Source organism: Paraburkholderia tropica (assembly GCF_900109265.1).
GTDB classification, from domain to species: domain Bacteria; phylum Pseudomonadota; class Gammaproteobacteria; order Burkholderiales; family Burkholderiaceae; genus Paraburkholderia; species Paraburkholderia tropica.
Genome location: NZ_FNZM01000026.1, coordinates 1 through 54712 on the forward strand (window position 1 = coordinate 1; position 54712 = coordinate 54712).

A 54712-nucleotide genomic window follows, 5' to 3' on the forward strand; every position below is an offset into this window, starting at 1 on the left:
AAATAACCGCGCCGAGAACAGCCACCAGCCAACCCGTAGGCGCGAACGCCAGATGTGTGGCTTTCGCGATGCGCGTCGCACGCAGGCTTTTCTTTCATGCTTCGGCCCGATCCGTCAGCACTTCGCGCTTCCAAGGCATCAGATGAACGCTGCACGTCATCGTGCCATACTTCAAGAACGCCTCGGCACATGGCGCGCTTGGACTCTTTCCGCCGCAAGCGAGACCGTTATCTGTTAAGGATAACTACGCGCGTGACGCACAGTTGCCCACAGCCGCCAACTTGACAATGCCCACGGCAGCAGTCGACTGAGGCGAAGATGAAAACACCAAACCCTAAGAAAGCCAGGCCGCGCGTGAACGCGCAGACGCGCTTTTCCACTTGCGCGAAGCCGCTCGTGGACGAGGCGCTACAACGTGCCGCGCGGCTCGACGAGGACGCCGACGAACTGCACAAACTGTGCGTGGCGTTGCGGCGGCTGCGCACGCGGCTGTGGGCCTGGCGTCCGCTGCTCGACCGGGAGGCGGTGGACATTGAGCGCGCCTATCTGAAGCGCGCGGGCATGGCGGCGGGCAGCGCGCGCGACTGGGACATCGCGCTGCCGCTGCTGCGCGAGCATGCGGACGAGGCTGCGCTTGTGGACGAGCGAATGCAGGCCGCACGTGTCGAGGCGCGCGAACGGGCGCGCGCGACGTTGGCCGCCTCAGACCTCAAACCCGCCTTGCGCGACATGCTGCATACGATGAATCGCGCGTTGAATACGGCGCATGAGCGCGTCCCGGTCAAACGCTTTGCGCTCGATCGTGTTCGGACCGCGCAACGCGCCCTGAAAAAGCGCGAGCGGCGGGCGAAGCGCGCGATGCGTGACGATTACGCTGCGTGGCACGACGTCCGCAAAGCGGCGAAGAAATTGCGTTACCTGCTGGAGTTTTTTGCCGCCGATTTGCCGCGTCGGGAGGTGAAGCGGCTGAAGTCGCTCAAGAAGCTGCAGAACCGCTTTGGCGCGCTCAACGACGCGGTATCGGTGACGCATCTGGTCGATGCACATCGCGAAGTCTTTGCCAATGCAGCGAGCCGCGACGTCACGCTCGCTGCGCTCGCTCGTACGGGCAAACACAGGATGCGTCGGGCGGGGAAGTTGATCGGCGCGTGAGGGACGCTTCGAGAGGTCGCTTCGTAAAAAGGTTGTCCTCGACGAGGCAGCCGGTCGTGCGCCCGCACGCCGCCCTGGCTAGTCGCCTGTGGGCGGAGGTGACGGGGGCGCGGCGCTTGGCGGAGCGATGGCAAGCGGAAGGAACCATAGGCGAATGGCGGGAGGGCCGCTGCCCTTTGGCCGCAGGGCGCAGCAGCTTTGGGGGGCGAGGGGCCGGTGCCCCTCGCAGATGTGGGAATTGGGCCCGCTTCGGCGGGCCGTTTTTTCGCCAGCCCCTCCAGTGGGCAGCGGCGTGGTAGGGCCGCTTCGAGCGGGTCTTTTTAATGGCCTGGCTTCTCGTAGCATTCGGGGTGCCTTTCCCCTACGTGGCTAATCCCGCGGATACGCAATTCATCGGCAATTCGAATGGGAGCGTGCATCGTGCAGTCCGACTCTTGTCAGGCGCGACATCGAACGTCAAAAAGTCAGTTCAGGACCTGTCTAAGTAGGCCAGAGACTCATCGAACGTTACTTGTTGTTCGTCGGCAGGTTCCCTCAAAGGCAACTTTGAGGTGGCTATCTCCCAGCGTTGGGCCATTTTCGAACCAACCCAGCTGGCCAACGACCATCAGAGCGTTCAACGCGGGGCTAGTCGATTGAGCGTTGGAAGAGTGGCGACTCGAAAATCATAACCAGCGACTTCTACGTTGGCGCGGCGTCGAAACACCACAGCCCAATCGCTGTGCCGGGGCATCGCGAAAGGTTTCCACCGCGAACGGCTAGCGGGCAATCAAGGTCTAGGCAGTCGAATGCTACGGCTTCGACGGTCTCGCGGACGCCTTCGAGCGTCGTGAGCGGGACGATCCGCAGGGCAAGATCATGATGACGCGCGAATGGCGTCAGGCGCTATAGGCGCAATAGGCGCACGCTTACTGGGCGCCCGTGTCGTCGGAAGGATGGGCGCGCGGGGCGGAGGCACCGTTGAACGCCCCTGCTTGACGGTGCGATTTCTTACCGGGAGGATGGGCCTGCTGCTTCGCACTTAGCTCGCGGTCGCCTTTGGAACCCGGCGCCGTAGTGTGTTGCCCGAGTTCGGAACCATAAGGCGATGGGCCGGTTCCCTGTGCCATCGCTGGGTCACAGGTGACTGCCGCGGCCAGCGCGGAGATAAGCAACAGGTGATCGCGCTTGTTCATGACGTTCCTCGCAAGTGCGCCGTTTAGAAGCGCAAGGATGATGCCTCAATTTGAGGCGCGGACGCCTACGTGGACTACAAGGTATCCACTGGCAGTGAATTGGTGGCTTCTCCCTGGAACATATGGCGGAGGGCGTCGGTGCGGTCAGCGCCGATCATGGAGACGCAGGTCCCGACCCGTGGAAATCCCGACAGAAAATACTGCAGCGTCCATACGCGAGCCTATGCGGCATGGATCGTGCCGCGACGGCTTCAATTTCCGCGCGATGAGCATTAAAGGCGATGAGACACCCGGTCCGGGATGGCCTGGCCCCGAATTGTTCGATGAGTGCCTCCGACGAGATCTCGCAGACGATGAACTCGTCATCCGCCCAGGCATTGAACAGAATCCCCCCGGACGAGAATCGGACCGGTTGGTGTGCGAACCGAATTTTCATTTGCATCCTCCGTTGTTCAGATCATTTACCCACCACGACCATGCGTGCGCGGCGGCTAGGGGGGCTCGCCACCGGAGCCCGGCGGCCGGATCAAACTCCGTCCGCGCCCGCCCAATACGCGGTTGGAGCAGCCAACTCGCTCCTGCCAGACTCGGCCCGGTCCGGTAGCCGTGAGGCAGCGGGCGCGAAGGAACCTTGTATTTCCTCGCTCGCCTCCGACGGTTGCGCGGCGAAGGCCTTCGGAAACGTGCCGACGCTGGGGAGACGCAGGAAATTTCAAGATAGCAACAGCGATTTCATTCGCCAAAACGGGCAGCTTGAAAAACGCCGCCGCACCTGCCCGATGCGGCGGCTAAAGGGAGATGCCCCGGCAGTCAGTGCCGGCGACTGCGAGAGTGTCCGGATCGCAATCGGTTTATAAAATAGCATTACCTGTTCCTCTGGCGAGTGTGCGGAAATCCTAGCTTTCGGACACAGACGCTTGCTTCGTCGAGGCCGAGCCGCCTCACCGTGCGAGGATAGCAAGGGTGTCCGACTTTTCTTTGGCGGAAGGGGGCGGACCAGCGTTCACGCTCCGGCCACCGTAGCTGAACTAGCGTAACGCTGTCCGGGCCGCATGATCTGCCCCATTTCGGGCATTCCATTTGCGTCGCAACCCGACATCGTGTTTCCGGTCTCGTAAAGCAAGGGGAGGCCACGCGGCTGGTCCATCATCTTGTACGCGTACGAGCCCGGACGCAATCGGCACGCGAAGCGCAGCCGTATGAGGACACGCTCACAATGTTTCTCCGCAGGAACGCGAAACCGCGTGTGCGACGGGAATCATGAGTTCTGGACCCGGCCGCGCGCGTCGCCACGATAAATGAGGATTCGCCATGTCACTACGACGCACTACCGGCGTCGCCAAAGGCACAAAGAAGAAGCCGAACGCTCCGCCACGTCTGTTCGTCGTCTCTCCACATCTCGACGATGCGGTGCTCAGTTGCGGCAATCTCCTCGCGCGTTGCGCGGGCTCGGTGGTCTGCACGGTATTCGCCGGCAGGCCGCGTGAGCCGATGCGAACCGAGTGGGACGCGGCAAGCGGCTTCGCTGATGCGCACGAAGCGATCGCGGCCCGCTGGAGGGAGGATGAAACCGCCTTGGCGCTGTGCGGGGCGACGGCGGTCTGGCTGGATTTTCTCGATTCGCAGTACGGCGAAACACCGCGCGTCGACGATGTAGCCGAGGCGCTTGACGCTCAGTTTCGCCGCTTCGACGAATGCGTACCGGTGTGCCCACTCGGACTCGGGCACTGCGATCACGAACTCGTCGGTGCGGCGTGTCGGCAGCTGTTGGACAGCGGAAGGCTCGAGCGATACATCGCCTACGAGGACGCGATTTACCGTGCCACGCCCGGTGTGCTGAGCGATGGGTTGGCGCGCGTTGCGCAGGCGGGGCTGCGAGCGCGCCCAGTTCGCGCGAGCGCATTTGGCGCGCCGACTCTGCGCCGTGTGTGGGCTACTAAACGGAGCGCGTTGCGGGCGTACAGCAGTCAGGCGCGAGCGTTCAGTGGTTTCCCGCCCGATGTCGCGCGTATCGAGCGTTTCTGGTGCGTTCGGCCCATCTCCAGAACCCAGCGTGGGGTGGGGGAAAAAGCAAAGGCACTCTCGAATGACCGCTCACAGTCGCTTGGTGTTTCCCACAGTTCTGATTCGGAATAACGGCGAGCCGGCGCTGATGCCGAGAGTCGGCACAGCGAAGGTGAGAGAGTCCGCCTAGCACCGGTAGGGTCGTTCAGGTTACCCGGCATAATTATTTCGCCCCGGTTGCAAATGAAGACCGTACCACCCAGCCCTTTGTAAAGTCCGCCCAGTTCGAAATAGCTCAGGTCTGCACTATATTCGCCGGTGAGAGATGGCGGACTTTCGCGCCCAATAGTGAATGCACGAAAAGGCGGCCGGGGTGTGGATGTCGGCACCTCCCGCAGTTCGAGGGCGACGTGTCGCTATTCGCCCTTCGTATCGCTGCTTGCATCGGCGCCTGGCGTATTCGTCGTATCGTTCATGGGCTTTTTCGCGTGCGACTTCGAATGCGTGTGATGTGTCGACTTCTGGGTAGTCGATGACGTGATCGAAGCGCCTTGTTCCGGATACCCCCCTCCGCCTTCGCCGCTTGCACCGGTCGTTCCGTTGCCGGTGCCACCGTTACCGCCGGTGCCGCCAGCGGCTTGAGCCACCGTGACGCCCGAGGCCGCGACCGCGAGACCTAAAAGCGTGGCAAGTAAAGTGTGACGTGCTTTCATGGCCTTCTCCATCATTGCGTTGAGAAATAGCGAATGCCCTGATTTGACAGACGCAGCTCGCTCGCAGTCATGCGCAGATTGCATGCCGCATCGGCCCGTCGGTTGAACGCCCGCGAGCGCCGGAAAATCGTAGGGCGCTGCAATCACGAGGCAATCACGAGGCAATCGCGCGGCGGCCGATCACGCGCCCGTGAGCGTTCGACCGTGCGCGCTCAGTGATCCTGTTGCGAATCCTTCGCTGCGTCTTCGATATCGCCGATGATTTCGTGCCCCTCTCCGGCGCGCTGCTGCTCAACGCCCTTGAGTTCCTGCTCGGGATTGTCGGTCGCGCGGCCGACGGCTTCGTTGAACTTGCCCTTCGCTTTTTCGACTGCGCCCTTCATGTGTTCCTTATTCATGGTCGATCTCCTGACAACCGTTCGTTGGGCCGTTTCAGACGGCGTGTGACGAGGTGAATCCATCTGCGGTGCATCCATCCGGCACGCGCAACGCACGCGCCCGATTCCTGCCTCGCCGTTTCGTCGCCAGCCAAGCTCGCTCGGGGCACCGCACTTGCTCTGGAAAGGAGGTGAGGAAGTCGGTGAAGAGCCCGTGTTTGATCAGCCAGGGGGAGGGTATCGGCGATGAATGACGAATCAGTGGTCGTGATCGTGCGGCGCGAAGATCCGTGCACGCTCGACGGGCGCATGCTTGTCGATGAGGCCGCGGCGTGCGCCGCGCTGTATGCCGAGGACGGCGGTCAAGCGCGCTTCTGCGTCGACGACGTTCGCTCGTCGCGTAGCGCCTTCGTGATTGCGCGCGCCGTGGACGGTCACGCAATTGGCTGTGGCGCGCTGCGGCGTCTGTCATTCGAAGTAGCGGAACTCAAGCGCATCTACCGCCGGCCGGAATGGCGAGGTGTGGGGGCGCTGATCCTGACCTTCCTGGAAACTGCCGCGCACGATTTGGGTTATCGGCGGGTCGTGCTGCAAACACGCGAGGCGAACCGGCGTGCGATCGCGTTTTATCAGCGTCACGGCTATACAACGACCGAGCCATTCGGCGATTACGCCGGCGTGGGCGACGCCCGTTGCTTCATGAAGGCGTTGCCGCCCCCGCGCGAAATGTGAGGGCGGAGCACGGCCGGTTGGCCAGCGCGCGCGCTCCGATCAGCACCCTTGTCGAGAGGAGTTCAGCATGGAAAAGCAGTCCGCCCAACGCCCGGTTCCCGAGGTGCGCAAGGGGCAAATGCAGCAAGGGCTGGCGCGCGAGGCGTTCCGTGCGCGCTTTCTGGCGCGCTATGCGGACCCGGCATTCCGTGCGGAGGACGGCGCGCTCGATCGTCTGGAAGAGATTGCATGGGAAGCCTATCGCCAGGGGCGCAAGTCGCCCGTCACGCAGAAGGCAGGGCCCGGCTATGCCGATCCGGACTATGCGCTTTCCGTCGAATGGCGCGAGGCAGCGGAGCGCGTGGAAGCAGCCGCGCGTCGCCAGCGCGAGCTCGGCACGCCGTCACGCGTGCTCGTGATTAACGCGTCGTCGCGCAACGACTACACCTGTCCTGGCGAAATGTCGAAGAGCTTCCGGCTCGCGGGTATCTGCGAGCGCGAACTGACGGGTGCGGGCATCGAGGCTGACATGCTCGATCTATCGAGGCTCAACGCCGAACCGGATTTGCATATTCATCCCTGCAAGGGCTGCGTTTCCACCGCGATGCCGCTGTGTCACTGGCCATGCAGTTGCTATCCGAATCATTCGCTCGGCCAGGTCAACGACTGGATGAACGACATTTACGAGCGGTTTGCGGCGTGCCACGGCGCGATTTTCATCACGCCGGTTTACTGGTATCAGGTGAGCAGCCCGCTCAAGCTCATGATGGACCGTCTCGTGTGCACGGACGGCGGCAACCCCGATCCGACGTCGACGCACGGCAAGGATCCGGCCAAAGCCAAAGCGCTGGAACTCGGAGGCTGGCAATATCCGAAACATCTCGCGGGGCGCGCGTATGGGGCGATCGTGCACGGCGACGTTGCCGGCATCGAAGACACGCGCCGCGCGCTCGCCGACTGGCTCGACTGGATGGGCTGGATCGACGCGGGCGCGTCAGCCCGCATCGACCGGATGGTGGGCTATTACGAGCCCTACGCCACCTCGCACGAGACGCTCGACGGCGACGTGCGCTTTCAGGAAGAAGTTGCGAATGTCGCGCGTGCGGTAATCAGCGCGGTCAAGGCGCTGCGCGCGGGCCACCTTCATCGCGCCGACGAGGGCATCGAGCCGCCGCGGCCGAAGTGAGCGTGCGGCGTGGTGAAACGCCTGCCCGGCCAGTATCCGAAGGCGCTGGCGGGTGCGCGTTTAACGCCAGGTCCCGGGCGACATGCGCGGATGGCGCGATTCCGCTTTTCGCACCGCTGAACGCAGTCTCAGCACGAAAGGGGCGACAGGGCGGCGGTGCTGCTTCGCCCAGGCGATGCCGCGCCAGAGCTGTTCCAGATTGTCGAGGGTCCGCGCATCGCTGCACGCGTATTTGAGCGCGTGCCACGTCGCGGCAAGCGCCTGCGAGCGCGGTAATCGCATCCACGCCACGAGTGCGGCATTGCGCGCCAGCAGCATTCGGCGCAGCGCATTGTCACGTGCCAGCGACGGACGATGATGGACCCGCAGCGCATCGGCGTAGCCAATGTCATAGCCGGTCTGCAAAACGTCGAGCGACAGCAGCGCCTCCTCGCCGCCGATAAAGAGGCGAGGTTCGTAGCCGCCCGTTGCGTCGAACAGCGTCTTGCGAAAGACACACGCGCCCGCCATGAATCCGACCAGCCGCGGCAACGGATGCTCGGCGCTCGCGAGGGGGCTCGCCGCCATCAGCGTGCAAGTGGGATCGAGCGTGCGCTGCCTGCCCACGACCACGCACGCGCTCAGCACGCCCAGAAGCGGGTGTCGCTCGAACAAGCGCACGGCTTGCGCGAGCGAACCGGCTTGCCAGTCGGTGTCATCGTCGCTAAAGGCGACATACGGTGTGTCGACATGGGCGGCGCCGACGTTGCGCGCGGCCGCGCCGAGGTTGTCATCGCAGCGCAGTACGCGCAGTCCGGGGTACGCGTGCGCAAGAAGTTGAGGCGAACCATCCGTCGAATGATTGTCGACCACCACGATTTGCGGCCGCTCCGGCAGATCCAGCAATGAAGCGACGGTACGCATGACTTCGTCGCGACGATTGTGCGTGATTACGACCACGCTGATTTCCGGATTCAGGCCGTTCGGATTCATGCCAATCTCCGCATTGTTCGTCTGACGAGACGCTCAGTCCTGATGGTGTGCCGTCCGCGCCGTCGCGTCGGACATCGCGAACATGTGACTCCCTGCGGCTGCACGCAAGCGCCGAAACCAGCCGATCGTCGCCATCAATCCCGCGTCGAGCGGCGTGGAGGGTGACCATCCGAGTAGCGCCTGCGCGCGCGCGATGGACGGACAGCGGCGGCACGGATCGTCGACAGGCAGCGGTTCGAAGCGGAGCGCCGACTCCGAGCGCGCGAGTCCGATCACTCTGCGCGCCGTGTCGGCCATCGAAATTTCATGAGGGTTGCCCAGATTGACGGGCATGTCGACGGGCGTCGGCAGGTTCATCATCCGTATCAGGCCGTCGATCAAATCGTCGACGTAGCAGAAACAGCGCGTCTGCGAGCCGTCGCCATATACGGTCAGCGCTTCGTTCGCCAGCGCCTGCATCACGAAGTTCGAGATCACTCGCCCGTCGCGTGGGTGCATGCGTGGGCCATAGGTATTGAAAATGCGCGCCACGCGCACGTCGAGACCGTGCTGACGGCGATAGTCCATGCACAAGGTCTCGGCGCAGCGCTTGCCTTCGTCATAGCAGGAGCGTGGGCCAATCGGGTTCACATGGCCCCAGTAGTCCTCGGTCTGCGGATGCCTGAGTGCGTCGCCGTAGACTTCGCTCGTCGAGGCCTGGAGCAGCTTCGCGCCAAGCCGTTTCGCGAGGCCGAGCATATTGATCGCGCCGTGCACGCTGGTCTTGGTGGTCTGCACCGGGTCGTGCTGGTAGTGAATGGGCGAAGCGGGGCACGCGAGGTTGTAAATTTCATCGACTTCGACGTAAAGCGGAAAGGTCACGTCGTGACGCAATAGCTCGAAATTCGGGTTATCGAGCAGGTGTGCAACATTGCGTCGGGATCCCGTGTAAAAGTTATCGGCGCATAGCACGTCGTGCCCTTGCGCCACGAGACGCTCGCAAAGATGCGAGCCGAGAAAGCCCGCCCCGCCCGTGACGAGAATGCGTTTGATGACCAGGTCTTTCATGGCGTCGCTCCGGCAATCGGTTTCGTGGGTGGACGATCAAGTCGCGACGTCTCGCAACGCGAGATCCCAGTCGTGCGCGAATCGACCGATGGAGAACCGCTGGCGCGCGGTTGCCCGCGCACCGTCGCCCAGTCGGCGCGCGAGGACAGGGTCGGCTATCAGCGCACCCATGCGTGCGATGAGGCGGTCGATGCGCGTATCGATATAGCCGTTCTCGCCGTCACGGATCACGCTCGACAGTTCCGTCGTCGCGAGTCCGACGACCGGCAGGCCGACCGTCATCGCTTCGACGACCGCGAGCCCCAGGCTGGTCCAGCGAATCGGGTTGAAGAAAAAGCGGTAGTGGGACATAAACTCGGGCAGTGCGAGATTGGAAATTTCGCCGATGCCGCTGACGCTTTCCGCGTCCATGCCCACCAGATCGAGCGGCACGATTCGGCGGGCGTTCTCGAAGACATCCGCGCCCAGCCGCCGTCCGCGTGTGCGCAAATGGTTGACGACCACGATCCCGCGTGCGATTTCGCCGCTGTATCGCGCGCGCTCGGGCACCAGCACCCCATGCTCGATCACGCGCACGGGCGTGTCGCCGCTGTCCCACATCAGCGCGTTGAAGGGCGTCACGTGCACGAGCAGCGCATCGCGGTCGTCCACCCAGTGTCGTTGCGCGAAGGGCGCTTCCTGCGGCGGATCGTGCTCGATGTAGATGCGTGGCAGACGGCGTTGCGCGTCGCTGAGCAGCGCGAAGCGATCCTGTTCCCAGTGGTCGCGATGCTGATAGACGATTACGTCGAAGTCGCGCGCGGCCACGTCGTTGGCATCGACCTCATGAACATTCGCGCCCCACGGCAGGACGCCCGCGCGTCCCGCGTAGCCGGCAGGACGGCCCGGCCTCGTGACGACGTGGAATTCGTGCGGAACCTGAGTGAGGTAATAGAGGTAATTGCCATGGACGTGCCAGGTCAGCACGCGCAGCGGGCGCGATTGTGTCATCGGCATGAGCGAGGACTCCTGATGGCGGGCGGCTCGACGGATATGCGGCCGGGGGCGGGAAGGTCGGCGAACGGGGACTGCAGATGCGCATGCGCGAGCGTCGCGACCTGTTCGACCGTGACGTTGAGGGCGCAGGGATGACCGTACGGACAGGTATGAAACGCACACGGGCGGCACGCCGGCCAATCGGCGACGACACGATGCCGCGCGCGATCGAGCGGCGCCCAGCGCCGCGTGTCGCTGCCCGATGCGATCACGAGACTCGGAGTGCGCATCGCGGCTGCGACGTGCGAGAGCCCCGTGTCGTTGCACACAACGAGACGCGCCGACGCGACGAGCGCGGCCAGCGCGCCAAGCGTCGTCTCGCCCGCGAGGTGTTGTGCGCTTTGCGTCATCGCACCGACGACGGCGGCCGTCAGGTCGCGTTCGGCGGATGTGCCGGTGACAGCGATTTGCCAGCCTTCGAAGGCGAGCGAATCGGCGACGGCGGCAAAGCGCTCGGCGGGCCAGCGCCGCGACGGCAACTGCGCGCCCGGATGAACGAGCACGAGACGCGCGGGGTCGAGTCCGTGGCGCTGAACGAGTTCCGCATGCGCGGCGTGGTCGGCGTCGTGCAGCGGAAACCAGAGCGTGTCGTCGCGCAGCGTGGCCGAGCGCACGCCCAGCGCGTGAAGCAGCGCCAGATAGCGCTGGGGCTCGGGCAGCGCGTCCGGCCAGGGCAGGTGGCAGCCTGGCGGCGGCGTTTCGCCGGGCTGCGTGAAGCCCGCGAGGGCGCGCGCGCCGAAGCTGTCCACGAGCGTGTTCGCCACGCCGCCGCTGCCGTGCAACTGGATGGCGAGGTCGAAACGCCGCGAGCGCATGGCGTCGAGAAATTCGGGCAATGCACGTTCGTCTTCGGCTTGCTCGGGAAAGCCGCGCGCGCCCGGAAATACGATGCATTCGTCGATCAACATCGGGAAGCGCGCCACGAAGTCACGGGACCAAGGCAGGCCGACGAGTGCGATATGCGCTTGCGGGCACGCCGCGCGCAGGGCGCGCAGCGCGGGCACGGCGCACAGCATGTCGCCCAGTTGCAGCGCGCGAAAAATGACGATGCGGCGAGGCGCGAGCGCAGCGAGAAAGTTAGGCATCGACGCAATCCCCTAGAAAAACCAGACGCGGTAGCGGATGGCGCCGTCGAGCCGCCAGAAGATCGACAGGAACGGAATCCACAGCGATGTCCAGAGCATTTCGAGTACATGCCGCGCGTCCCGTCTCGTGTGTTTCAGCCGACGCGCGCAGAACCCGAGCGTGAGCGCGAGCCAGGCGGCGCTGGCGACGATCATGAGCCGCGTCTGCCCGCTCGCCAGCGCGGCGAACAGGGCCAGGACGCTTACAAGCACGCCGTAGTAAATCAGCGGTGGCCGCGTGGCAATGCGCTCGCGATACAGCGCGCGATGCTTGCGGTACAGCAGCGCCTCGAAGCGGCTCTTGCGCTGTTGCGCGAGACTCACGCCCCAGCGCGCGGGCCGCACAGGATGAAGCACGATGGCCTCGTCCGCGCGGACGATGTGGGCGCCAGCCTGCAATAGCGCGAACTGGAGATCCGAATCTTCGCGCCAGGCGGCCGTGAAGCGCTCGTCGAAGCCGCCGGTCTGCGCGAGCGCGCTGCGCCTCACGAATGCGTTGGCGGTCGCGAATTCCGCGCGGGCGAGGCCGCTCGCGTCGCGCTCGTAGTCGCTGGGCGCGGCGGCGAGCGGCACCACGATGCGGCCCGCGGCGGCATCCGCGTGTTCGAGCGCCGGGAGTCCCGCGCGCAGCCAGCCGGCGTCGGGCACGGTGTCGTCGTCGGTGAAGGCGATCAGCGGCGCGTGTGCTGCGCGCCAGCCTGCGTTGCGCGCGGCGGCGGGGCCTTGCGTCTCGCGCACGGGCAGATAGCGGATCGCGGGTCCGCGCGCGGCGTGGGTGGCGGCAAAGCGCTCGACGGTCGTGCGCGTGGCGTCGTCGGGGCCGTCGTCGCAAACGACGATTTCATAGTCGTCGGGCGAGAGGGTCTGGACGCACAACGCCTCCAGGCAGCGCGTGAGCAGGTCGGGGCGCCGCCACGTCGGCACCACGACGGCGATGCGCAGCGGTTCGGGCAGTGCGCCGGCATAGCCGTTGAAACACGGCGCGCGCTCGCCGATCGGAGGCGATTCACGCAGTTCGACGTCGGCGGGCCTCATGCGCGCGTCCCTTGTTTCTGGACGAGAAATGGGCCGATCACCAGCGCATCGAGCGGCGAGGTCCAGAACGATTCGAGTGCGTCGCGCGGGGAATTGACCATCGGCTCGCCGCGCGTATTGAACGACGTGTTCACGAGCACGGGCACGCCGGTGCGCCGCTCGAACGCCGCGATCAGATCGTAGTAGAGCGGATGTTGCGCGCGGTTCACGGTCTGCACGCGCGCGGTTCCGTCGACGTGGCGCACGGCGGGAATGCGCCCCGCCTTGTCCGGTTGCACGTCGAATATGAACAGCATGAACGGCGCGCGACGCGCGCCCACGAACCAGTCGGCCGCGCGCTCCTCCAGCACGACGGGCGCGACCGGCCGGAAATCTTCGCGGTCCTTGATCTCGTTGAGCTTCGCCTGCATTGCCGCGTCGGTGGGCGAAGCAAGGATCGAGCGTGCGCCCAACGCCCGCGGGCCGAATTCCGTGCGCCCCTGATACCAGCCGATGACCTCGTTATCCGCGAGCAGTTGCGCGGTTTCCTCGGCGATATCGTCGAGACGGCGGTAAGGCGTCTTCGACCAGCGTAAAAACTGCTCGATCGCGGCATCGTCGAACGCCGGGCCCAGATAGGCGTGATCCATCTGCCAGCGCCTTGCCGCGTGGGGCTCGCCCGCCGCCCTGGCGGCTGCGTCGCGCAAACGGTAGTCGGTCCACAAGGCCGCGCCGAGCGCGGTGCCGGCGTCGCCGGAAGCGGGCTGAACCCAGACGTCGTCGAACGGGCCGTGATCGCGGATAAACGCGTTCATCACGCAGTTCAGCGCCACGCCGCCCGCCATGCAGAGCTTCGTCAAGCCCGTTCGCGCGTGCAGCCAGCGCGCCATTTCAAGCACGGTTTCTTCGAGCACGCGTTGGAGCGAGGCGGCGATATCGAAATGCCGTTGCTCCAGCGGGCCGCCCCGTTCGCGCGGCGGGCCGAAACGCTCGACGAGATGCGGATCGGCGACCGTGTAATGCCCGTCGCCGCGATAGCGCACGATCTCGCGAAACGCGTCGAGATAACGGGGCGCTCCAAACGAGGCCAGCGCCATCACCTTGTATTCGTCCGATGAGTGCAGGAAGCCGAGCCAACCGGTAACGGCTTCGTAGAGCAGGCCGAGCGAGTGCGGCAGTTCGACCTGCGTGATGCGGCGATAGGCGCCGTCGCGAAACGCGCCGAGGCTCGTCGTCACGCCTTCGCCGCGCCCGTCCATCGTGAGCACTGCGCAATCGTCGAACGGACTCGCCAGAAACGCGCTCGCTTCATGCGCGAGATGATGTTCGACGTAGTGCCATTCGAAACCGTGTTCACGGTCCACGCAGGCGAAGCGCTTGCGCAGGTGATGCGGCGCGCCATCCAGCAATTGCGCCTGTGCGTTCATGATGTAGGCGAGAAAAAGCGGATCCCACGGCGAGGCGTTCACTTCCACGCGCGAGCGCGCCGGGTCCAGTGGCAACGCGATTGTCGCGCCCGGCTTCGTCGGCATATCGGGGAAGAGTTCGGGGTCGTACGAATAGGCGACGTGATCGACGTCGGCGAGCGTGATGCCGCCTTCGGCGAGGCACGCGTCGATGGCGTCGAACGGCAACTGCCACGTCGAAAACGGCACGGGCCGCTTCGCATGCTTGACGTGCGTGAAGCGTTCGTCTTCGGCTGCGGCGATCACAACACCATCGCGCATCAGCGCGGCGGCGCTGTCGTGATAGACGGCGTTGATTCCGAGTGTGTACATGAGGGGCTCCTGAGTGCGGAATTCAGTCAGCGTTCGATGGTGTCGGCGAATGCGCCTCGAGCAGCGCCTGGGCGGCGCGCGCGACCTCGTCGGGCGACACGCCGCGCAGACACGCGTGATGGCCTTCGGGGCAGTCGCCGCGATAACACCAGCGGCAGGCGACGTCGCGATAGAGCAAACGGTGCGGCGTCATCCACGGCGTATGTTGCGGGTTCGTGAGCGCGTAGAGATCGACGACCGGCGTGCCGAGCGCGGCGGCCAGATGCACCGGTCCGCTATTGCCCGCGATCAGCAGCGATGCCGTGTCGAGCAGCGCAACGAGTTCGCCCAACGCGAGCGCGCCCGCGAGATCGACCAGTCGGGTGCACGAAGTTGGCGCGCGCGAAAAACGCATGACGTCGCGCGTCAAGGCGCTCTCCGCCACGCTGCCGGTCAGCAGAATGGGGCGGCCCGCCGTGGTCGAAAGCGTGTCGAGCGCTTCGGCAAACAGCGCGGCCGGATAGCGCCGCGACGCAGCACTCGCGCCCGCATGAGCAACGATCCACTGTCCGTCGGGATCGACGCCGCGCATGCGCAACTTGTCGGCCAGCGACACGCGCGCGGCGGGATCGACGTTCACGCGCATGCGCCTGTCGGTGACAGTGGCGCCCACGCTGCCCACGAGCGCCAGTTGACGCTCGACTTCGTGACGCAGTTCGGCGTGCGGCTCGCGCTCGGGCAGCCAGTGCGTGAGCAGGGCATACGGATTCTCGCGACAGTGGGCGAGACGTCGCTCGATTCCGGCCTGCAGGCAAAGCATGGCGGCAGGCAGCGGATTCTGGCTGTAGACCGTGAAGATTGCCGCGGCGTCGAAATGGCCGGCGCGCAGTCGTGCGAGCAAGTCGGCTTCGCGTTGCGCATCGGGTGTGCGAGACGCATCGACCCAAGGCGCGTCATAAGTAATCACCTCGTCGACGTCGGGTAGATGTTGTGCGATGGCGGCGCCCGCCGACGACGCGAGCAGCGTGATATGCCGACGCGGCGCGCTCCCACGCAAGGCGTGCAGGGCGGGCGTGGTCATCAGCACATCGCCGAGATTGTCGGGACGGACGCAGAGGATGCGCCTGACCTCCGCGCCCCACGGCACGCCCGGCGGCCGGGGTCTGGGCGAGCGCGCGTGAGCTTCACTCGGCGCAATGGCGAAAGGAGTGCCGTTCATGGCTGCACCTGCGTCTTCGCGTCGGGCCGGTGACCATGCTCCCAGACGTGGTGTTCGACGATCATCCGCGCCGCTTCGTGCAGGTCCGAAACGATCGCATAGGGCAGTCGCGCCGGCGCGCTCTGCCACTCGGTTTCGTGGCCGCAGTCGATGAGCAGGGCGCGGCAGCCCGCGCGGTTGCCCGCTTCCACGTCGTCCAGAATATCGCCGACCATCCAGCTACGTTCGAGATCGAAGCCGTGTTCGCGGCTCGCGCGGAGCAGCATGCCGGGCTGCGGCTTTCTGCAAAGGCACGCGCGGGCATAGGGCGCGACGTGGCCGCGTTCGTCGTGCGGGCACCAATAGACGGCGTCGAGGGTCGCGCCGCAGGCGGCGAACATGCGCGTAAGGCGCGTTTCCACGCCCCTGAGCGCACTGTGCGCAAAGCGCCCGAGCGCGACGCCGCTCTGGTTGCTCACCACGACAAGCCGCAGCGGGGTGCGGGCGAGCAACGCGAGCGCGCTGGCTGCGCCCGGCGCGAAGCGCATTTGCGCGGGATCGGTGTTATAGGGCACGTTTTCGAGCACGGTCCCGTCCTTGTCCAGGAAGACCGCGTCGGTGCCGGATGAAGCCGTCGGCATGGCGGCGCTCCTCATCCGAACGCACGCAACGCGCGGCCCTGCTCTTGCGCATCGCGGTTGTCCGGCCGCGTACCCCGTGCGGCGCGCGCGCCCGTGCCCGCGAGCTGCTCGTAGAGCGCCTCGAGTTCGAGTCCGATCTGGCGCCACGTGAAATACGTCTGCGCGCGCGTACGTCCCGCTTCGCCCATGGCGCGCGCACGCGCAGGGTCGGCGTGAACGGCGAGCAGGCGTTCGGCGAGCGCGTCTGGATCGCGTGGCGGCACGAGCCATCCCGTTTCTCCGTGCCGGACCGAATGACGAATGCCGCCGACATCCGCGCCGATGACAGGCGTGGCGCACGCCATCGCCTCGATGGGCGTGATGCCGAAGGGCTCGTACCACGGGGTGGTCACGAAGACGTCCGAGGCGCTATAGAAGTCGCGCAATTGTGCGCGGTCGCGCCGCCCCACGAAGCTCACCCGGTCCTCGATCCCGCATCGGTGCGCGACGCCACGCAGGCGCGCGATCTCGGGTGTGGCGAATTCGTTGGGCGTCTCCGAGTCGCCGCCGACAACATGAAGCCGCGCCTTGACGCCGTGCCTTGCGCCGAGCACGGCAACGGCGCGCACGACGTTGTCGATGCCCTTGCGTTGCACGAGACGACCCAGTTGCAGCACGCAAAATTCATCGGCGTTCCAACCGAGCGAACGGCGCGCCGCCGCGCGCGGGACCGGAGAAAATTCCGCCGGATCGAAGCCGCACGCGACCATGGCAATGCGCGCGGGGTCGGCGCGATAGTGCTCGATCAGGTCGGCTTCGTCGGCGGGGCATTCCGCCACGATGCAATCGGCGCGGCGCACGATTTCGTCTTCGATCGCGAAGCGCTCGTCGGGAAAGCCGTCGCTGTCGCCTTGATGCAGACGGCGCACGCGCCCGAGCGCATGAAACGTCATTACGAGCGGCACGCGCAACGCGTCCTTGACTGCGAGCGCAGCGAGCCCCGACATGAAGAAGTTCGCGTGAATGATGTCGTAGGGCCGGGTTTCACGGCTGCAGAAGCGCTCGAGAAAGCGCGCGAACTCCGCCATATGCGGCAGGAGTTGTTCCTTGGGCAGTTGCATCGGCGGACCGGCTGGCACGTGGATCACGCGCACGCCGTCCATGTCGGAGATGGGCGGCAACAGTGCGCGGTCGCGCCGCGTGAAGACATCGACTTCGTGACCGGCGCGCTGCAATTGTCGGGCGACGTGCGCGACGTAGATGTTCTGTCCGCCTGTGTCGACGCCCCCGGCTAACGCGAGTGGTGACGCATGTTCACTGACGAGTGCGATTTTCATTTGAAGTCCTCGCGAGAATAAATGGCCCGAGGCGGGCGGTTCGACACGTGATTGAAAACCCGGTGACCGTTGCACCGGGTGCAACGATCCAGCGCATTTGGCGTGCCGTTGGAGCGCGCAATGGCGCGCTTGCGAAGGGTGGGCGTGGGCGCGCCAATTGCGCGCCGCGGCGACGATGGGATTTCGGAGCCACTGCGTGAGGAACCGTCACGATGCACAAACCGTCACCGACCCGGCGCGCTGTTCGCATGCTCATCCTGCGCACGCTGGGAGAGGTGCTCTGGCGTCATCGCACGGCGACGGCGGCCGCAGCCTCGCTAATGATTCTGGCTCGGCTGAGCGCGGTGTCGGTGCCGATTGCGCTCAAGCATTTGATCGATGGACTCGGCCACGCGCACACGCTCGCGATGGTGCCGGTGTTGCTGGCGCTTGCCTACGCGCTGTTGCGTTTTATGTCCGATGCGCTCGGCGAGGCGCGCGACGTGGCGTTCAGCGTCGTCGTGCAGCGGGCAGTGGCGACACTTCGCGAACGCACGTTCGCGCAATTACATCGGCTGGGGGCGCGCTTTCACGCGCAGCGGGAAACCGGCGCGATCGTGCGCGATGTGCAAAAGGGCGCGGACGGCCTGGGCTTTCTGCTCGGCACGGCGCTGTTCTCCGTGCTTCCGACGCTGTTCGAAATGGGACTTGTCGTGGCGATCGTCGCGTCGCATTACGACGACGCATTCGTGCTCGCCATCGTCGCGACGTTTGCGTGCTATGCGGTCTATACCGCGATCTTCACGCGCAGGCGTCTCGTCTTCCAGCGCGCGGTGAATGCGCTGGAAGCGCAGGCGGACGGGCGGCTCGTGGACAGCCTGCTCAATCACGATACAGTCAAATATTTCTCGACCGACCGGCACGAGGTCGCGCGGCTACGCGCCGTACTGGATGAATGGGTGCTCGCGCGCACGGCGAACCAGCGCGCGCTCACCACGCTCCATGTCGGGCAGAGTGCCGTGGTGGCCGGCGGCATCGCGGCAGTAATGCTGATCGCGGTGCAGAGCGTCCTGAGTGGCGCGATGACGATCGGCGACCTCATTCTGGTCAACGCTTACATCATTCAGGTGTGCGCGCCGCTCAATACGCTCGGCTTCGTGTTTCGCGAGACCAACGATGCGCTGACTGATGTCGAGCGCCTGTTCGGCATCTTGGCGGCGCGCGGCACACCTGGCGAGGACGAGGATGTGCCCGGCGCGCGTGCGCTTGTTCTACACGAAGGCGAAGTGGCGTTCCGTCATGTCGAATTCGGTTACGATGCCGCGCGAGCCGTGCTGCACGATATCGACTTCGTCGCGGCACCGGGGCAGACCGTGGCCGTGGTCGGCGGCAGCGGGTCCGGAAAATCGACGCTGATCCGGTTGTTGTTTCGCTTCTATCAACCGAAGCAAGGCACGATCGCGATCGACGGCCAGGACATTGCGCATCTGCGTCAGGCTACGCTGCGCGAGGCAATCGGCATCGTGCCGCAAGATACGGTGCTTTTCAACGACACGATCGCGTACAACATCGCCTACGGACAGCCCGCGGCGACGCGCGCCGAAGTGGTGCGAGCGGCCCGCGCCGCCCAGCTCGACGATCTGATCGAGCGTCTGCCCGATCACTACGACACGCGGGTGGGCGAGCGCGGCGTGCGGCTTTCCGGCGGCGAACGGCAACGCATTGCGATTGCGCGCGCGATCCTGAGGAATCCCCGCATCATGGTGTTCGATGAAGCGACGTCCGCGCTCGACACGCGCTCGGAGCGGGCCATTCAACGCGAACTGAAAGGGCTCGCGCGCGGACGCACGACGCTCGTGATCGCGCATCGGCTGTCGACGATCGTGGACGCCGACCTGATCCTGGTGATGGAGCACGGACGCATCGTCGAGCGCGGGCGGCACGACGCGCTGATTGCGCGCGATGGTGTCTACGCGAAGATGTGGGCGATGCAATGGCGACAGGACGATCTGCAGCACGCGGAGCGGCAGCTCGTGAACACGCCCGTGGAGGTGGCGGCGTTACTGGCGCGCGTGGTGGCGCATGTGCGTGAAGCAGAGGGCGCGGAGGCGGTTGCGAGCGTCGAAACGCAGTCGGAGCCAGGGTTATGGGTCAGCAGTGCGGATCCCGACGCGCTGGCGCAGGCCGTGATGTCACTGGTCACCAATGAGCTGGCGCACGCGCCCTCGCGAGCGCGGGCGTCTGCGCCCGCCGTGAGACTGCGGACGCGGCGCGAAGGCAATCGCGTTGCGCTGAGTGTCGCCGGCGGCGAGCGTCCCGCACCGCTCGACGACGATGGACTCGCCCGGATCGAGGCGCTGCTCGGCAAGGCGGCGGCCAGTCTCGCACTCGATCCCGAGGGAAGCTGCGTGTGTTATGCGGTTTCGTTGCCGCTCCACGTGCTTTTGCCGGAGACCGGTGAAGGCACGTTGAAGGATGCGCGCGAACTGGCAAGCCTGAGGGTCGCCGTGCTGGACGACGAGGAGGAGACCCGCAATGCGCTGGAAGCGGTTCTCTCGCTGCACGGTGCGTCGGTGGAGGCGCAGGCGAGTGGCGCGCAGTGGCTCGCGGCGCTACGCGCGACGCCTCGCGAGCGCTGGCCGGATGTGCTGCTCTGCGATCTGCAACTGGAGGACGGGGAGGATGGCGCGCGCGTGGTCGCCGGTTTGCGTGACCTCGAGCGCGAGATGCGTGCGCAGAGCGATCCGCCAGCGCGCCCGCTCGCGGTCATTGCGTTGACCGGGCAAACGGCGCGTCTTGAACAAGCGCCTGGAGAACAGGGCCTGTTCATCGCGCGGCTTGCCAAACCGGTTGCGGTGCCGGCCTTGCTGAGGGCGATCGGTTCGGCGACCGGCCGCGAGGTCACGCGCCGCCAGGCGGGCGAATCGTTCACCGGTCGGTGAGCCTCATCCGGGGCGCGCGCGACGATTCTCAATCTCCGTGACAATGCTTTCGGCATGTTCGAAAACGTTCTCTTCGGAGTCGAACTCAATGTCGATCGTCACGGGCGCGTAGTCGCGGAGGGTTGTGCGGCTTTCGCTCTCGACGCGCATGCACCAGCCGCCGCGTGCGGTTCGAATTGCGCTGATCCGATAACAGCCCGAGCCTTTTCTAATGACTCTTTCTGACATCGGTCCTCCCTCATCGAGCAAGGTTTCGGTAGGTCATGCTGTGACATGTGAAGTATAGGTTCGGATCATGCAAAGCGATGGCTTGCTCGGCACGGGCAATGCGCTGTTGGACACCACTGCACTATGAACTGGTCCACTGAGGAGTCCACCATGAAAGCGGTCGTTTTCCATGACATAGGCGATATCCGTCTCGACACCGTTCCCGACCCGACGCTCGAACGCGCCGACGACGCGATCGTGCGCATCACCTCCAGCGCGATATGCGGCACCGATCTGCATATGATCCGCGGCACGCTCGGCGGCATGAAGCCCGGCACCGTGCTCGGTCACGAGGGTGTGGGCATTGTCGAGGACGTCGGCGGCGACGTCCGCAACCTGCGCCGGGGCGCTCGCGTGGTGATCCCGTCGACGATTTCCTGTGGCGCGTGTTCGTACTGCCGCGCCGGCTACACGGCGCAGTGCGACGCCGCCAACCCGCACGGCGCGCAGGCGGGCACGGCGTTCTATGGCGGCCCCGAAAGCACCGGCCCTTTCAACGGCTTGCAGGCGCAGTACGCGCGCACGTCGCGCGCGAACGCGAGCCTCGTTGCGCTCCCCGACGACATCGACGACGACCGCGCGATCCTGCTCTCCGATATTTTTCCGACCGGCTATTTCGGCGCTCAACTGGCCGAGGTGCGGGACGGCAATACCGTCGTGGTGTATGGCGCGGGGCCGGTCGGACTGTTCGCGATCGCCAGCGCGAGACTGATGGGCGCGGGCCGTATTTTTTCCGTCGATCACGAGCCGTCGCGGCTCGATATGGCGCGCGCGCTCGGCGCTGAAACGATCAATTTCTCCGAGGAAGATCCGGTCGAAGTGCTGCTCGAGCTGACGCGCGGGATTGGCGCGGATCGAGTCATCGACGCGGTGGGCGTGGATGCGCAACGCGCGCCTTCCGGAGACAAAGCCGAGGACAAAGCCGGCGACCACGCCGGGGACGCGGAAGAAAAGCAGCAATTCGCCCAGGAAGTCGAAGAAATCACGCAAGGGAAGGCCGGGGAGGGACGCCTGTGGAAACCAGGCGACGGTCCTTCACAGGTCCTTCGCTGGGCGGTGAAGACCGTGGCGAAGGCGGGCACGATCGGCATCATCGGCGTTTATCCACCGAACGATCGGGTTTTTCCGATCGGAGAGGCGATGAATCGCAATCTCACCGTGAAAATGGGCAATTGCAACCATCGCACGTTGATTCCCAAACTGGTCGGGCTGGTGCGTGAAGGCGGCTTTGATCCGCTCGCCATCTTGACGCAACGTGAACCGCTCACGCATGTGCTCGATGCCTATCGTGCGTTCGACACGCGAGAACCTGGCTGGATCAAGGTAAAGCTTGAGCCGTGACGTCTCCAATGGGCGCGAGGCAAGTCGGCGGGATCGTGGCTCAGGGCGTAGTCGGGTCCACGGATTGCGCTGGGGCCGTCACCCCACGATCTTAAGGAGAAAATCATGCCTCGCGTCACACCGAGCCGTACCCCGGATACCGCCACGCCTCGCCACACGGCGGCCGCCGACGCGCCCGATGCCATCAGTCTTTTAAAACGCGACCATCAGGCGGTGAAGCACATCTTTGAGTTATTTGAAAAGACGGCGAAGGATGAACTCGACGCCAGGGCGACTTTCGTCCGGCGTGCGTGCGAAGAACTCACGGTTCACGCGGTGATCGAAGAGGAGTTGCTTTATCCGGCGGCCAAAGAGGCGCTCGACGAGGACGACAGGCCCGACGTCGAGGAAGCGTATATCGAGCATTTTCTCGTGAAGGTGCTGATCGAGAAGTTCGTCACGCTGAAAGCGGGAGAGCCCGGTTTCGATGCGGCGTTCAAGGTGCTGAGCGAAATGGTTTCGCATCATATCGAGGAAGAGGAATCCGAGCTTTTCCCGAAGCTCAAGCAATCCGGTGTCGATCTGGCTGAACTCGGAAAGAAGCTGCAGCGTCGCAAGGATGCGTTGAATTCGCGCGTGCCGAAGGACGCGGGCGACAACACAATGAGCCTGCATTGATACTGTCCGCAAGTGTTCCGATCCGTACGTTGTTTATTGAGCTGTTCGACCTATGCTGGAAACGTCCCTCCTCCACGGGGGACATGCTTCCCGAATGGCATCTCATACGCGGCCTGCCAGCTTCCGGCGGCCGCCTTTTTTTGGTCGCAACCAGTCCGTTTGGGCATTGAAATTCAGCTTGTGCTTCTTGATTCCTTACTTCTTCCGACGACGAAGAACGCGATTCAGGCCAGCGGGTCTGGAAATTGCGAACTGCCTTCGCAGTATCTACCCGTGGAGGTGTGCATGCTTTACTACGCAGTCGTCTTCTTTATTATTGCCATTATCGCGGCGATTTTTGGTTTTGGCGGGATTGCAGCGGGTGCTGCAGGAATCGCGAAGATCTTGTTCTTCGTTTTTGCTGTGCTCTTTATCGCCAGCCTCTTCTTTGGTCGGCGCCGCTAGCTGTGCGGAGGTGCATGCCCTTGCCGACGTTTGAGACCGGCAGTGTACCGCGACGCTCTACTGGATTTGGGCCAATTTCGAACTCCAGAACAGATCGTTTCCGTTGTGTCTTGACTCGTATCACGCGGTCGGCCTCCTCCCAATCAATCCGCCGCCGCTGCTGGCGCGCGGCAAAGACGTCGGGCTGGCGCGCTGCCGGCCTGACGAATAACGAGCGGCAGGACCGACCAGTTCCCGGTAAGCGAAAGGCTTGTGAAAAAGCTCGATCTAAGGGCGACGAACATCCCAATGGCGGCAAGCGCCATGAAGCCGGTCGCTATCCATTCTCCAGCCTTTCAGGAGACCGGCGACCTTATACTTTCCCATCACCGCACAATGCCACCCATCAACGTGACGACTACCATGATGGGCAGCGCTGCGAGTCCGTTTATCGCCGCACTCCAATACAGCGCTTTGACCGGGTCTAGAAGAAAGAAAGTGATGGCGCTCCCACCGAGGATGGCTAGTGCAGTGCCCGCATAGAAAGGTGGCCACATCCAGCTGCGCATGAGCGTGCGAGATGAGGCAGTTGTGCTTGAGGTCGAAGCCAACGGGATCGGTATGAAACCTGATTCGATTCGGACGATGTTTCCCTGTTCGAGCAGGAAGGTGCGGCCGGTATCGCCACGGCCGGCCTGGGCATCGGTCTGTCGGTCACCCGCGCGTTGGTCGCGACGCATGGGGGGGCATCGCGAGCGAACAGCGAGGGGCGAAGCAACAGAAGCCGCTTCGGTGTCGAACTATCCCGACAGTCACGGCCGCCTCCCTTGCGCGTCGCGCGGGCTCGCGCATTGCGGCTTACAGGGCACGGTAGACCGAGTCAAGTTGCAGGCGGCTTCGGTGCCGCGTTTAATGCGGGTTTTAACATCGTGAAAGAACGAGCGACTATCCTGTGCTGTCGGCATGGAAAAATTCTTCTCGTGGACCGGGGACGTTCGCGCTGGGCGCTGCCGGGAGGCGCCATTCGGCGAAAAGAGGCTCCTGGAGACGCCGCCCTCCGTGAACTTCTCGAAGAAACTTCGCTTGTCGTTTCCAATGTTCAGTACGTGTTTCAATTCGTTGGATTGAACAAACGTCATCATGTTTTCCTTTCTGTGCTGGGAGACGACTTCCAGGCCAGACCTGCCAACGAGATCGTTCGATGCTGCTGGATACGCCCCGATGAAATTGGCCGGTTTGCAGCGAGCGTGCCGACAAGGGAAATCGTCGCGCCGCTGGTGGGACCGCCAAGCCGCCCGCCGTGCCCCTCCACGCGCAAGCGGGTCGTGTCGCCCCCTGAGGGGCGCTCGCCTAGGAAGCGGGCAAGCCGTGCAGCGCCCGTAGGCGGAAGGCAACGCTTCCATTTGCGTGTTCGCTTGCTGAGATAATCAGGAGAGGTTTATGAATTTGCTACGCCAAAGCGGGCATTTAGCCCGTCTGCTCATGATCGTCGTTGTTGCCTTCTGCGTCGGATGCAAACCCGCTGATAAAGCGGGCGGCCCTGCGAATGCGGATTCAGCGGCGAGCAGCTCACCCACAGCCGCGAGTCACTGACGAGGAAAGCCACGCATCAGTCCTCGCCTTTCGAGCTTATCTTCAGTGTTCCGAAGGGGTGACCACGCGGGCCTGCAGTTTGCGCAGGTCGAAGTCCAATCACGTATTCGGCAGAGTGATGCGGTGAAACGTGAATTCAGTGCCGCACGTTCTGCTGCGAGGCCATTACTCAACGCGTCCAGAGGTTCATGCTGGGCCCGGACGGAACGAATCAAGTCCTCACAGAAAGGCAAAACGTTGAACAGCGACGTGGCCGTGCAACACCACGACATACGTCGCGCTCAGTGCCGTCTGTTTCGGCACCATAGCGAAGCCTTCTCTGCATCTGGTCACTTTCCGGACGAGGGCATCCAGCACGAACGACAGACACACAGATTCGCAGATGGCGTTGTCGCTCTTACGCCCGACGCAGATCACAGCAGGTTTCGGATAGGTCCGTACCAAGGCTCTGGTCACGGCGCGCAACCGGACGCGTCTGGCGGAGGTGGTGATCGAACATCCCGTCAAGGTGGCCATCGGCCCAGACAATGGATCATACTTACTGGAACATCGTCATTGGGCACTTGCCTGCGGGCTACTTTGCAACGGTGGTGTGCCACAGCACACGCGTTAGCGCGTGCCATGGCGCGCTTTGCACTCGAGCCATTGCGCAGGCCATCGCGCACGATCTCGTTCATTCGGGCATTGCGAGCACAAAGCGCTTCCACGCGTAACAGATGCGTCCGTCCGAAACCCGCAACATCCGTACGGAGCGAATCGCTCAATATGCTCTATCGTTCAGATGTCTCTTGTCCTTGGGGGACGCTTCTTAACAGAAGTGAGCATTGCGGCCGCCGATATCCGGCGGTCGTTTTTTTTGGTCGCGTTCCGGAGGATCTAGGTACAGACGTTGCGGATTTTGCGGGCACTAACTTCGGAGGTGTGCCATGAGCCAGCGCAAGACGATTGACGACCTTTTCGTTCATATGCTTTCGGACATCTATAGCGCCGAAAAGCAGCTCACACGAGCGCTGGGAAAGCTATCGCGCACCGCGAGTGACGCCGCGCTCGCGGAGGCATTCAAAACACATCTGGAGGAAACCCAGGGCCAGGTGGAGCGCATTGACAAGGTGGTCGAAGCAACGGGTATTCGCCTGAAGCGCATGAAATGTGTCGCGATGGAAGGGCTCATCGAGGAGGCCGCCGAACTCATCGACGAGATCGAGAAAGGGCCCGTGCTTGACGCGGGACTCGTCGCCGCCGCGCAGAAAGTCGAGCACTATGAAATCGCTGCGTACGGGAGCCTATGCGCGATCGGCAAACAGCTCGGACATACCGAGGCCGTGAAGTTTTTGAAGGAAACGCTTGAGGAAGAGAAGGCGACTGACCTCAAGCTCACACACTTCGCGGAAGCTGCTGGTAATGCGAAGGCTGGCAAGCAAGCCTGATGTTATGCACTCTTAATCAAAAGGAGAGTCACATGTTCATGCACAACAAGCGGTTGCAATATACCGCGCGCGTCGACGTCACCAACCCCGGTCTTGCCAACCTGCTACTCGAGCAGTTCGGTGGCCCACAGGGTGAGCTTGCCGCGGCGATGCGTTATTTCATACAGGCCGTCGGCGAGGAAGATCCCGGGCGAAAGGACATGCTGTTCGATATTGCGACGGAGGAGCTGAGCCACCTCGAAATCATCGGGTCTCTCGTCGCGATGCTCAACAAGGGCGCGAAGGGCGAACTGGCAGAGGCTGTCGACGAGCAGGCCGAACTTTACCGGAAGTTGAACGGTGCGGGCAACGACAGCCACGTCACGCAGGTGCTCTATGGCGGCGGGCCGCCGCTCGTCAACTCGGCGGGTGTGCCCTGGAGCGCTGGCTACATCGACACGATCGGTGAGCCGACGGCAGATCTTCGGTCGAACATCGCAGCAGAAGCGCGGGCGAAAATCGTCTACGAGCGCCTGATCAATGTCACGGACGATGCGGGCGTGCGCGAGGCACTGGGCTTTCTCATGACACGGGAAGTGGCTCACCAGAAGTCGTTCGAAAAGGCGCTGTATGCGATACGGAACAACTTCCCTCCCGGCAAGATGCCGCCGGTGCCTCAGTTCGCAAACATCTACTACAAGATGTCGCACGGGCTCGACGTCGTTCCGGCGCCGTGGAACAGCGGGCGCGGCCTGGAGATCCAGACCGGCGAGCCCGCCGTCGACGGAGGGGACGGAAACGCACAGGTCAACCTCAACGCTACCGAGCAGGCCGCGCTGGCGGCCATGGCGACACGCCTCGTATCGCGGCCGGACATCGATCCGCCGACCGGTGCGGAACTGGGCGAGAGTGAAGGCGCGGCCGACCTGCCGGCCGGGACGCAGATACAACCTGACCAGGAGTCGCCATGACTGCGCCAGGCGCGGCGAGTCTGTGAACTGATCCTTCCGCAGGAGGTGGCGATGGCGAATCGGCTGCTGGATCATCTGCTGGACACGGTCACTAAGTTCGTATCCCGGTCGGCCGGCGGTAGAGACGACGCCAAACGCTGATGCACTGTGTCGCGCCTGAAAGACGTGGGTGCGGAGTCTCCGGAGCAAAGCTCTGCGGGATTTCGCACGTTGGGGGGCGCTGGGATCTTATACCTTCCTCGCGAATTTAGCCCGCGATGTAGCGAGCTTTTTTTCGTTCACAGTGCGTGGAACGCCATTTGCTTCTTAAGAGGAAGCACGCGAGACGCGAGGAGCGAAATGAACGAACATGAGGGCAAAAAAAGTGCGCCGCTCGACAGGCTAGAGACAGTTCCGGACTCGGCAAGTCCGGCCTATGCTGCGCGCAATCCTCTCGGCCGCGCCTTTGACCGGTTCGCCGCCGCCGTGACGCGGTGGGCAGGTTCACCCCTGGCCTTTTGCTTGGCGTTGCTGAGCGTGGTCATCTGGATCATCACGGGGCCGCTGTTCCACTACTCCGACGCGTGGCAGCTCGTGATCAACACCGGCACGACCATCATCACGTTCCTCATGGTTTTTCTTATCCAGCAGAGCCAGAACAAGGACAGTGTGGCTGTGCATCTCAAACTCAATGAGTTGCTCGCGGCGGATAAGGCGGCGAGCAACACGCTGATCGGCATCGAGGACGCGTCCGAGCAGGACCTGCGACGGGTGGCCGACGCCTACCTCAAGCTTGCAGAAAACGCGTCGCGGCGCGCGCAAGCCACGGGACAGGGCGAGGTGCGGCAGGAAGCGGCATGTGCGCAACAGCATTGCGGACACGGACCGAATATGACCAAGACATGACGCGCGCTTCTCACTCTTTCCCGTCGCGCTTCATCCCCGAGAAGTGCGATTTTGCCGGCGGCGGAGCCGGCTTTTTTTCGCCGCGGGCATCCTGTCTTGTACGCAGTCACCCGCGGGGCGGAATAGCGATTGCTACCTTTTGTCACCGTTGGGGGGCCACTTCGGCCTGACTGCAGAGCGGTTCGTGGTCGTTGGAAGGGCCATCAGACGTGGAGGAACGATATGCAAAGCGAAAACGATTCCCGGAGGCGCCTTGGAAACTGGATGCCCGGAGCGGAAGACAAGAGCGCAGCGTTCCGCGCGGAGATAGCAGCCAAGGCACAACAGCGAGCAAAGCATACGGCTTTGTCGAGTGTTGTGCAGGATCTGGGCAAGCTGATAGATCGCGATCCGGTGCTGCGAATGAACCTTTCGCGCGCGATCGAGGAAGCGCTGGGAATGGGAAAGCGGCTTGGCTATTGCAACATCGAAGAGTTGCTAGTGATCATCGACTACCTCACGACGTTCAGCCCGCCGTTCGACGAGGACGCACCGGTCGCTACCCCACTGAATACCGTGCTCGATTGGCCCATGTGTATGCCGTCGGGATATGCGGTGTTTCGGGACTCCGTTTTCAACGCGCAGCTGAGGCGCGTCCTGAATACCTGGTGCGCGTTTCTTAGCGGACCGCGATCCCGGGTATGGCTCACGACTGAAACTGGCGGCTGGTTCAGTCCGGCTGCGCTCGACAAGCTGGGTATGGACGACTATGTTCATGATCGTGCCCGCCCGTATTGGGGCTTCGATTCCTGGAACGCGTTCTTCACGCGTCATCTCCGGCCCGGCGCCCGGCCTGTCGAAGGACGGGACGACCCGGCGGTTATCGTGAACGCCTGCGAAGCATCGCCGTTCGATGTGCGCGAGAACGTCAGACTCGTTGACCGGTTCTGGATCAAGTCGCAGCCTTACTCGTTAAAGGAAATGCTCACGTCGAGCGATGAGGCGCTTGCGAGGACCTTTGTAGGTGGCACCGTCTATCAGGGTTACCTAAGCGCATTCAACTATCATCGCTGGCATGCCCCGGTGGACGGCCGGGTGAGTGAAGCCTACAACGTTGATGGAACTTATTTCTCGGATGCCGAGGCGCAAGGCGCTGACCCTGGCGGATTAAATGACTCGCAGGGCTATACCACCGCAGTGGCGGCGCGCGCCATTATTGTCATTGAAAGCGACAACCCCGCGATTGGAAAAGTCGCATGTGTCTTTGTGGGTATGGCGGAGGTGTCTTCCTGCCAGGTGTGCGTGCGGCCAGGAGACGACGTGCGCAAAGGAGACGAACTTGGATGGTTCCAGTATGGCGGCAGTACATACTGCATGATTTTCCGCGCTGACGTGATTGACCGGTTTGTGCCGCGGCCGCCGTGGCACGACGACGTGCCGCCGCTAAAGGTCAACGCGGCGCTTGCCTATTGCAAAAGTCATCTGCACCGAGCCAACGCGGAGTCTCGGTGATGCAGTCGCGACTCGCGTCGCATCCGTGGCCGTGAACGGGCCGGCAAGGGGCAGGCCGGCGGCGGATGCGCCGAGACCTGCCCCGTGTACCGTTTGTACCGGTCAACGGGGAAGCGGGGGAAGGCCAATGAGAGAGGTATCATTTTCGTGATGAGCCAGTCAGGGCTTCATGACAACCTTGATGCAGCCATCCTCCTTGTCCCTGAACGTCTTGTACATCGCCGGTCCCTCCTCGAGCGAGACCGAATGCGTAATCACGAAAGACGGGTCAATCTGTCCGTCCAGAACTCGTCGCAAGAGGTCGTCGGTCCACCGGTTCACGTGCGTCTGCCCCATACGGAACGTCAGCCCCTTATTCATCGCCGCGCCAAAGGGGATCTTGTCGAGCAGACCGCCGTAGACGCCCGGAATAGACAACGTTCCCGCAGGGCGGCAGACATAAATCATTTCGCGCAAAACGTGGGGTCGATCGGTTTCCAGCATGACCGCCTGCTTGACGCGGTCGTAGACCGAGTCAAACGAATGCCCAACGTGCGCTTCGAGACCCACTGCATCGATGCATTTTTCCGGGCCCTTGCCGCCGGTGATGTCCTTGAGTCGCTCCACGACACTCTCGTTTCCGAAATCAATCGTGATTGCGCCGCCAGCCCGCGCCATGGCCAGACGCTCTGGCACGAGATCGATGACCACCACCTGCCTTGCACCGAGGATCACCGCGCTTCGCAACGCCATCTGGCCCACGGGGCCAGCACCCCAGATCGCGACAGTATCCGTGGGTTCAATTTCACATTGAACAGCGGCTTGCCAGCCGGTCGGAAAGATATCGCCCAGAAATAAAGCCTGCTCGTCGGTCAGGGAGTCGGGGACCTTCACGTGTGTGTGGTCGGCCCAGGGCATGGCACTCTCACATATTCGGCCTGGCCTCCAGGATATCCGCCTGTGAGGTGCGAATAGCCGAACAGGCCCGCAGTGGTGTGACCGAATACCTTTTCGGCTTTTTCGTGATTGCGGTTGGTGCGTTCGCATACGGAAAAGTTGCCACGCTTACATTGATCGCATTCGCCGCAAACAATCGTGAAAGGCACAACTACGCGCTCACCCACTTTCAGCGCACGGTTATCACGCCCGACCTCCACGACTTCACCCATGAACTCATGGCCGAGAATATCGCCATGCTCCATCGTCGGCATGAACCCGTCGTAAAGATGCAGGTCCGATCCGCATATTGCGCAGCTCGTCACCTTTATGATCGCGTCGCGGCCGTCCTCGATTACCGGATCGGGGACGGTGTCGCAGCGCACGTCGTGCTTGCCATGCCATCGTAATGCTCGCATTGCAGTTTCTCCTTGCCATCGTCGCTAACACGTATCGGCGCTTCCCCATGGAAACACCTGCGGGCTGACCGCGCGCTGCACGGCCACCGTTTCCTTCTTCCCCGGCGAGCGTTCGCATTTCAGCGTAGCCGGCTGTCTGAGCGGGACCTCTATGCATCGGTCCCAAGGTTTGACGATCTGCGCCAGCAGACCGCGCTCGCGCTGCCTTTCATGGCTGGTGAACCCGAGCATCAGGCAGCTCCGCGGTAAGATAATCGGGCAGCCGCGACAACGCGTAAAGCGCCGCAGCTTGCCGCACCTCGTCGCGATCACCGGCAATGCGCACAGTTTCGCTGCACGTTCGGATTTCGCCGTTGCCGGTCTTCCACGACCAGGCGAAGCACTGCGTTCCGGGCGGCACGCCGCCATTGCCGCGCGCGTCAGCCACGCCCGTGTTCGACACGGCGACATCGGCGCTACAGCCGGCACAAGCCAGTGCGCCCTCAGCCATTTCGCGCGCCACTTCCTCGCTCGTCAGCCCGTACTGATAAATCGTTGCTGGCCGCACGCCGAGGAATCCCGCCTTCCCCGAGGGCGAATAGGCAACGAATCCCACGTCCAGACACGCGCCGCTGCCAGGCACGGCCGCAAGCGTCGAGGCGATCAGTCCACTCGTACACGATTCCGCTGTCGCGAGCGACCGGTGAGACAACGTCAGGAAGGTCACGACATCGGCGGGAGTGTTCATTGTTGGCTCCATAGCGCTTGCAGACTTCTCTGCTGCACAGCAACTCAAGGACTCGCACACGGGAGGGCGCAGCATCGTGCAGACGCGCTTTACTGGTGCGAATGGTTGGATGCGTGCAAAACCTTCATGTTTCGGGGTATTCGATGTCCAGACGGATCACCTCGTGGGCAAGTTCGAGCGCTGCCACGCGCGCATCTTTTGGCGCGTCGAATAATCCCGGTACACGACATCCGTCGTGGGGGTAAATCAGTTTCCTGTCGGTCTTGCGTCGGATCCTGAGGTCGGCCGCATAGTTACCGAGAATGCTGACACGCGGGCGGCAAACGACTTCGTAGTCGCCAATATCGAAGACATCGAGGGCACTAACGGGCTTTGGCATGGTATGGGGCTCATCGGGGGCTAAAGAACAACACATCGGTCTCGCGATAGGGGTCTCATCGGATCGTTTGCGCATCGCAAATGCCTGTGGAGGGGTTTAGGCGGCCTTGCGGAGCGTCCAGAAATCATCCGTTACGGACATCGCCCGCGGCGCCTGTGTCTGTCGTGTTCTTATTCGCCGCGTGGCTGCCGGCAAGGGCTGGATGTCGCGAGACCCCATGTGTCCCTTGGCCATCCGGCGGCGCGAGCGCACATCGAGCAACAGCGAGGAGGTAGAAAATGAGTAGCGGCGTTCTCGCTGTTTCCGGGCCAGGCTGCCGGACGGAGTCGTCAGAACGAAGCGAGGCAGAAGCGGTTTATCGCCGAAAGTAGTCTGCGCGCCCGCTTTCAGATTCCTCGACTTCCTTGACAACGATCAGGCGGAGTTCGATAAGCGCCTTCAGACTCGTCAACAGGTTGTCGTGCAGTTTCCGGGATTCTTCGGAGCGGAATCCAGCGATATCCATCCGCCTCGCGTGCTCGGTGACGAGCCGACGGCAGTGGTCAATCTCGCGCTCGATTCCGCTCAGCTCTTCCCACGCGCGGTCGTTCCTCGGCATGGCACACGTTCCTCCGCGTCGCACTTCCGCCCGAAAAGCTTTTTCTAAGGCCCGTTGGACACGGGGCCGTGAGCGTTGGGCCGCGGTTGCCGACAATGGCATCCGCGGCGTTGCTACACATTCGCATGCGCGCTGTCTCCGGTTCCGCTATCTGACACCGCGTCGCCGGAATCACGTTGAACGATGCAAGCTTCGTGTTCATTGGAGTCGGAGCACGCTGGGCTTTCGCCGGCCTTCCCAGGCTTGGGCGAGCGGCGGGGCATTGCTGAGGAGGCGTCGGCATCATGTCCCCTCGCCCGACGTCGCTTCGAACGGTTCAGTTCGGTACCCACCCGTGGGTTGGCGGCATAGCTTTTGCGTCGTCTGAAGTCCGCAACGTTCACTCGGGAGAGAGCCATGACTGAACAGCACCGCCCCGGCGAAGTCGTGAAGACATCCGGAATTTATAAAGTAGTTCGCGAGGGTGGGAATGCCGCCTTCGAGGTGACATGCGTCGAAGGTGAACATTTTCCGCCGACGCGTAGCGGCAAAGGCGCGCATTACGAACTGCTGCATGCAGCGACGCACTCGCACAAACACTCCGAGCTCGGGTCGGGAGATTGACGTGGTCGCGGGCCGTAGGCACAGGTCTTCAGCATCCGCCGCAGACTCGCCCGGCGACCCGGGCCCGCTCGAAAGATACGATGCCAAGCGAAATTTTGGGATAACGCCTGAGCCAGCCGTCCGGGCGTTGCCGGAGCGTCACGGAAAGGTTGACCCTTCGTTCGTCATCCAGAAGCACTGGGCAAGTCGCCTGCATTACGATTTCAGGCTTGAGGCGGGTGGCGTCCTCCTGTCGTGGGCAGTCCCGAAGGGGCCTTGCTACGACCCGAAAGCGAAGCGCATGGCCGTGCATGTCGAGGACCACCCCCTCGACTACGCAAGCTTTGAGGGGACCATACCGGCGAAACAGTATGGTGCTGGCGATGTCATCGTGTGGGACAGAGGCACATGGGACCCCGTAGGCGATCCCGTCGATGGAATAACTGCGGGCAAGCTCGTTTTCCGCCTTCATGGCGAGAAGCTCGCGGGTCTCTGGGAACTCGTGCGGATCTCGAAGCCAGGCGAGAGACAGGACCGGTGGATGCTGTTCAAGAAGCGCGATGAATGGGCCAGACCACTGTCCGAGTACGACGTGCTCAAGGCGCTGCCCGATAGCGTCGTTACACATCCCCTGGGCCTGATAGAGGAGCGTGAGCCGAAGGTTGCACCACCCCGCGCGGAAACGCCGGTGGTGCCTGATCTCTCTGCCGCGGTGCTCGCGCCGTTGCCCGCAAAGATCGAGCCCCAACTCGCAACGCTGGCCCCTTCGTTGCCGGTCGGCGGTGACTGGATCACCGAAACGAAGCTCGACGGTTACCGACTGCTTGCACGCATCGAAGAGGGCGAGGTTTGCCTTTTCACACGCAGCGGCCACAACTGGGCGGCGAAATTTCCCACGCTGGTCGGTGAACTGGAGGCGCTGGAGGTATCGACGGCGTGGCTCGACGGCGAGATCGTGATGCTGACGGCTGGTCTACCGGATTTCTCCGCACTGCAAAACGCGATGGATGCGCGAGCGAGCGGTGACATCGTCTATTTCCTTTTCGACCTCATGTACGTCAACGGCGAGGACCTGCGAAGGGTGCCGCTGTGGGCGCGGCGCGCGCGGCTTTCGCAACTGCTCGGAAGCGCGGGCGAGCATCTGCGTTTTAGCGAGGCGTTTGACGCGCCCGCCGCCGCGATGTTCGAGGCGGCGGCGAGTCTTGGCATCGAAGGCCTGATGCTCAAGAGGCGCGATGCGCACTACGAATCCGGGCGGACCCAAACCTGGCTGAAAGCGAAAGCGCGACTGCGACAGGAGCTGGTGATCTGCGGGTTCACGACGCAGGGTGGGAAGGACCGCGAGATCGGGAGCCTGCTGCTCGGCTACTACGATGATGGTGCGAAGCTCGTCGGCGCCGGCAGCGTCGGTACGGGCTGGAGCGCGAGGACCGCGCGCGATCTTTTGGAGCGCCTCGCTCCGCTTGAAACGCGCGAATCGCCCTATGACGTCGCAGCGACCGGATCGCGGCGTTGGTCGCGGCGAGCGGCCGGTGGCGAACGATGGGTCAAGCCGCAGCTCGTCGCGGAGATAGAGTTTGCGGAGTGGACGGCAGACGGCGTTGTGCGGCAGGCCTCGTTCAAGGGTCTCCGACTCGATAAGGCAGCGACGACAGTTGCGCGCGAGGGCGGAAAAACAAGCGCCTCTGAGCCGCCGCTGGCGCTGAAGATAACGCATCCCGAGCGTGTCGTTGATTCGTCGGCCAATATCACGAAAGCAGACCTTGTGCGCTACTACGCGAGCGTGGCCGAACGCATGTTGCCGCACCTTGCCAATAGACCCGTAGCACTGGTTCGCGCCCCGGCGGGTATCGGCGGCGATCTGTTTTTCCAGAAACACGCCGAGCGAACGGGCATGCCCGGGCTGACGATCCACGACCGCGCATTGTGGCCGGACCATCCACCGCTCCTGTCGGTCGACACGGCCGAAGCGTTGATTTCGGCCGCCCAGATGAATGCGATCGAATTCCATACGTGGAACTCCATGATCGGCCGCATTGATCGCCCGGACCGGGTGATCTTCGATCTTGATCCGGGTGCGGGCGTGACCTGGGCGCATGTTCAGGAGGCGACGCTGCTGGTGCGCACATTACTCGAAGAACTCGAGCTCAAAGCCTGGCTGAAGACCAGTGGCGGCAAGGGGCTCCACGTCGTCGTGCCGTTGAAGCCGCGACTGGGCTATGAGGCGGTCAAGGCGTTTTCGCAGGCATTCGTCCGCCACCTCGCGAAGACCATACCGGAGCGGTTCTCCGCAACGTCGGGTCCGTCAAACCGTATCAAAAAGGTCTACGTGGACTACCTGCGCAACGGTAAAGGCCAGACCACAGCCGCGGCGTTCTCCGCGCGCGCGCGCCCGGGTGTGGGTGTTTCCATGCCGGTGTCGTGGGAACAGTTACTCGAGTTGAAATCCGGCGCGCAGTGGGGAGTCCAGACAGCACGCGAGTACCTGAGCTTCCAGTCAGCGGACCCGTGGTCCGACTACTGGTCTACGGCTCAAACGTTGACCGTGGCGACCAAACTGCTGAAGTGAGCGACTCGATTCTGTGGTCACGCGATCGCGAGTGTTCTCCTCTCGCATCGAAGGCGTCCAATTTTCGCCCTCCGAAAATTCAGATAGCCAATGTGCGGCGCTGTTCTCGCCTACATGAGAGTGCACTGCTATGTTCGAAGCCATTCACTATCGCAGTCAGTAGCCAACCAGCGGCGGCGCCGACTGCCACAGCCACGATCAGGACGCGAACACTCGGCCTTACGGGCGACCATTTCGCGACCGCAAGCGCAACAGCAACGTAGGCCACCACAGCGCTCGCGAACTCGCCAGGCGAGCTAACTGCGACCGGGTTTGGCGGCCAACCGTTGGCGGTGGAGGGTTCGAAAATCCAGAGTCCCGCCTGCAGCAGCGTTGGCGTCGGTGTGCCCGTTCAGCTTTATCGGAAACATACGATTCACGGCAAGCAGGCACTGTTGAGTGACGATCTGTGCTTGTGCCAATGCAATCAACGTCCGAAGTTGATCGCGTCGCGAACAGACATGTCGATGTCATTCACGAGCGACGAGGCTGCGGCGTTGAGCGCGGCGGCACTCGCGGGGGTGGGCGGCGCGGAGTCCAGCTCGACGGCTTCATCGGGAAGCGGCTCCGCGCCTCTTTCCGGCGCTCAGGCATTTGAATATGGAGATGTCACGGCGGGGGCGGGCACTGATACCGCGGCGCGGGGCGTGAGTGAACAGCAGGAGGCGGACTGCCATGCTGAGTACGAACGCAATCTGGACGAATGTAACATGCACCGGCCGGCGATCTGTACACGTTAATCTCCTGCAAGCAGAACGCCTTCAAAACCTACAACCAGTGTCGAGGTTTCTAGTCATGGTCGCGCCATCGAAGTCGTTTGTCCTGACGTTCAACGAAGATCTGCAGCAGTTCGAAATGTGCTCCCTTAACGACGCGGACCTTGCCGCGCTGCGTGAGAACGCGCTGGTCGCGCCCTGGCCGATTGCATCGATCCCAGGCGGTGAGCTCACTGGGAAAGTTGCCGCCCGCATCGGCGCAGGCGCGCTCGGAATCCTCTCGATCTATCACCCTGAGATCAAGCGCCGCCTGAAGGTTAAACCGGATGACTATCCGCTTCCTTGAGTTTGCAGGACGCGGCCGCCGTACACCGGACCGACGGGTCACACCGTGGAGCGACGCCACGCACTCATGTGTCGGATGAGCGCCCGTGAATCACCGCGGAGCTTGTCCATCAACATGTCCAGATGGCGCAAGGCCTCGCCATGCGAAGGGTTGATCTGGAGGCACTGCACATACGCCTGCGCGGCGCCATCGTAGTCGCCGAGCTGCTCGAGGACGCATGCGTGGCTGAACGCGGCGTCGTCGCTGTGCGGATTTAGTTCCAGGCAGCGCATGTACCCCCGGGCGGCTTCGTCAAGTTTGCCCGCGTGTTCCAGCAGTACGGCGCGGTTGTAATGCAGCAGTTCGGCTTCGTTGAAATGCTTGAGGGCCTGTTCGAAGACGATCAACGCATCAGAGCAGCGATTATCGCTGCGGGAGAGCATGGCCCCAAGGTTGTTGTACGCGTGATAGTGCGGCATCGGTGATAGTTCGATCACCCGGCGGTACGCGTGTTCAGCTGCGGCGGGGTCACGTTCTTGCAATCGCTCAGCCTTTGCGTACCAGTCCGCAGCCAGTCTTGCTCGTTGTTCAATCCGGGCGGGCGACGCTTCCAGCGGCGTTACAGCGTTTTTTGTGACGCTGTCGCCGAAGTCGAGCAGCAACTGGCCGGAATTCGCATCCCACTGTGTTTCGCTGCTCCTTACGGCGATGGTATCGCCGACTGCACTGATGTGGAGTCCTGATAATGGCGTTTCGTCGGAAAGGCTCTTCTTCACGTTAGCCAGGGCGCGCAGGATTCTCCGTCGGGGAACCTCTGACGTGCGCAATCTAAGGGCTGTGCGCAACACCACAATGTCCCGAAACGAGAACCGGAGTTCGTTCCTGTGGCCTCGCACCGGGGCAACGAGTCCACTCGCGATCAGACTGGACAGGGTGCGCCGTGATACGCCCAACATGGATTGAAGCTCACGGGCTGTGTACCCGTCGACCGCCGGGCGGCATGTCACTTCCGCGCTCGCTTGGCGGGTGCGGCCGCCGGCGCGGCTTCTGCGCGTTGACGGTGCGCGCGCGCTTCGTTGCGGGAAGCTGCGCCACTTCTGCTGATTTTGCGGCCTTGCCCGACGCGGGCTTTGCCTTCCCGACGCGCGTGAGGCTCGCCCGCAAAGCTTCCATGAGGTCGATGACCTGGCCGCCGGAGGGCACAGTTTCTTCGGTCGGCGCGACGATTTGCTGGCCTTCGATTTTCGCGTCGATTGCAGCGAGAACCCGTTTCTGTTCTACGTTCTCGTACTGTTCTGAATCGTATGTCTCGGATTCGCCCTGCGCGATAATCTGTAGCGCGAGCTTTAGCTCCGCATCCGACACCGGAACGTGTTCGATGTCCAGGTCCTTGAGTGAGCGAACTTCGGCCCCCCATAAAGCTGCTGGAAAACGAGGCCGTCGTCTGTCGCGCGGATCTGGACCATGTACGTCTTGCCCTTGTTGTTCCAGCTGGCGAGGGCACACCGGCCGCTGGCCAGCAGCGCGCGCTGAAGGAGGCTGTAGGGCTTGGCGCCGCGCTTGTCGGGGGCGACGAAGTACGCCTTGTCATAATAGATGGGATCGACCGCTCTGTCAGGCACGAAGGCCAGAATCTCGACGATATGGCTTGGACTTTCTTCCAGCGCTTTCAACTCGTCTGCCGTGAAAACGACGAATTTTCCTTTTTCGAATTCGTACCCCTTATTCATCTCGGAGCGTTCAACCTTCTTGCCGGTGCTCTTGGATACGTATTGCTGCTCCACCCGGGAACCGTCGGGCGCGAGCATGTTGAACCGGATTGTCGCGGAACTCTCCGTCGCGCTGTAGAGGCGAACGGGAATCGACACGAGGCCGAAGCTCAACGAGAGCGAGGCGATGGATCGGGCGGTAGCCATGGCCATTTCCTTGCGGAGCGTGGCGCTCCATGAACGGCGCGACTGGCGATCGCCGCGCACCGATAATCCAGATTAGCAGGTGCTGGGACTTTCCTGAAACCCCTCCGCGAAGAGCAGAAAGCATGCCGTTACTGTCCAACCCACGTGCATGCGAAAATGCTGACGCGCCTTTTATTCTGAGGAATGACGATGTCCATCGACCCGACCGAGATCGAACTGGCCAGTCTTCAGGCCGAGAAGAGCCAGCTGGTCTTTGAGCTGCGCGCAGCCCATCAGATCATCCGCAACGCCCTGAGCGTCATGACGATCGACGAGCAGATTCGCTGGGCAGAGATGAACGCGCGCGACGGCGTAGACGGCGATGGTGCTACCCGGGCGACAGAGCGCGACGCGCTACTGGCACACCCGCGAATGGCGATCGGCTCGGCGTGAGCGCGAAGTTCAAGATCCTGCAATTGAGATCCGCGCCAGTCATCGCATATATTGCCGAAACAATGACAGATGTATTGCGAAGTACACGTCGTGCCGTAACTCAGCAGCATGCATGGTGGCTTATTCTTCGTTCTCGGGCCAGACCCGAAGTCGGGCGATTTCAAATGCGCGCCGACGCTCCGGTACACCTCTGCGGGTGAGCCACCGCTTCGAGGTTGATTGCCAGGAATCAATGTCGAACCGCGTCCAGTCGCCGACCTGACGCCTGACTACCCGCGTGGTTTCAAGGCCCGGGGTCTCAGACTCGATGAGCAGGATGACCTTCGTCTTTGAGTTCGCGAAGCTGTCTTTCTCCAGCACGAGCGCGGAAGGTGGCATTGCCTCCGGAGACGTCGTTTCGCGCCCGGTGGGCGGGCGGTCTTCCGGACATTGCTTTGCCGACTGGTCGTCAGCTTCGGTTTCTTGCGGTGTCATGGCAGGAACGGGCAAATTCGGCACGAGGGGCGTACCGCTCATCTGCGGAGCCCATGCTGCGAAATAGGTGCCTTTTTGATTACGGAATCTGCGGGAAAAACTTTAGCATGTGCTTAAAACGGCTTGCGGGCTGCGTACTCCGGGAGTGATTCCCGCAGCTGGCAGCCTTGGGACGCCGCGGACTGTAGCCATAACCGCTCGAAGAGCATTTGTGTGAAACAGATTTTTATCAAAAGGAATGAGGCCATCCGCCTGTTAATCAAGAAGCGGGCGACGAGCGCGGGCGCGAAACCTCCGCGCGTCCAGACGACCGGCAGCGATATCGCGCCGGCTGCCGCTCTGGAGAGGCTCCTGCTCGACGTTCGGGCCGGTCGCATTAACGAATTTCATCTCGATGGTGATGACGGACCACATCACATCGTCATCACGAACTAGGTGTAGACAGTGATGATCCCAGCCGACTGGCTTTCTGTTTTCAAGCGGATGTACGAAGAGCGGCAATCTGCCGATGTGGATCGGCAGCACACGGATTTCGCGGTTCCTCGCCCGCAACCGCGGTTTGCTCGAGCCCGATGACATTTCCTGCTCATTGAGATCGGGGCCTTGCTGCTTTTTGGTGAAAACCCGCAACGGAAGTGACTTACCGCCGTCGGTCCATTCGGCAGCGAAAGAGCAGGAAACGGTGGATAAGGGTAATCTCCGATTGCGCCCAGAAAAAGCCCCTGAGGCGCTCCTCCTGTTTTGCCGCAGACTTGTTCTGCGGTTTTTTTGTCTCGCCAAAAGATGCGGTGGCACTGGCCAGGCTTGAGGGGGTAATCGATGCCCGCGGAATCGTCGAGGGTGCACTGGCCGAGTCGCGGGAGCGCGAGCAGGAGCGCGAAGCGGAGGTGTCCGCACTCCGTGCAGAGCTGACGGCCATTCGCGTGTCAATCGCGGGCGGCGCGCGAAAGCGCGTCCCGTTGAGGTTCACGGTCGTGAAAAGAAGAATGGATGACTGGATACTGTTACCGACCGGTAAGTTGGGCTGTTGGACAAAAATGGATATCGGTAGCCTGCCGACGGGGAGGGCTGCGCAGAATCGTTTTCCGGGAAAGCCGCTATTATCAAACCCCGGTTGTTTCGCCTGCGAGTGCCGCAATGACCGGCTGGTCATGTCGCATGGGGCGCTCCGAATAGCGACCCGGCAGTTCAGTCGGAAAAATCGCACCGTTTCCGTTTCAGGCCGGAAAAGAGCGCAGAGCGGACACCTGGGCAAAACTCCAGATGAACCGATGAACGTTAAAGATGACAGCACATTTCAAAGCGAGCGCGGGCCGTACGGCCTCCTATCCCATCACACGTGAGCAGGTTGAGGAACGTCTGGGACGGAGGGCGCCTTGGTTTCGTCCTGGTCAGTTGCGTGACGACGACAAGCATTTCGCCGTGTGTCCGTACTGTGACAACGCCATTCAGCTGAAGGGCATATATCGCAGACACGCGACGAGTCCCCGCCCATATGGTAGTCACGTGGGTGCGCCGATCGAGGGATTCGCGTTCGATCGGGTCGACCTGGAACATTGTCCGTTTCGACTCAGTCGCCAGTCGCATGGGAGGGCGGATCGTCGGGACATGGGACCGGTTGCGCGCCAGCTGATCGAACTGGCGATTTCGGAGTTTGACCGGATCGTTCTGATCCTGAGAGGGGACTTTGGCTTTCGCTTCTCGGACGCATTTGCCGGGCGAATGCTCAATCAATGGTTCGATTCGCGAGGTTTCTGTTATACCGGCGCTCATCTGCGAAATCTCCCGTGGATGATTGCGTATTTCGGACCTACGCAAACACTGTTTGGTCAGCGAGTCGGTGAAAATGCCGAGCTCTCCGACCGCATCAGGCAGAAGGTTCCCCAGGCCGGGCTCCCGAAAAGCGGGTGGCTGGAGAGGGGCACTGGCCGGTTTACTGTCGAGCTGCAGTGCCTGCACCACCGGATGGTGCAGATGGACACCGGTCTGCTGCGCGAGAGCATGAAGCTGCGGGTCCAGGATTTCACCTTGTCCAACGACGCGACGGTTGCGCCGACGCTCTATCAGAAGGAAGTCATTTTCGACCCCGATCGGTTCGAACGTCTGATGCACACCCGGAGTGAGCGCGCACGGAGGGACGAGAGGCTGCTGGAACGCGCCCGGACAATTGCTGCGAAGTGGCAACCCTGAGAAAAGCAGGCATACCAGGCATGGCTCTTTCGTTCCACCCGACCGACGAGCAGTGCGCCCCCCTCGAAGCAGCACTACTGGGCGGGAACCTCAAGATCAAAGCCTTCGCTGGCGCAGGCAAGACGTCGACACTCCAGTTGCTGGCCAGCGCCTTCGGACAGCGTCGCGGCATCTATCTCGCGTTCAATCGCGACATTGCAGCGGCCGCCGCGCGAAAATTTCCGATGCACGTTCCGGCGCGCACCATCCACGCACAGGCGTGGGGCGCGGCCGACGCCACGCTCAGGAGGCGTGGCAGCCTGGACGCCGAGCCGCCGCATGTTCTTGCGACGCGCCTGGGTATCGGCGCGGTGCAGGTGCAATCGGTGACCAACCGGATGGTCGAACTTGTGCCCTTCGAGACGGGGCGGATCGTCGCCGATGCGCTTGGCCGGTTCTGTCGCTCGGCCGACCCTCAGCCGGAGGCGTCGCACATCGTTGTGGACGAGAAGATCGACGGGGCGGACGCTGCGCAACTGCGTCACTGGCTGTTGCCGTTCGTGCGGCGACTGTGGGAGGAGAGTGCCGCGCCGCGCGCGCACAGCGCCGTGACGCCGGACATAGTGCTCAAGCGGTGGGCAATGTCGGCGCCGCTCATCGACGTGGACTACATTCTGTTCGACGAAGCGCAGGATAGCGATGGTGTGATGCTCTCGGTGCTCGCGCGCCAATGGAAGCGGGTGAGGGTGGCGAACGACTTCAGATTCCGGGGCGGCGACGGAAATCCGTTTCCTGACGAAGACGAGTTGCGGCTGCTTTACGTGGCTATCACGCGCGCGCAGCACGTGCTGGACATTTCCTCGATGCGCTCTGAGCTGCTGCGACTGGTTACTTGCGGCATGTGAAGTGGGAATCGACGGTGCGATTCTGTGTCGATATATACGAACGATTTTTTGCGAAATTGCCGGGCGATTGCGGTCCCTCTGCGGCGGCACGGAGCAGCATCCGATGATCGCAATTTGAGAAGGAGGGCGTAGGAGATCGCGCACCAGCCTTCTGACAAACCGGTCGTATGCAAATGCGGGGATCAGCTCAAGCGAACACCGGGATAGATGCCATCGCAGAAGGACCGGTTTTTTTAACTGCCGCGGCACTAGGAGCGGCGGCTTCAGGGCGTTTCCGGCAACTAGGTGCCGTCAATTGCCGGGTCAGCCGCAATCGGCTTCAAAAGTTAGCAGAGCGCCTTTCGAGTGATGGGCCGTGGGCCATCACTCGGGGCTTAAAGATGAGTCTCCGACGGGCTCTCACTTCGTCCAATATTTCGCCCGCTTTTCTGGCCGCGAGAGCAGCCCCCCGCACTTAACGGAGAAGAAACCTGTCTCGATTCGTGACGTTGGCGATCCAACTGGGTGCGCGGCCCCTTCCTGACCAGGTCGCCCCGGTGACTGGGTCACGGTATTTCGGTGGCAACGGCTCATGGACACGCTTTTTCGATACCCCAAGACTCAGAGATTCCCCGAAGACATCTTCTACGGTTAGTCCAAACTCGGCGACCTTGGCGCGGATGTCCGCGAGTACTTCTGCAACCTCCGAAGCTCTTGCGATCGCAGCCTGTTCCTCCAGTTCTGCGATCTGGGCTCTAAGCTCACTGTATGCCCCCATTCCGCTCACCCTCCGGCAAAGATGTCTGGAAACGATACACCAAGTGAAAAGCACTTGTTGCCGCCTGACCGCGATAGCCGTGGACATTCTCGGGTCGCGGTGCCGTGCGGCTTTAATGAACGGTGTTTGCCTGCCGCGCGCCGCGCCAGTTTCGGGCCGCCGAACGAAAGAACATGCGCCGCTATCAGGCACGGCGAACCTCCGAACTGGCGTCAGGTCCGAACGGCAGGCCTATCGCCGCGAGCACGCGTCGCGCCTGCGCAAATCCGCTATGCGGATGACGCTCGAAAATGTGATTGAACTCTTCGACGAGTGCGCGAGCACGCGACGGAATGGGCGCGTCGGGGCCTAGCATCAGGGCAGTCTGTCCGAACGTCACCGGTCCTGTCTTTATCATCGCACACAATCCGGTCTGTGCCCTGCCGCGCCCGAACAACTCCATGCCATAGGCGCGGATCATGGCGCGCACGATCGCTTCGGCTGCAGGTGCGAGGGGAGGCATGGCCTCAACCAGCCGCACGTGTGGCGAGCGTGCATCCGGTTGCGTGAACCGTCCTATATCCTCTATGTCGGAGTCCAGACGCTGCACTGGTAGATCCGCGCTGAACATCATGAGTCGAATGCGCTCGTAGAGCGCATCCTCTTCCGCTCTGGTGATCGGGATGTTTGACATTCCTCTACCTCGGGGGCCCTTGAATGATTTCCTTCGAAGCCTCTCCACGTATGTCGTCGGGATGGAGCGCGTTGAGGAACGTCCGGCCCTTACCGGTGAGGTACGCTCGGGGTGTTCCTTCACCACAGTGCTCCAGTATGACCAGTTGACGTTCGAGCAGGGCATCGAGCTCGTCGCGGTTCATGTCTAGCTGGTCCGGAGCCTGGCGAACCAGCATCAGTGTCGCGAATTCGTGTGGGCTGAGCATTTTCTTCTCCCATGAAACGGAGCGCCGGCAGTAGCGACAATCTTTGGGGAAAACAGATACGTATTGCAATCCGGATGACGGGCGCGGCGCTCAGGCGCCGACGCAGGCTGGCGAACCACCGCTGTTGATGCATCCAGCATTGATGGCGCGTATTGCGTACCCAACCGCGTCGCGGCGAGCCTCGTCTGCGCTTCTCCACTGCGGCGCATACCGGGGTAGATGCCAGTCCGCGGTCACGTGCCCATCGCGCCGGATGCGCACGACTGCTACGTAGCTGTCTGGGACGGGAACCGGCGCCCAATGACGCACCGGAAACGCTCGGGTCTCGATATCGAAGCCTTTCCAGCATTCGCACCCGCTGTGTACGTTGTCCATACCTTCCTCCGCATGACAGGCCACGCGAAACTGGCACGCGGGCCACTTCGCATGACCGGACTTGCACTGTTATCTACGCCTGCCCAACGCTTACCTCTATGCGTCGCGGTTTTGCCTCCTCGCGGCGAGGAATGGTGAGCTTCAGGACGCCATCGCGAAGCTGCGCGTCAATGCGTGAGACGTCGAAATCGGGACTTAGCGTAAACGCGCGCCAGTAGTGTGGGTGGCGTACCTCTCCATGACGCAGCCGCAGCCCGCACGGGGCTGGGATCACTGCCTCGGCCTCGATGTTCAGGCTGCCGTCCTGCACGCGCACATCGAGCCTTTCGCGCGTCACGCCCGGTAGGTCCGCGTAGAGCGTGATGCCTAACCGGTCCTCAAAAATGTCCACCGCGGGCGTGACCCGGTTGAGGCGTGCAGTTGATTGCGCACCGTCGCGCGAAGCAACATCGGTGCGGGGCTCACGGGTCGTCAGTTCAGTGCTTTGATTCATGATGTCCTCCGTGTTTTCTCGCATTTCATAGGTGCCAGTATCACTGCACCGCGATGGCGCGCGGTTTCGAGGCCTCGGAACGCCCGATGCTAACTGTCAGGCATCCGTTCACATAGCGCGCACTCGCCTTGTCCGGATCCGCATGCGGCGGTAGCTCGATCACTCGCCGGAACTCACCCATGAACCGTTCGCTGGCGTAGACGCGTGTCTCGGCGTCATTGGCGGAGGAGGGTAGCTCGCGTACGCCACTGATCGTCAGCAATCCCTTGTCGATCGCGACATCGATTGCTGCTGGATCAAGACCAGGTGCAAATGCGACGATCTCGACGGTGTCATCGGTGCTGCCGACGTTGACGGCAGGAAAGATCTCGCTGCGCGTAGCCCGCAGGCTTGCAGGAAAGCCCGCAAAGAGGCTGGTCAACTGACGCTGGAGGCGGTCGAACTCGCCTGGCAGATCGGTGCTGAAGAATAGGTCGCTCATGACTGGCTCCTGGAAATCGGGTGCCTCTCACCAAGCTTCGGACTGGACCACGCGCTCCAGCCCGCTTGCCCGTGGGACACACCCGCCGACAAACAAATCGAAACACGCAGCGCTTGATTGCGACTGCCTTAGCGATGCATAAAATAGCGCAAGGAACGGAAATTTCAAGTAGCCCTGCAACATGTCTACGGGAAGGCTTTATGGACTTTTTCGACAGGCTTCAGGAGCAGATTGACACCGTGCGCCTGCCACTCTTTGCTGTCACCGTCACGGCGGCGGCGCAGGTGAATACGCTGCTCATCGCAATACTCCACTGGCACGGATTCCGGCGCGCGACGCCGCTTGTCCTGCCCGGCATTGAGATCCCGCCACGACCGGTCCTGGGATCGGCCGTCCAGCTCGATGCACCCTGGCACCGCTTCGAGACCGTGGACGCCATGCTGCTGGATGCTGCCTGGCAGTCCGGCGCGTGGGAGATTGAGCGCGTCGAGCGGCGCGGTTGCAATGTGATCGGTGCAAGCGCTGCCGAGGCGCTCTGCTGCAGGCAGGCGTTCGGCGACTACGGAGAGGATGGTGCCCGCGACCGGCAGCTTCTCGATGACGAGACCGATCGCGAGGCGCTGATGCAGCTTGCCGCGTCCAGGGGTTATGTGCGCTGGCTCTTCCGCCCCGTCAAGGGCGGCCTGTGGAACACGCTCAAAGAAGCGGACGACACTCTGGACGCCGATGGCGGACGCCGGCCACCGTGTCCCGTACTGCCTGAGCCGCGCCGCCGGGATGGGCGCGGCCGCACGGTTTATCGCCTCGGCAAGGTTCAGCGCATTCTGTTGTCGTGCTGAAATAATTTGTTACAAAGAGCTATTTCCACGCCCCCTTGAAGGGTGCGATGGCCGCCTCTATTTCGCTTTCCGCCAGACATTGGCTCGGCTGCACGAAGGCATTTCACGCGCCCCATATGCAGCCGGATTCCCTTATTGGTGATCCTTTAATCGCTCAGGAGATGGAAATGCAGATTCGTCCCCTCTACGACCGGGTTATCGTCAAGCGAATCGAAACGCAGCGGACGACGGCCTCGGGCATCGTAATTCCCGATTCAGCGGCAGAAAAACCAGAACAGGGCGAAGTCGTTGCCGTCGGCAGCGGCCGGCTGCTGCAGGATGGAACGCTGCGCGCGCTCCAGCTGAAGGTCGGTGACCAGGTGATCTTCGGCAAGTACGCAGGCCAGACCGTGAAGGTCGATGGCGAGGAGCTGCTCGTCATGCGCGAGGAGGACGTCATGGGCGTCCTCGAGGCCGACGCGGGCGCCGCCCGCAAGGCCGCCTGACCTTTCGACCGGTCGCGGACACCGCCCGGTCGTTCGCGACGCGTTGAGTCAACGACTTTACCCGGAGCAACAACATGAGTGCCAAAGACGTCAAATTCCATGACAGCGCCCGCGCCCGCATCGTCAAGGGCGTGAACGTGCTCGCCGATGCCGTGAAGGTCACGCTCGGACCCAAAGGCCGCAACGTGCTGATCGAGCGCAGCTTCGGCGCGCCCACCATCACCAAGGATGGCGTGTCGGTCGCGAAAGAAATCGAGCTGAAGGACCGCTTCGAGAACATGGGTGCGCAGGTGGTGAAACAGGTTGCATCGAAGACCGCCGACGTAGCTGGGGACGGCACCACCACAGCCACGGTGCTTGCCCAGGCGATCGTGCAGGAAGGCATGAAGCACGTCGCCGCAGGCATGAATCCGATGGATCTGAAGCGCGGCATCGACAGGGCGGTCGCCGCCGTGCTCGACGAGTTGCGCAAGCTTTCAAAGCCGATTTCGACGAACCGCGAAATCGCTCAGGTCGGTTCCATCTCGGCCAACTCTGACGAGGCGATCGGCAAGATCATCGCTGACGCGATGGAGAGAGTCGGCAAGGAAGGCGTGATCACGGTCGAGGACGGCAAGTCACTCGAGAACGAACTCGACGTGGTCGAGGGTATGCAGTTCGACCGCGGCTACCTGAGCCCCTACTTCATCAACGATCCGGACAAGCAGGCGGCCTATCTCGACGACGCGCTGATCCTGCTGCACGACAAAAAGATCTCGAATATCCGTGACCTGCTCCCGGTCCTCGAAGCGAGCTCCAAGGCAGGCAAGCCCCTGCTGATCGTCGCGGAAGACATCGACGGTGAAGCATTGGCCACGCTTGTGGTCAACGCGATGCGCGGCATCCTGAAGGTCGCCGCCGTCAAGGCGCCCGGTTTCGGCGATCGTCGCAAGGCCATGCTCGAGGACATCGCCATCCTCACAGGCGCGACCGTCATCTCGGAAGAAACCGGCAAGCAGTTGCAGAAGGCCACGCTCGAGGATCTCGGATCAGCCAAACGCGTCGAGGTCCGCAAGGACGACACCATCATCATCGACGGCGCCGGTGACGCGAAGCGCATCGAGGCGCGCGTGAAGTCGATTCGTGCGCAGATCGAGGACACGACGAGCGACTACGATCGCGAGAAGCTGCAGGAGCGCGTGGCGAAGCTCGCCGGCGGCGTGGCCGTGATCAGGGTCGGGGCGGCCACCGAGGTCGAGATGAAGGAGAAGAAGGACCGTGTCGACGATGCGCTGCACGCCACGCGTGCGGCGGTCGAGGAAGGCATTGTGCCGGGTGGTGGCGTCGCGCTTGTGCGTGCGCGTTCGGCCGTGACGAGCCTGAAAGGCGTCAACAGCGATCAGGACGCGGGCATCCAGATCGTACTGCGCGCGCTCGAAGCTCCAATGCGCGTGATCGCCACAAACGCTGGCGATGAGCCTTCGGTGGTCATCGCGAAGGTGCTCGAAGGCAAGGGCAACTTCGGCTACAACGCGGCCACCGGCGAATACGGCGATCTTGTCGAGGCGGGGGTGGTCGATCCCACCAAGGTCACGCGCACGGCTCTGCAGAACGCCGCATCGATCGCTGGGCTGATCCTGACGACGGATGCAACGGTGGCCGAAGCGCCGAAGGACGAAAAGGCGGCGCCCGCGAATGCGCCGGAACTGGAGTACTGACCGTACATCGGTTCCGCTCTGCACCGGCCGTCCAGCCCGGCTGGTGCATTTTTTACGGCACTGTTCTTTCCGCCTTCGCGGGGGCAGCGCCGCTTTTTGCCTGAGACCGTCATGAAACTCGAACTTTTCATTGACTCAAGACCACTCGACATCGAGATCGATGACGTCGTAGCGGCACTGCTGGCCGCTCGGCTTGATCTGCCGGCAGGCGCCGACAACCAGGATGGTCTCGCTCGCTACCTGAGCGAGAAGGCAGCACCGTGGACGCTCGACGAAGAGCACATGCGCCGACGCATTCTCCGTCGGCTGATCCTGGATATCGCGGACCCGGCGCTCGTGATTCGCCATCTCATGGGCGATCGGTGAGCCGGGAGGCTCACCTGCAAAAATCACCGAGCCGTGCCCCGGGTTGCCTGAATGCTACGTTCATCGCCCGTTCATGATGTCATCCGATCCACGCCGCCGCAACAGTTCCGCGGAAGCACTTCCCGCCGGGATTCTCGGGCGCGACTACCTCAAGTTTCTGCAGCTGTCGGCCGACGATGCGCTTACCCGTGTGCTCGACAACGCGTCGCTGGAGAACGCGATAACGGCAATTTGCAGCGGAGCGATGCGCTCGGCGCGACCACCAATGAAAGTATTTTTCGATGGCTGCCGGTTTTGGCTGGCCAGTCATTTTCATCGCTATGAGGCGGCCCGCCGCCTCGGTGCGAATCACCAGGAATTCTGGTGCGACATCGAACCCGGCTCGAGGGATCACGCGCGGCGGTATGACGGCCGGCAGCGCTGAGAGGGCTGCTTGCTGCACGAACTGCCGGCGGCCTCTCTGTTGAGCGAAAGGCGGGTACTTTGCCCGGCCAGCGTTCATGCTGTTCTGGCCGGGTGGACGCACTCTGTGCAAGGGGAACGTGCATGTGAGCCGTGCGGGGTTCGCACCCGCGACCGACGGATTAAAGTCCGCTGCTCTCCCGCTGAGCTAAGGACCCGATCGGATCAAAGAATTTCGATGGTGCGGCTCGTGGACGGCGACGGGTCCGTTTTTGGAACGGTCAAGGTGAGCAGGCCATTGTCGAATTTCGCGAGGGCGCGGCCGGGGTCTGCGTATTCGGGCATGGGGATCGTCCGCTCGAAGCACCCGTGGGCACGCTCAAGCCGGTAGCAGCCGTTTTCCTCGCCGTGGACGTCCTGCTTTTTGTCGCCGCGCAGTACGAGCGCGCCGTCCTCGACGCTCACTGTTACGTCATCGCGCTCCATGCCGGGCAACTCAGCCGTCACGCGCAGCACCGGACCTTCGTCGACGACGTCGATGCGTGGCTGAAAGCGTGATGAACTGAAATCGCCGAACCATCGTTCGAGCGCGCTACGGCTCGCGAAGGGGTCGTGAAAAAATTCCTCTATTGCTCGCCACGATTCGCGCGGGAACAACCGCGTAACGTCGGTCCGATCGCTGCGCGACTGCGCATTGTCGCCCGCGTTCGGACCATCGGGGCTATAAGACTCGGACTTGCGAACGGCACCGCGAAGGAATTTGAAGAGATTCCACTTTTTCGGATCGGGGTTCATTGTTTCCTCCTTTTATCAGGTGCAGTATGGGAAGGGATCCTGTACCGATCGCGTCGGCGCGGGACATCGCAGACCTCTCATCGCGGCCTCCGCACAGTCGTGTCAGCGCGAAAACAAGATAGACACTTTCCGAGAGATTTCAAGCCGAAGCAAACGCTCTGGTCCACCGCGCTATCACGGCTGATTATCGAGGACCACGCCGCAAAGAATCGGCAGGGAAAGCTAATGCGCAATGTGCTGCAATCACGACGACGTACGGGCAGCGAAAGGAAGTGCTGAATGCGACCAGTTGATAGCGCAGAGCAAGCCCGTCCGTTGCCGGCATTCGTTAGTACCATGCTGCGAAGGCGGAAGGCAGCCATTTTTCTTTGCAGCGATGCGCGAGTTCAGGGACTCGTCGACCCGTACGGTTTAACCCCGCACCGCAATAATCTCCGACGCGACCGATTCAGCGGGTGGCGTCAGCGCGATTTTCCGTGTCCGCAGGCGTGGGGCGCCTGAGCCCGTAGCGATCGAGGTGTCCGCGCGATACATGTCGGATGCTTCGGGGAACCGCAAGCTGGTAGGAACAATAGCAGATATAACACGACGAATCGAAGGCGAGGAGGCGTTGAAGGAGGCGGATCGCCGCAAGGACGTTTTTCTAGCCACATTGGCCCATGAACTGCGCAACCCCTTGGCGCCTGTCATAAACGCGGCGCACCTGCTTCAGCGCACTAATTTGCCGCAGTCGCAGCTTTGCTGGATACGCGAGACGATCGAGCGGCACGCGAAACATCTCGCCGACCTCGTCGACGATCTTCTGGACCTCTCGAGGATTTCTGCTGGCAAAGTCAGGTTACGAGACGAGGTCTTCGATATAAGGACCGCGATCCAACGCGCGATCGAGATTAACGCGCCTGCAGCAGCTACACGCCGTCACCGACTGCACACGCCACGCCTCGATCACATCAGCGCGATCTGGGTGAAAGGCGACCTGACGCGAATCACGCAGATCGTGTCGAACCTGTTAGACAACGCAATCAAGTATACCCCCGTCGGCGGCGAGATTCGGCTGACGCTGGATCGACGTGAACGTGTGGTGCTGGTGGTAGTGGAGGATAACGGTACAGGCATGGATCCGGCCTCGATACAGAGCATGTTCGAACTGTTCAATCAGGAAAGGCCAGACGGTGAAAGCGGGAAGGCGGGCTTGGGCATAGGACTTTCTCTCGCCCGCTCGCTGGTCGCGATGCATGGCGGAGCCGTATATGCAACCAGTGAGGGCCGAGGAAGGGGCAGCCGCTTCTATGTCGAGCTTCCCGCCTGCGACGAGCCCGAAATGTCGGGGGCGCAAGACTCACAGGCCTCTCCCCAATCAATCCCGGTGTTGAACGTCATGATCGTCGACGACAACTTCGACGCCGCAGAATCACTTGCTGCAATCATCGGCGAAATCCATCGGGTCCGAACCGCCGCCAACGGGGAAGACGCACTGAAACTCGCAGACGCATCTCCACCAGACGTCGTGGTTCTCGATCTTTCGCTGCCGGACGTTTCTGGTTATGAAATCGCGCGGCGCCTACTCGGGAAAGAGAAGTGCAACGGGCGGATAACTCTTATCGCGTTGACGGGGCATGGGCAACCGGAGGATAGAGAACGGGCTCGCCGGGCGGGATTCGACCATCACCTCGTAAAGCCCGTGCCCCCGCAAGAGCTGCTGAAGTTGCTGAACGCGATCGCCGGGCGAAGGGCGATGCGGCTCCCCGACGCAGGTTCCCAGGAGCTCTCGCATGCGCCTCCGTCTGACGCGGAGTTGCAGAGCAGGGCAAGACGCCAGGAGTAACTAAAGCGTCAGGACTCGCCGCGATCAGCCCGAGTTGTTTCGGGGTCGAAAAAAGAGCGAACGAGCATTGTAAATGCGCTGCCGTCGTCGCCTTTTCTGAATATCGCGTCGAAGTGCCCCGCAGCGCCGCGTCCCATGACCTCCGACAGGTCATACGCGGTTGCTGCGATGACCGGGACCTCTGCCGTCGAAGGCACACTTCGAAGAACGGTGGCGACCTCAAACCCGTCATACACCGGCAACTGGATGTCGAGCACCACGACGTCTGGCACCCAGGCCCGCAGCGTGTCGATTGCTTCCATGCCAGACACGCGACCCGGACGTCGAAAGACTCCAGCGTCAGAAGGGCCGCTGTCGCTTCGCGCATACCGACATCGTCGTCCACGATAAGTATCCTCGCAGGACTGTGTGGCTTAAGGACCATTCGGCCCGTAAGCCGCTTGGACGCGACTTCGGCGTAAGGCGAAGAACCGCTGTCGACACGGATCGGCATGTTAAGAAACCATTAAGTTATCCACCACTGGAAAAAATGATAGTATCCGCAAAAAACGCTGCTACCAAAATACTTGCCGCTCCACGGCTGGCAAATCGATAACCCCGTTCGCAAAAACTGTTCACTGCACTCGCGCATGTGAGTTAAATAGAACGCGGCTAAAGAAAATGCGCGTGTTCCGGCTTCACGGAGGGGTAGCGTTGGCGAAAGTATTACTTGTCGAGGATGACCATAGGCTACTGGACGCGACCGCAGCGTTACTTGAATATTCTGGACACGCCGCGATCCGTGCGGAAAACGGGGCGGAAGGGCTTCGTCTTGCGCGGCTCGATAAGGTCGACCTGATAATCACCGATTATATGATGCCAGTCATGGACGGGCTTGAGCTGGCATCAGCCGTCCATTCGGACCCCGCGCTCAATGGCATCCCGGTCATCGTCCTTTCCGCGGTAGCATTTGCCCCATGCGATCCCGCTGTTCGGGCGTTTGTGCGCAAGCCTTTCGTGCCGGGCCACTTGTTGGGCCTCGTTTCAGAGCACGCCCTGAAACGACCCTGATCACCCCTCCGAAGCGTCTGCGCAGTGTTTGCGCCTGCACGCGGTCCGTTAGAGCGGAAGCATCGGGTTGTGTCGAAGTGGATCAGGCGCTGGCTCCGACGCCCACGCTGACGGTTGCTATCTTTCGTAGCAGACACTGCTGGGAGTTCTTCGTCCCCGCACATTCGCGCGAAAAACGGCAGGAGGCATAGAGGCATCTTCGGTCCCCACGGTCGTCCGGGGCGCCGTCGGAGAGTATCTTCGTGAGGCGACGCGAAATGTCCTGATTCCGTCGTTGGCCCGAACCTGTCGGGGAAAGCGCATGCTTCCAACGTTATCTCCCGAACCAGGCAGCGGCTAGCGTTTCATGACCCAAAAAAAGCCGCCAACGTCTGCACGTGGCGGCTTAGATGCTTGGGACGTTTGCGAATCCCAAGCGGGCCAACTGATGAAGTGTCGAATTCAGTCAGCCTGATGGCTGCTCGTTGATGATCGAGGTGGACGCGGGGAAGAGCGCTGAAGCGGCGCTGTTTTCTGCCTCGGCATCAGGCAATCGCCATCCGGCCTGTATTCGACGGTTTCGCCGTCTAGGAGGGGTTGTTCTCCAGTGCAAAAGAAATGAGTTCGCCTTCCCATTTGAAATAGGCGTAGCAACGACCGCGCCCTTGCGTGATCGCGAAAACGTACTCGCTCCCGTTCAACGTACCGCGAAGCGACCTCGACCATTTGATCATGGGGCGGCTTCGCATGATTCGATAGCGCCAGGCCTGAACGGCCTCACCGAAATCCACGATCACCATACCACGTCGATCCCGATCAGATCCGACATAATCTCTCATGCTCGACCTTACTCCGCGTCAACCGGCTTGATGGCAGATTCGTCTTCGGATGCCGACCAGGTCAGCGGCAGACGACCTGAAGAAGACCGTATTTTTGGTGAGCAGAATGAAAGGTGCAAGCCTTGGGAAAATTTTATGCTGAATGAATTTTTCAACGACCATAGGCTAGACCACGCTGGTTGCCCTCAGGCTCTGAGCTCATCAGCGCATGAATGTCGGAAGCAAGGCTCCAGGTGGCTTCTGGCCGGCGCTGGCAGGCTAGCAGGGCGGGATTGGCACCGGAGAACGGAATACCGTCCGAGGAACGGCGCAGCTGGACGTTCTCAGCCGTCCGCAGGTACCAGCCTCGCAATCGTTACGAGCAGCGTCCGGGCCGCGTACGGCTTGTCCAGAACCGCAGCAAAAAGATGGGAGTTCGTCCGCGCCACCGCTCCTTGGGCCGCTGTCGCCAGGATGACAGGTATGCCACGTGTGGAAGGCTCCGATTGCATGGCAACAGCTAGATCGAGACCCGTCATCAGCGGCATCATGTAATCGGTGACGACAACATCGGGCGAGACTTTCCGCACGAGCTCCAGCGCTTCCACTCCGTTCTGGGCGACGTGCACGATGTAACCAGCATCTTCGAGAAAGAAGGCTAGAAAATCAGTTATCAGGGTCTCATCATCGACTACAACGACTGTCTTCATTCCGGGTCACTCTTGTTGCCTGCCGCATTGATTTAGGCCTTGTTGAGCCTGGCGGCTACCTTAAGGAGAATCTCCTTTGAGTGCGGCGCGCTAGGCCGGTCCGGACACGGAATCCGGAATAATGAGTTTCGTCACTGCAGGTTTGAAGGCGCTATCGCGTATCTTCAGCACTTTCATG

At 62.4% G+C, this 54712-nt stretch carries 61 protein-coding genes and 3 pseudogenes (1 of these 64 cut by a window edge); 30 read left to right on the forward strand and 34 right to left on the reverse strand.

Annotated elements, in window-relative coordinates; genetic code table 11:
- A pseudogene (locus tag BMY06_RS33080) lies at window positions 1-238 on the forward strand (IS6 family transposase); the annotation flags it as partial.
- 80 nt (window positions 239-318) lie between these two features.
- Window positions 319-1152 (forward strand): CHAD domain-containing protein, encoded by an 834-nt coding sequence (locus BMY06_RS33085; protein ID WP_074987227.1) that lies wholly within the window; start codon window positions 319-321, stop codon window positions 1150-1152.
- A gap of 908 nt (window positions 1153-2060) precedes the next feature.
- On the opposite strand, the gene BMY06_RS39180 is transcribed toward BMY06_RS33085, so the two are convergent.
- Together BMY06_RS39180 and BMY06_RS40685 are read right to left on the reverse strand one after the other, a co-directional pair.
- On the reverse strand, window positions 2061-2327 hold the full coding sequence (locus BMY06_RS39180; RefSeq protein WP_124263279.1) for a hypothetical protein: 267 nt from the start codon (window positions 2325-2327) through the stop codon (window positions 2061-2063).
- Window positions 2328-2481: 154 nt separating this feature from the next.
- Window positions 2482-2769 (reverse strand): DUF1488 family protein, encoded by a 288-nt coding sequence (locus tag BMY06_RS40685; protein ID WP_080180102.1) that lies wholly within the window; start codon window positions 2767-2769, stop codon window positions 2482-2484.
- An 869-nt stretch (window positions 2770-3638) separates the two neighbouring features.
- On the opposite strand from BMY06_RS40685, the gene BMY06_RS33095 reads away from it, so the two are divergent.
- Window positions 3639-4463: a PIG-L deacetylase family protein gene (locus BMY06_RS33095; protein ID WP_074987229.1), complete on the forward strand. Its 825-nt coding sequence runs from the start codon at window positions 3639-3641 to the stop codon at window positions 4461-4463.
- 284 nt (window positions 4464-4747) lie between these two features.
- On the opposite strand, the gene BMY06_RS33100 is transcribed toward BMY06_RS33095, so the two are convergent.
- Together BMY06_RS33100 and BMY06_RS33105 are read right to left on the reverse strand one after the other, a co-directional pair.
- Window positions 4748-5044, reverse strand: coding sequence for a hypothetical protein (locus BMY06_RS33100; RefSeq protein ID WP_065065832.1), 297 nt, complete (start codon window positions 5042-5044; stop codon window positions 4748-4750).
- 212 nt (window positions 5045-5256) lie between these two features.
- Complete coding sequence (locus BMY06_RS33105) at window positions 5257-5442, reverse strand: CsbD family protein (protein WP_074987230.1); 186 nt, start codon at window positions 5440-5442, stop codon at window positions 5257-5259.
- 225 nt (window positions 5443-5667) lie between these two features.
- Here BMY06_RS33105 and BMY06_RS33110 point away from each other — a divergent pair, with 225 nt between their 5' ends.
- Both BMY06_RS33110 and BMY06_RS33115 read left to right on the forward strand, forming a co-directional pair.
- Complete coding sequence (locus tag BMY06_RS33110; RefSeq protein ID WP_065065819.1) at window positions 5668-6153, forward strand: GNAT family N-acetyltransferase; 486 nt, start codon at window positions 5668-5670, stop codon at window positions 6151-6153.
- A gap of 130 nt (window positions 6154-6283) precedes the next feature.
- Window positions 6284-7318 carry a flavodoxin family protein gene (locus BMY06_RS33115; RefSeq protein ID WP_074987295.1) on the forward strand — a complete coding sequence of 345 codons (1035 nt, stop codon included), beginning with the start codon at window positions 6284-6286 and terminating at the stop codon, window positions 7316-7318.
- Window positions 7319-7378: 60 nt separating this feature from the next.
- Here the strand turns inward: BMY06_RS33115 and BMY06_RS33120 are convergent, their stop codons facing one another.
- The 9 genes from BMY06_RS33120 to BMY06_RS33160 are packed head-to-tail and all read right to left on the reverse strand — an operon-like array spanning window position 7379 to window position 17422.
- Window positions 7379-8290 (reverse strand): glycosyltransferase family 2 protein, encoded by a 912-nt coding sequence (locus BMY06_RS33120; protein WP_074987231.1) that lies wholly within the window; start codon window positions 8288-8290, stop codon window positions 7379-7381.
- 33 nt (window positions 8291-8323) lie between these two features.
- Window positions 8324-9337: a UDP-glucuronic acid decarboxylase family protein gene (locus BMY06_RS33125; RefSeq protein ID WP_065065820.1), complete on the reverse strand. Its 1014-nt coding sequence runs from the start codon at window positions 9335-9337 to the stop codon at window positions 8324-8326.
- Window positions 9338-9373: 36 nt separating this feature from the next.
- Complete coding sequence (locus tag BMY06_RS33130) at window positions 9374-10333, reverse strand: glycosyltransferase family 4 protein (RefSeq protein ID WP_065065821.1); 960 nt, start codon at window positions 10331-10333, stop codon at window positions 9374-9376.
- Window positions 10324-11457, reverse strand: coding sequence for a glycosyltransferase family 9 protein (locus BMY06_RS33135; protein WP_074987232.1), 1134 nt, complete (start codon window positions 11455-11457; stop codon window positions 10324-10326). The genes BMY06_RS33130 and BMY06_RS33135 overlap by 10 nt, the downstream gene beginning before the upstream one ends.
- Window positions 11458-11469: 12 nt before the next feature.
- Window positions 11470-12531, reverse strand: coding sequence for a glycosyltransferase family 2 protein (locus BMY06_RS33140; protein ID WP_080180103.1), 1062 nt, complete (start codon window positions 12529-12531; stop codon window positions 11470-11472).
- Complete coding sequence (locus BMY06_RS33145) at window positions 12528-14288, reverse strand: carbamoyltransferase family protein (protein ID WP_065057418.1); 1761 nt, start codon at window positions 14286-14288, stop codon at window positions 12528-12530. Before BMY06_RS33145 ends, BMY06_RS33140 begins: the two co-directional genes overlap by 4 nt.
- Before the next feature lie 22 nt (window positions 14289-14310).
- Window positions 14311-15486: a glycosyltransferase family 9 protein gene (locus BMY06_RS33150; RefSeq protein ID WP_074987234.1), complete on the reverse strand. Its 1176-nt coding sequence runs from the start codon at window positions 15484-15486 to the stop codon at window positions 14311-14313.
- Complete coding sequence (locus BMY06_RS33155) at window positions 15483-16106, reverse strand: D-glycero-alpha-D-manno-heptose-1,7-bisphosphate 7-phosphatase (protein ID WP_074987235.1); 624 nt, start codon at window positions 16104-16106, stop codon at window positions 15483-15485. The genes BMY06_RS33150 and BMY06_RS33155 overlap by 4 nt, the downstream gene beginning before the upstream one ends.
- 11 nt (window positions 16107-16117) lie before the next feature.
- On the reverse strand, window positions 16118-17422 hold the full coding sequence (locus BMY06_RS33160; RefSeq protein WP_080180105.1) for a glycosyltransferase family 4 protein: 1305 nt from the start codon (window positions 17420-17422) through the stop codon (window positions 16118-16120).
- Window positions 17423-17634: 212 nt separating this feature from the next.
- Between BMY06_RS33160 and BMY06_RS33165 the strand changes: the two genes are divergently transcribed.
- Window positions 17635-20343 carry an ATP-binding cassette domain-containing protein gene (locus tag BMY06_RS33165; protein WP_074987236.1) on the forward strand — a complete coding sequence of 903 codons (2709 nt, stop codon included), beginning with the start codon at window positions 17635-17637 and terminating at the stop codon, window positions 20341-20343.
- Window positions 20344-20346: 3 nt separating this feature from the next.
- Here BMY06_RS33165 and BMY06_RS39185 read toward each other — a convergent pair whose 3' ends face one another.
- Complete coding sequence (locus BMY06_RS39185) at window positions 20347-20571, reverse strand: hypothetical protein (protein ID WP_124263278.1); 225 nt, start codon at window positions 20569-20571, stop codon at window positions 20347-20349.
- A gap of 150 nt (window positions 20572-20721) precedes the next feature.
- On the opposite strand from BMY06_RS39185, the gene BMY06_RS33170 reads away from it, so the two are divergent.
- The 3 genes from BMY06_RS33170 (at window position 20722) to BMY06_RS33180 (ending at window position 23052) form a co-directional block, all read left to right on the forward strand.
- Window positions 20722-21951, forward strand: coding sequence for a zinc-dependent alcohol dehydrogenase (locus BMY06_RS33170; protein WP_065063446.1), 1230 nt, complete (start codon window positions 20722-20724; stop codon window positions 21949-21951).
- Between the two features lie 105 nt (window positions 21952-22056).
- Window positions 22057-22608, forward strand: a complete 552-nt coding sequence (locus tag BMY06_RS33175) for a hemerythrin domain-containing protein (RefSeq protein ID WP_074987237.1) — start codon at window positions 22057-22059, stop codon at window positions 22606-22608.
- A gap of 285 nt (window positions 22609-22893) precedes the next feature.
- Window positions 22894-23052 carry a DUF1328 family protein gene (locus BMY06_RS33180; protein WP_065063444.1) on the forward strand — a complete coding sequence of 53 codons (159 nt, stop codon included), beginning with the start codon at window positions 22894-22896 and terminating at the stop codon, window positions 23050-23052.
- Between the two features lie 365 nt (window positions 23053-23417).
- Here the strand turns inward: BMY06_RS33180 and BMY06_RS39985 are convergent, their stop codons facing one another.
- A complete protein-coding gene (locus BMY06_RS39985; protein ID WP_074987238.1) occupies window positions 23418-23771 on the reverse strand; it encodes a hypothetical protein in 354 nt (117 codons plus the stop codon).
- A 189-nt stretch (window positions 23772-23960) separates the two neighbouring features.
- Here BMY06_RS39985 and BMY06_RS33190 point away from each other — a divergent pair, with 189 nt between their 5' ends.
- The 5 genes from BMY06_RS33190 to BMY06_RS33210 all read left to right on the forward strand — a co-directional run bounded on the left by BMY06_RS33190 (window position 23961) and on the right by BMY06_RS33210 (window position 29377).
- Window positions 23961-24458, forward strand: coding sequence for an NUDIX hydrolase (locus BMY06_RS33190; protein WP_074987239.1), 498 nt, complete (start codon window positions 23961-23963; stop codon window positions 24456-24458).
- A 1092-nt stretch (window positions 24459-25550) separates the two neighbouring features.
- A complete protein-coding gene (locus tag BMY06_RS33195) occupies window positions 25551-26051 on the forward strand; it encodes a YciE/YciF ferroxidase family protein (RefSeq protein WP_065063441.1) in 501 nt (166 codons plus the stop codon).
- Window positions 26052-26083: 32 nt separating this feature from the next.
- Complete coding sequence (locus tag BMY06_RS33200) at window positions 26084-27001, forward strand: manganese catalase family protein (protein WP_074987240.1); 918 nt, start codon at window positions 26084-26086, stop codon at window positions 26999-27001.
- A gap of 339 nt (window positions 27002-27340) precedes the next feature.
- Entirely contained in the window at window positions 27341-27886 is a 546-nt protein-coding gene (locus tag BMY06_RS33205) for a low affinity iron permease family protein (RefSeq protein WP_074987241.1), read from the forward strand.
- Between the two features lie 222 nt (window positions 27887-28108).
- Window positions 28109-29377 carry a phosphatidylserine decarboxylase family protein gene (locus BMY06_RS33210; RefSeq protein ID WP_074987242.1) on the forward strand — a complete coding sequence of 423 codons (1269 nt, stop codon included), beginning with the start codon at window positions 28109-28111 and terminating at the stop codon, window positions 29375-29377.
- A gap of 159 nt (window positions 29378-29536) precedes the next feature.
- Here the strand turns inward: BMY06_RS33210 and BMY06_RS33215 are convergent.
- The 4 genes and pseudogenes from BMY06_RS33215 to BMY06_RS33230 all read right to left on the reverse strand — a co-directional run bounded on the left by BMY06_RS33215 (window position 29537) and on the right by BMY06_RS33230 (window position 32415).
- Window positions 29537-30711 (reverse strand): annotated as a pseudogene (locus tag BMY06_RS33215) (zinc-dependent alcohol dehydrogenase).
- 208 nt (window positions 30712-30919) lie between these two features.
- Window positions 30920-31438, reverse strand: coding sequence for a CinA family protein (locus BMY06_RS33220; protein ID WP_074987243.1), 519 nt, complete (start codon window positions 31436-31438; stop codon window positions 30920-30922).
- Window positions 31439-31562: 124 nt separating this feature from the next.
- The gene (locus BMY06_RS33225; RefSeq protein WP_074987244.1) at window positions 31563-31817 is read right to left on the reverse strand and encodes a DUF6723 family protein; all 255 of its coding nucleotides are present in this window, start codon (window positions 31815-31817) and stop codon (window positions 31563-31565) included.
- 355 nt (window positions 31818-32172) lie between these two features.
- On the reverse strand, window positions 32173-32415 hold the full coding sequence (locus BMY06_RS33230) for a hypothetical protein (protein WP_074987245.1): 243 nt from the start codon (window positions 32413-32415) through the stop codon (window positions 32173-32175).
- A gap of 396 nt (window positions 32416-32811) precedes the next feature.
- Here BMY06_RS33230 and BMY06_RS33235 point away from each other — a divergent pair, with 396 nt between their 5' ends.
- The 4 genes from BMY06_RS33235 to BMY06_RS33250 all read left to right on the forward strand — a co-directional run bounded on the left by BMY06_RS33235 (window position 32812) and on the right by BMY06_RS33250 (window position 36667).
- Complete coding sequence (locus BMY06_RS33235; RefSeq protein WP_074987246.1) at window positions 32812-33018, forward strand: hypothetical protein; 207 nt, start codon at window positions 32812-32814, stop codon at window positions 33016-33018.
- Window positions 32969-35566: a DNA ligase D gene (gene ligD, locus BMY06_RS33240; RefSeq protein ID WP_074987247.1), complete on the forward strand. Its 2598-nt coding sequence runs from the start codon at window positions 32969-32971 to the stop codon at window positions 35564-35566. The genes BMY06_RS33235 and ligD overlap by 50 nt, the downstream gene beginning before the upstream one ends.
- 383 nt (window positions 35567-35949) lie before the next feature.
- Window positions 35950-36345: a hypothetical protein gene (locus tag BMY06_RS33245; protein ID WP_124263277.1), complete on the forward strand. Its 396-nt coding sequence runs from the start codon at window positions 35950-35952 to the stop codon at window positions 36343-36345.
- A 55-nt stretch (window positions 36346-36400) separates the two neighbouring features.
- On the forward strand, window positions 36401-36667 hold the full coding sequence (locus BMY06_RS33250) for a hypothetical protein (RefSeq protein ID WP_074987249.1): 267 nt from the start codon (window positions 36401-36403) through the stop codon (window positions 36665-36667).
- Window positions 36668-36705: 38 nt separating this feature from the next.
- On the opposite strand, the gene BMY06_RS33255 is transcribed toward BMY06_RS33250, so the two are convergent.
- The 4 genes and pseudogenes from BMY06_RS33255 to ku form a co-directional block, all read right to left on the reverse strand.
- Window positions 36706-37422, reverse strand: coding sequence for a tetratricopeptide repeat protein (locus tag BMY06_RS33255; RefSeq protein WP_313903835.1), 717 nt, complete (start codon window positions 37420-37422; stop codon window positions 36706-36708).
- A 99-nt stretch (window positions 37423-37521) separates the two neighbouring features.
- Window positions 37522-37602 (reverse strand): annotated as a pseudogene (locus BMY06_RS40580) (tetratricopeptide repeat protein); the annotation flags it as partial.
- A gap of 10 nt (window positions 37603-37612) precedes the next feature.
- Window positions 37613-38011 carry a hypothetical protein gene (locus BMY06_RS40690; RefSeq protein ID WP_390970972.1) on the reverse strand — a complete coding sequence of 133 codons (399 nt, stop codon included), beginning with the start codon at window positions 38009-38011 and terminating at the stop codon, window positions 37613-37615.
- On the reverse strand, window positions 37993-38562 hold the full coding sequence (ku, locus tag BMY06_RS40695; protein WP_390970974.1) for a non-homologous end joining protein Ku: 570 nt from the start codon (window positions 38560-38562) through the stop codon (window positions 37993-37995). Before ku ends, BMY06_RS40690 begins: the two co-directional genes overlap by 19 nt.
- 189 nt (window positions 38563-38751) lie before the next feature.
- Between ku and BMY06_RS33265 the strand changes: the two genes are divergently transcribed.
- Complete coding sequence (locus BMY06_RS33265) at window positions 38752-38994, forward strand: hypothetical protein (RefSeq protein ID WP_080180632.1); 243 nt, start codon at window positions 38752-38754, stop codon at window positions 38992-38994.
- Window positions 38995-39114: 120 nt separating this feature from the next.
- Here the strand turns inward: BMY06_RS33265 and BMY06_RS33270 are convergent, their stop codons facing one another.
- Window positions 39115-39510 carry a hypothetical protein gene (locus BMY06_RS33270; protein ID WP_124263276.1) on the reverse strand — a complete coding sequence of 132 codons (396 nt, stop codon included), beginning with the start codon at window positions 39508-39510 and terminating at the stop codon, window positions 39115-39117.
- A gap of 171 nt (window positions 39511-39681) precedes the next feature.
- On the opposite strand from BMY06_RS33270, the gene BMY06_RS40700 reads away from it, so the two are divergent.
- The 4 genes from BMY06_RS40700 to BMY06_RS33285 all read left to right on the forward strand — a co-directional run bounded on the left by BMY06_RS40700 (window position 39682) and on the right by BMY06_RS33285 (window position 42542).
- Window positions 39682-39903: a hypothetical protein gene (locus BMY06_RS40700; RefSeq protein ID WP_074987253.1), complete on the forward strand. Its 222-nt coding sequence runs from the start codon at window positions 39682-39684 to the stop codon at window positions 39901-39903.
- Window positions 39904-40220: 317 nt separating this feature from the next.
- A complete protein-coding gene (locus BMY06_RS39205; protein WP_124263274.1) occupies window positions 40221-40811 on the forward strand; it encodes a hypothetical protein in 591 nt (196 codons plus the stop codon).
- 163 nt (window positions 40812-40974) lie between these two features.
- A complete protein-coding gene (locus tag BMY06_RS33280; RefSeq protein ID WP_074987254.1) occupies window positions 40975-41658 on the forward strand; it encodes a hypothetical protein in 684 nt (227 codons plus the stop codon).
- Between the two features lie 20 nt (window positions 41659-41678).
- On the forward strand, window positions 41679-42542 hold the full coding sequence (locus BMY06_RS33285) for a hypothetical protein (protein ID WP_074987255.1): 864 nt from the start codon (window positions 41679-41681) through the stop codon (window positions 42540-42542).
- Between the two features lie 454 nt (window positions 42543-42996).
- Here the strand turns inward: BMY06_RS33285 and BMY06_RS33290 are convergent, their stop codons facing one another.
- From BMY06_RS33290 to BMY06_RS33315, 6 genes are all read right to left on the reverse strand, one after another.
- Window positions 42997-43299 (reverse strand): H-NS histone family protein, encoded by a 303-nt coding sequence (locus tag BMY06_RS33290; protein WP_074987256.1) that lies wholly within the window; start codon window positions 43297-43299, stop codon window positions 42997-42999.
- Window positions 43300-43483: 184 nt separating this feature from the next.
- Window positions 43484-43972 (reverse strand): hypothetical protein, encoded by a 489-nt coding sequence (locus tag BMY06_RS33295; RefSeq protein WP_074987257.1) that lies wholly within the window; start codon window positions 43970-43972, stop codon window positions 43484-43486.
- A gap of 4 nt (window positions 43973-43976) precedes the next feature.
- On the reverse strand, window positions 43977-44219 hold the full coding sequence (locus tag BMY06_RS33300; protein ID WP_074987258.1) for a hypothetical protein: 243 nt from the start codon (window positions 44217-44219) through the stop codon (window positions 43977-43979).
- A gap of 90 nt (window positions 44220-44309) precedes the next feature.
- Complete coding sequence (locus tag BMY06_RS40585; RefSeq protein ID WP_074987259.1) at window positions 44310-44594, reverse strand: DUF6566 family protein; 285 nt, start codon at window positions 44592-44594, stop codon at window positions 44310-44312.
- Window positions 44595-44667: 73 nt separating this feature from the next.
- Window positions 44668-45087 carry an Hsp20/alpha crystallin family protein gene (locus BMY06_RS33310; protein ID WP_074987296.1) on the reverse strand — a complete coding sequence of 140 codons (420 nt, stop codon included), beginning with the start codon at window positions 45085-45087 and terminating at the stop codon, window positions 44668-44670.
- Window positions 45088-45127: 40 nt separating this feature from the next.
- Window positions 45128-45568 (reverse strand): Hsp20/alpha crystallin family protein, encoded by a 441-nt coding sequence (locus BMY06_RS33315; RefSeq protein ID WP_074987260.1) that lies wholly within the window; start codon window positions 45566-45568, stop codon window positions 45128-45130.
- A gap of 200 nt (window positions 45569-45768) precedes the next feature.
- Between BMY06_RS33315 and BMY06_RS33320 the strand changes: the two genes are divergently transcribed.
- The 5 genes from BMY06_RS33320 to BMY06_RS33340 all read left to right on the forward strand — a co-directional run bounded on the left by BMY06_RS33320 (window position 45769) and on the right by BMY06_RS33340 (window position 49379).
- Window positions 45769-46407, forward strand: a complete 639-nt coding sequence (locus BMY06_RS33320; RefSeq protein ID WP_074987261.1) for a diguanylate cyclase — start codon at window positions 45769-45771, stop codon at window positions 46405-46407.
- 167 nt (window positions 46408-46574) lie between these two features.
- Window positions 46575-46892, forward strand: coding sequence for a co-chaperone GroES (locus BMY06_RS33325; RefSeq protein WP_074987297.1), 318 nt, complete (start codon window positions 46575-46577; stop codon window positions 46890-46892).
- A gap of 74 nt (window positions 46893-46966) precedes the next feature.
- Window positions 46967-48589 carry a chaperonin GroEL gene (gene groL, locus BMY06_RS33330; RefSeq protein ID WP_074987262.1) on the forward strand — a complete coding sequence of 541 codons (1623 nt, stop codon included), beginning with the start codon at window positions 46967-46969 and terminating at the stop codon, window positions 48587-48589.
- A gap of 111 nt (window positions 48590-48700) precedes the next feature.
- On the forward strand, window positions 48701-48955 hold the full coding sequence (locus tag BMY06_RS33335; protein ID WP_074987263.1) for a hypothetical protein: 255 nt from the start codon (window positions 48701-48703) through the stop codon (window positions 48953-48955).
- Between the two features lie 73 nt (window positions 48956-49028).
- Complete coding sequence (locus BMY06_RS33340; RefSeq protein WP_074987264.1) at window positions 49029-49379, forward strand: hypothetical protein; 351 nt, start codon at window positions 49029-49031, stop codon at window positions 49377-49379.
- Window positions 49380-49582: 203 nt separating this feature from the next.
- On the opposite strand, the gene BMY06_RS33350 is transcribed toward BMY06_RS33340, so the two are convergent.
- Window positions 49583-50152 (reverse strand): Hsp20/alpha crystallin family protein, encoded by a 570-nt coding sequence (locus tag BMY06_RS33350; RefSeq protein ID WP_074987265.1) that lies wholly within the window; start codon window positions 50150-50152, stop codon window positions 49583-49585.
- A 532-nt stretch (window positions 50153-50684) separates the two neighbouring features.
- Between BMY06_RS33350 and BMY06_RS33355 the strand changes: the two genes are divergently transcribed.
- The gene (locus tag BMY06_RS33355) at window positions 50685-51977 is read left to right on the forward strand and encodes a hybrid sensor histidine kinase/response regulator (protein WP_080180633.1); all 1293 of its coding nucleotides are present in this window, start codon (window positions 50685-50687) and stop codon (window positions 51975-51977) included.
- An 8-nt stretch (window positions 51978-51985) separates the two neighbouring features.
- Here the strand turns inward: BMY06_RS33355 and BMY06_RS33360 are convergent, their stop codons facing one another.
- Window positions 51986-52279, reverse strand: coding sequence for a response regulator (locus BMY06_RS33360; RefSeq protein ID WP_074987267.1), 294 nt, complete (start codon window positions 52277-52279; stop codon window positions 51986-51988).
- A gap of 391 nt (window positions 52280-52670) precedes the next feature.
- Here BMY06_RS33360 and BMY06_RS33365 point away from each other — a divergent pair, with 391 nt between their 5' ends.
- On the forward strand, window positions 52671-53027 hold the full coding sequence (locus BMY06_RS33365) for a response regulator (protein ID WP_161495582.1): 357 nt from the start codon (window positions 52671-52673) through the stop codon (window positions 53025-53027).
- A 1141-nt stretch (window positions 53028-54168) separates the two neighbouring features.
- Here BMY06_RS33365 and BMY06_RS33375 read toward each other — a convergent pair.
- Both BMY06_RS33375 and BMY06_RS33380 read right to left on the reverse strand, forming a co-directional pair.
- A complete protein-coding gene (locus BMY06_RS33375; RefSeq protein WP_074987270.1) occupies window positions 54169-54534 on the reverse strand; it encodes a response regulator in 366 nt (121 codons plus the stop codon).
- Between the two features lie 90 nt (window positions 54535-54624).
- Window positions 54625-54712, reverse strand: partial view of an RAD55 family ATPase gene (locus tag BMY06_RS33380; RefSeq protein WP_074987271.1) — the 3' portion only. Its footprint extends 1292 nt past the window's final position; 88 of the gene's 1380 nt are visible here — the last part of the coding sequence; the start codon falls outside the window, past its right edge; its stop codon occupies window positions 54625-54627.

Bases quoted from the DNA above. Each gene is read 5' to 3' on its own strand.
- BMY06_RS33165 (WP_074987236.1), top strand. From the start codon at position 17,635: ATGCACAAACCGTCACCGACCCGGCGCGCTGTTCGCATGCTCATCCTG.
- BMY06_RS33230 (WP_074987245.1), bottom strand. From the start codon at position 32,415: ATGCCGAGGAACGACCGCGCGTGGGAAGAGCTGAGCGGAATCGAGCGC.
- BMY06_RS33125 (WP_065065820.1), bottom strand. From the start codon at position 9,337: ATGAAAGACCTGGTCATCAAACGCATTCTCGTCACGGGCGGGGCGGGC.
- BMY06_RS33205 (WP_074987241.1), top strand. From the start codon at position 27,341: ATGAACGAACATGAGGGCAAAAAAAGTGCGCCGCTCGACAGGCTAGAG.
- BMY06_RS39185 (WP_124263278.1), bottom strand. From the start codon at position 20,571: ATGTCAGAAAGAGTCATTAGAAAAGGCTCGGGCTGTTATCGGATCAGC.
- BMY06_RS33300 (WP_074987258.1), bottom strand. From the start codon at position 44,219: ATGCTCAGCCCACACGAATTCGCGACACTGATGCTGGTTCGCCAGGCT.
- BMY06_RS33195 (WP_065063441.1), top strand. From the start codon at position 25,551: ATGAGCCAGCGCAAGACGATTGACGACCTTTTCGTTCATATGCTTTCG.
- BMY06_RS33110 (WP_065065819.1), top strand. From the start codon at position 5,668: ATGAATGACGAATCAGTGGTCGTGATCGTGCGGCGCGAAGATCCGTGC.
- ligD (WP_074987247.1), top strand. From the start codon at position 32,969: ATGCAGCGACGCACTCGCACAAACACTCCGAGCTCGGGTCGGGAGATT.
- BMY06_RS40685 (WP_080180102.1), bottom strand. From the start codon at position 2,769: ATGCAAATGAAAATTCGGTTCGCACACCAACCGGTCCGATTCTCGTCC.
- BMY06_RS33250 (WP_074987249.1), top strand. From the start codon at position 36,401: ATGGTCGCGCCATCGAAGTCGTTTGTCCTGACGTTCAACGAAGATCTG.
- BMY06_RS33295 (WP_074987257.1), bottom strand. From the start codon at position 43,972: ATGTCAAACATCCCGATCACCAGAGCGGAAGAGGATGCGCTCTACGAG.
- BMY06_RS33325 (WP_074987297.1), top strand. From the start codon at position 46,575: ATGCAGATTCGTCCCCTCTACGACCGGGTTATCGTCAAGCGAATCGAA.
- BMY06_RS33085 (WP_074987227.1), top strand. From the start codon at position 319: ATGAAAACACCAAACCCTAAGAAAGCCAGGCCGCGCGTGAACGCGCAG.
- BMY06_RS33200 (WP_074987240.1), top strand. From the start codon at position 26,084: ATGTTCATGCACAACAAGCGGTTGCAATATACCGCGCGCGTCGACGTC.
- BMY06_RS33150 (WP_074987234.1), bottom strand. From the start codon at position 15,486: ATGAACGGCACTCCTTTCGCCATTGCGCCGAGTGAAGCTCACGCGCGC.
- BMY06_RS33375 (WP_074987270.1), bottom strand. From the start codon at position 54,534: ATGAAGACAGTCGTTGTAGTCGATGATGAGACCCTGATAACTGATTTT.
- BMY06_RS33135 (WP_074987232.1), bottom strand. From the start codon at position 11,457: ATGCCTAACTTTCTCGCTGCGCTCGCGCCTCGCCGCATCGTCATTTTT.
- BMY06_RS39180 (WP_124263279.1), bottom strand. From the start codon at position 2,327: ATGAACAAGCGCGATCACCTGTTGCTTATCTCCGCGCTGGCCGCGGCA.
- BMY06_RS33265 (WP_080180632.1), top strand. From the start codon at position 38,752: ATGTCCATCGACCCGACCGAGATCGAACTGGCCAGTCTTCAGGCCGAG.
- BMY06_RS33320 (WP_074987261.1), top strand. From the start codon at position 45,769: ATGGACTTTTTCGACAGGCTTCAGGAGCAGATTGACACCGTGCGCCTG.
- BMY06_RS33235 (WP_074987246.1), top strand. From the start codon at position 32,812: ATGACTGAACAGCACCGCCCCGGCGAAGTCGTGAAGACATCCGGAATT.
- BMY06_RS33355 (WP_080180633.1), top strand. From the start codon at position 50,685: ATGTCGGATGCTTCGGGGAACCGCAAGCTGGTAGGAACAATAGCAGAT.
- BMY06_RS33095 (WP_074987229.1), top strand. From the start codon at position 3,639: ATGTCACTACGACGCACTACCGGCGTCGCCAAAGGCACAAAGAAGAAG.
- BMY06_RS40585 (WP_074987259.1), bottom strand. From the start codon at position 44,594: ATGGACAACGTACACAGCGGGTGCGAATGCTGGAAAGGCTTCGATATC.
- BMY06_RS33100 (WP_065065832.1), bottom strand. From the start codon at position 5,044: ATGAAAGCACGTCACACTTTACTTGCCACGCTTTTAGGTCTCGCGGTC.
- BMY06_RS33105 (WP_074987230.1), bottom strand. From the start codon at position 5,442: ATGAATAAGGAACACATGAAGGGCGCAGTCGAAAAAGCGAAGGGCAAG.
- BMY06_RS33140 (WP_080180103.1), bottom strand. From the start codon at position 12,531: ATGAGGCCCGCCGACGTCGAACTGCGTGAATCGCCTCCGATCGGCGAG.
- BMY06_RS33315 (WP_074987260.1), bottom strand. From the start codon at position 45,568: ATGAGCGACCTATTCTTCAGCACCGATCTGCCAGGCGAGTTCGACCGC.
- BMY06_RS33120 (WP_074987231.1), bottom strand. From the start codon at position 8,290: ATGAATCCGAACGGCCTGAATCCGGAAATCAGCGTGGTCGTAATCACG.
- BMY06_RS33350 (WP_074987265.1), bottom strand. From the start codon at position 50,152: ATGAACCCCGATCCGAAAAAGTGGAATCTCTTCAAATTCCTTCGCGGT.
- BMY06_RS33155 (WP_074987235.1), bottom strand. From the start codon at position 16,106: ATGCCGACGGCTTCATCCGGCACCGACGCGGTCTTCCTGGACAAGGAC.
- BMY06_RS33130 (WP_065065821.1), bottom strand. From the start codon at position 10,333: ATGCCGATGACACAATCGCGCCCGCTGCGCGTGCTGACCTGGCACGTC.
- BMY06_RS33340 (WP_074987264.1), top strand. From the start codon at position 49,029: ATGATGTCATCCGATCCACGCCGCCGCAACAGTTCCGCGGAAGCACTT.
- BMY06_RS33175 (WP_074987237.1), top strand. From the start codon at position 22,057: ATGCCTCGCGTCACACCGAGCCGTACCCCGGATACCGCCACGCCTCGC.
- ku (WP_390970974.1), bottom strand. From the start codon at position 38,562: ATGGCTACCGCCCGATCCATCGCCTCGCTCTCGTTGAGCTTCGGCCTC.
- BMY06_RS33225 (WP_074987244.1), bottom strand. From the start codon at position 31,817: ATGCCAAAGCCCGTTAGTGCCCTCGATGTCTTCGATATTGGCGACTAC.
- BMY06_RS33360 (WP_074987267.1), bottom strand. From the start codon at position 52,279: ATGGAAGCAATCGACACGCTGCGGGCCTGGGTGCCAGACGTCGTGGTG.
- BMY06_RS33180 (WP_065063444.1), top strand. From the start codon at position 22,894: ATGCTTTACTACGCAGTCGTCTTCTTTATTATTGCCATTATCGCGGCG.
- BMY06_RS33160 (WP_080180105.1), bottom strand. From the start codon at position 17,422: ATGAAAATCGCACTCGTCAGTGAACATGCGTCACCACTCGCGTTAGCC.
- BMY06_RS33290 (WP_074987256.1), bottom strand. From the start codon at position 43,299: ATGGGGGCATACAGTGAGCTTAGAGCCCAGATCGCAGAACTGGAGGAA.
- BMY06_RS39985 (WP_074987238.1), bottom strand. From the start codon at position 23,771: ATGCGTCGCGACCAACGCGCGGGTGACCGACAGACCGATGCCCAGGCC.
- BMY06_RS33335 (WP_074987263.1), top strand. From the start codon at position 48,701: ATGAAACTCGAACTTTTCATTGACTCAAGACCACTCGACATCGAGATC.
- BMY06_RS33285 (WP_074987255.1), top strand. From the start codon at position 41,679: ATGGCTCTTTCGTTCCACCCGACCGACGAGCAGTGCGCCCCCCTCGAA.
- BMY06_RS33270 (WP_124263276.1), bottom strand. From the start codon at position 39,510: ATGAGCGGTACGCCCCTCGTGCCGAATTTGCCCGTTCCTGCCATGACA.
- groL (WP_074987262.1), top strand. From the start codon at position 46,967: ATGAGTGCCAAAGACGTCAAATTCCATGACAGCGCCCGCGCCCGCATC.
- BMY06_RS33310 (WP_074987296.1), bottom strand. From the start codon at position 45,087: ATGAATCAAAGCACTGAACTGACGACCCGTGAGCCCCGCACCGATGTT.
- BMY06_RS33210 (WP_074987242.1), top strand. From the start codon at position 28,109: ATGCAAAGCGAAAACGATTCCCGGAGGCGCCTTGGAAACTGGATGCCC.
- BMY06_RS33170 (WP_065063446.1), top strand. From the start codon at position 20,722: ATGAAAGCGGTCGTTTTCCATGACATAGGCGATATCCGTCTCGACACC.
- BMY06_RS33145 (WP_065057418.1), bottom strand. From the start codon at position 14,288: ATGTACACACTCGGAATCAACGCCGTCTATCACGACAGCGCCGCCGCG.
- BMY06_RS33220 (WP_074987243.1), bottom strand. From the start codon at position 31,438: ATGAACACTCCCGCCGATGTCGTGACCTTCCTGACGTTGTCTCACCGG.